We start from the raw sequence: 57,671 nt of genomic DNA, 5'->3' as shown, positions 1-57,671 counted from the left end.
AGGACTTTCATGTTGATGGATTTCCAAGTTTTATGACGAAACTACGATCATGACATTTTCGGGAAAGGGTTTGGCTGAATGGGGGATTGTCAGCCAAGGATATTAAAATATCCGACGGAAGATTACATAGATCATTCTGAAGAAACGATGAATGAGAGTAGCTGGGACCATTGCCTCGCGTTGAGCTTATCTTCTGTTTTTTTATTCTAAACGAGGTGAAAACATGACAATTGTAGATATTGTGCCGTATCAACCCGACTATGCGGAAAGTGTAGCTGAAATGTGGAACCGAAGCAACGACGAATGGGGAGGAGGGTCTTACGTCCGTTCAGCCGAACAAGTCCGCCAAAGCGAGGAAAACTCGGATGCCATCGCGGTGTTTCTTGCCACCTGCAATGATCAGGTCGTCGGATACTGCAGTCTGGGCGAATATCGCGAGGATACCGGCGCGCTGTATATTCAGCTGTTGAACGTTCGACCGGATTTTCACGGCCATAAGCTTGGCAAACGGCTCGTGCTGCAGGCGATCGAAGAAACGATCCGCCTAGGCTGGCCGCGCGTCGACCTGTATACGTGGGAAGCGAATATGAAGGCCGTGCCCCTGTACAAGAGGTGTGGGTTCTTCTGGGAAGACCGCGAAGATGTGGTGCATTTTATGAATTTTATCCCCCAGGTGGCTGCCTGTGAAGCGATCGCTCCCTATTTCCGAGAATTCGACTGGTATGCCGACCTGATGCGGACGATAGAAATCAAACCGGACGGTCAGAAGGAGAATGGCTTCGAGACGTACACATACGCTTGGGCCAAGGACAACGGTCGGTCGCTACGCGTCGATATTGAACGCAGAAGCCGCGGCATCTGCCACATCGAGACGGAAGATTTTTTGCTATCCGCCACGGCTGGGCAAGCCGAAACAGTATTTGGCAATGATTATAAAATCGAATACCGCATTGTCAACAAATCAGGTGCTCCGCTCAAACTCGAGCTCCAGGGCGAATCGGACCGCAACATCGTTTTTGATTGGCAGGACGAACTGCTGGTGGAAGGTGAACGTCAGATCTCGGCGAGTTTTTTCGTCGGTGCGATCGAGGAGCCGCAGAGCGAATGGCGCACTTGCCCGGCTGTACAGACCCGGGTTCATATTAATGGTTCTGAAGCGCTGTTGAAGGTCGGCATCGTACCGAAATTTCCGGCCAGCATCAAAATGAGCATTCCCGCAGTCAGACATAGGGCGGACGGCAATTATACATTATATCTGGATATGCAAAATCATTTTGCGCAGCCGGCCGTGTTTTCCTTCACCCTGCCTGGTACCGCCTGGCTTGCTCTCGAACAGCAAACCTTCGAAACGAGGCTGCAATCAAAAGAGCGGGTCTCGCTGGCCGTTCCTTACCGCTTGCTGGATTACGGCTTCTACCATGCTCGGCCGCAAATTCGGGCCGTTCCGGACAATGGGCCCGAGGTGCTGTTTACCTCTACCGTCGGCGGAGCTTTCGGCGGGCCTGGCGCGATGGTTGCAGGAGAAATGGACAGCGGCTGGATGGCCTGGAACGGCGGGTACAGTCTCCATTGCGACAAGGAGCATAACGAGATGTCGCTTCGGACCCTGAGCCGGAAAGACGAAGAAATTCTGCTGTTGCCGCCGTCCATTGGAAAACCGTATTCGAGTGAATTTGCACGCAAGAAGCCGTTGCGGATTGAAATCTGCGAAGAGCGCGGCGCGATCGGATTCCGACAATCGTACCGGTCGGACGCTTTTCCCCAACTTCTGCTGCATCTCTGCACCCTGCTCTACGCCGACGGAACGGTGAAACTGTGGCATGAGCTGGAAAACAGCTCCGGGGCGCCAGTCGCCCGCGAGATCTGGATCTCCCAACGTATCGCTTCGGACTTGTATCGGCTGGTATTGCCTTACGAAGGCCGCATCGTCGAAATGACAGATTCCCACGGGAACGACCACGAATACTGGGACGGCGCCAAGTTCAGCGAACCGTGGCTCTTTGCCCGCAACGGCCAAACCGCGCACGGCATCTGTTGGTCCGACAGCCACCGAATGCGTTTCGGAGAATGGTTTTTGGAGCTGGAAAGTATCGTCGGATCGTTGGAACCTGGAGAAACGAAAGCTTCGGAAACGATTTTCATGTCCATAGGCGGTTTTGATAATGATTGGAACGAATTTCGGGCGTTTGCCTTGAAATTGGCCGGGCTGGAAACGCCCCCGCTGCCGGTCCGCCATATGGAGTTGACGGCCAATGAGGGAAACCCGTTCGTGCCGTCGTATGTGCAGGAAGTGACGGTTGCTCTGCATGATGTCAAACAGAACGTATGGGAAGGCGAGTTGTCCATATCTTATGCAGGTGAAACCCGACCGTCAGTCCAAAGGGTGTTGTCTGCGGATGAAGAAGCAGTGGAAGCCTCTTTTACATTGCCGTCCCCGTCGTCTCCTTGCAGCGTCATACAGCTGGATGCACGGCTTGGCCCGCAGCAAGAGACGTACTTAAGCGCCTTGTTCCCGGTATCGTCCGCTCCCGTCCGCTTTACCATATACACGGAAGCAAAATACCCGGTATATGAAGCCGACAACGGGATGATTCGGATCTCCGCCGCGCCGGATCATTATCCCGCTCTCCGGTCGCTTGCGGTGCAAGGCCAGGAATGGCTCGCCTCCGGATTTCCGGAATACGGGATCAAGTCCTGGTGGAATCCATGGATCGGCGGTTTATCCAATCATTTTGACAATATGAGCCCGGCGTCTGTTCGCAAGGAAGAACATTCCGCCAGCTTCGTCCGCGTTACTGATGACAAAGGCAACGTCTGGTCCGGTATCCGAATCCGCCAGTCCATTCAACAACACGACACCTACAAAGGAACGATCGTGGACAGTTATTACCTGCTGCTCCCTGGAACGCCGGTACTCGTCTATATGACCGATATCCGGCAAAACACAGGAGCTTATTTGGAAAAATCGGCACTTAGCGAGATGTTCCTTCGCTTTGACGGATCAGGATCGTTCAGCGGGAATGGCGAATCTGCAGCGCCTGACAAGCCCGGCGAGTCTCGCGAGGCGGGCGGCGGCTGGCTGCGAACTTTCGCACCTAACGGCAAAATGCTGCGTTATGCCATTGGCAAAGACGAACTCAACGTGCGCGAAACGAAAGACTACGGTTTCGGCTTTGACGACCGCGCCGGGGTGATGCAAATTGTGACCGATGAAACGGCCAACCGCCCTTCGCTCTATACCAACAAGGGCATTTGCTGTCTGTCGTTCTCGCGGAATGTTCGCTTGCCACATGGAAACGAGTTCCGCTCGGCGCCCGTTTTTTTCGTCTTTTCGGAGGCGCTGCTTCCTACTGAAGGACTGGAAGCTTTACGCCGGATTTCCTTTCCTCGTATACTTGAATCCAATGACATGGAAGGAGCGCAGACCGAATGAAAGTGATCGATGCGCATATGCATTTGTCCCATATTGCTTCATTTAAAGATACGGCATCAACTCGTTCATTCGTCGATTATTCCGTTGAAGGCTTGCTCAGCGAATACGCCGCGCAAGGCGTCGTGCTGGGCATAGGAATGGGATTGACGGAATCCGCCCCTGGAGGCTTCCCGGATCGGGAAGCCTCGACCCCGATGGGGCTCGATATGATAACAGCAGCTTTTCCGAAGCAAGTCGTCTACTGTCCCGGAGTTAATCCCTTCAAACTGGACAACGCCGGACTGGACGAGCTGGAACGGGCTTTGCAGCGGCCGGAGGCGGTCGGGATCAAAATTTACCTCGGCTATTATCCGTTCTACGCCTATGACAGCGTCTATCAGCCGGTATATGAGTTGGCGAAACAATATAAAGTGCCGGTCGTATTCCATACAGGCGATACGTACTCGGAACGCGGCTTGTTGAAATATGCGCACCCGTTGACGGTAGACGAAGTGGCCGTCGATCATCGCGAAGTCAATTTCATGATGGCCCATTTGGGCGACCCATGGGTGCTCGACGGAGCGGAAGTCGTATATAAAAACCGCAACGTATTCGCCGATCTATCCGGTCTGATCGTCGGCCATGCCGCCGAATGCGCGCGGCTGAAAGATTCGCCGCTCGTATTCGCCCATTTGCGCCAAGCGCTGGCTTACTGCGGCCAAAACGAAAAAATGCTGTTCGGCACCGACTGGCCGCTCGCCCCGGTAGAACCTTATTTGCAATTCGTGCGGGAACTGATTCACGAATCCTATCACGAGGATGTCTTTTATCGTACTGCCTTGCGGGTGTTTCCCAAAATCGTCCCGTTGGTCGGATAGCGATCGATCTGTATTGCAAGATCACCTGGACCAATCTATTTACCGGAGGTACAAGCGTGAATACTATATATTTTACAAATGAACCCCCTAAAGATTTTTCGCAATTGGTTTCCCTCTATGAATCATTAGGATGGAATTCACTTAAATTATCCGCTGATCAAACCTCTTTTCTAGACAGAGACGAGCTAAAAGTAGAATGTGGACCGACGTTGAGATGCAAACCGAAAAACGGCCCGATAAGTGAACCGGTTATTACGTGCAACTTCTGGTTTAACCATGCATTATTGTAGCAGAGTTATACTCTGCTACAATAATGCAGAATAAGGAAGTGAACTTAATGAAAAGCCAAGAAAGAAGTATGCCTTTATTTTCACAAATGATAACTGACTTTTGGCGGGCGCAATTTTTGAATGGAGACGTCCTCTATAGCGATGAAGCCTTTACTGTCGCCATCAACCCAGACCTAGAGGAAGACAGTCGGGTCATGGTGCTGGAAACCATCGACGGTCGGGTTATGGCGGTCCTGACGCCCGCGATGGCCGATAAGGTAGGCCTTAATCAACATGAAGACCTGTCCGAAGAGATATTTCGTTGGAAATTGAATGAAGCGGGAGTCGCAATGCATGGTGCAGATTATCTTTTTTATTTCTCAGAAGCCGATAAGAACGTATTGCTGCAGGAATATCTGGAAGGTGACTTGCGCCGATTAACAAAGCAAGATGATGCGGTTTTCTCTGAGTTCGAGTCCTCCGCTTCGGAACAAGACTTGGATGACGCATTTGTAGAATTGGATCACTGGGCCGTGTTTGGTTCCTTTGAGCAAAACCGCCTGGTTTGTGCCGCTAGCATGTATCCCTGGGAGGGTAATTCGCAAATTGCGGATCTCGGCGTCCTAACGCTGACGCCATTTAGAGGAAAGGGTCATGCCCGTAAAGTGGTGCTTTCCATTTGCAAGTATGCCTATGATCAGGGTTACGAGCCTCAGTATCGATGTCAGTTCGATAACTATGCATCTACGTCGCTGGCTAAAGCGGCGGGTTTGACGCTGTTTGGAAAGTGGAATGTCATTTCTCCCGACTCCATAGACTGAGAGCTCCGCTCAAAATAAGCAAATATAAAGTATCAAGGAGGCTCGCGTATCCTTTACAAGACATTACAGCTGTTGCCCAATGCGTTATTCATTTATTGCTTCATGTGTAAAGAAATAAATTTGCCGCAACAAACTTGAATGTGGGTTAGAGGATAATCCCTATGCGTGCCATGAGTGCCTTGCGGAGTAGCTGCACTACCATCCGGTGCATATTTCCTGCCGCATGAAGCAGGGTATTCCGGATATACGCAGGAGTATTTGCAGCGTTACTGGGACGTGCAGCCGAAGAAGCTGCTGATCGGAAGCTTTGTGAGGATGATTTAAAGAAACGTTCTATTGGATGGGGAGATATATATGAGAGTAAAGCATGATCTACAATCGTTGAAATATGACATGCTTGATGATTGTGTTGATTTATTCACGGACACTTTCTCAAGAGAACCTTGGAATGATGTCTATGAGTCAAGAAAACAAGTTGTAGATTTTTTTGAGCAATCCATGAAAAACAATTATTTTATTGGTTACGTTCTAAAAATAGGAAATGAACTTGTTGGATTGAGCCTAGGCGCAAAAAGGCCATGTCTAAAAGGGATGGAATATTTCATTGATCAATTTTGTGTAAGCGAAAAATTCCAAGGACAAGGAGTAGGCAGCAAGTTTCTAGAGCTTATCGAATCTGACATTAAAAAACAGGGTATACAAACTATCGTGTTAACTACTACAAGGGGATACCCATCGGAGAAATTTTATATTAAAAATGGATTCAAAATATATGATCATGCAATTCTTCTTGCCAAGTGAGCATACCTAGCCGCCTCTGTTGCAAACCGATGTTAGTGTTTTTTGTGTATAATAAGGCGAAAAATTAACTTATAATACCGGTAAAGGAGTCGTTTCTCTATTCAGAGGGAGACGGCTTGTTACACAAATCTATCGTCATGCTTTTCCCATTCTTAAAGAACATCCTTTATGAAAAAATTATTAAAGTGTACAGCGTCTTAGGATTCAACAATTTACTGTTAATAATGTAGACAAACGAGATACTCAAGCGATATGAAATGGTGAAAGATTTGTCATGAAGGAAGTTACAAAATGAATATCATAGTAATTGAATATGATCCAAATTGGAAAAGCGAGTATCTAAAAGAAGAACAGGCAATTAAGGAAATTCTTCAAGATGAACTAGTGAACAGTTTTCATATTGGGAGTACTTCTGTACCCCATTTGAAAGCAAAACCGATTATTGACATCTTGCTCGTAGTTAACGATATCGGAGGATTGGATGCTTTCTCAGCCCAATTTGAGAACCTTGGCTATGAAGTCATGGGTGAATTAGGAATAAAGGGAAGAAGATACTTCCGTAAGGGTGGGGATGATCGAACTCATCAAATTCATGCATTCCAGTATGATCATATTCAAGAAATCGAAAGACACTTGTCGTTCAGAGATTACCTTCGTCAAAATCCGAAAATATGTAAGGAATACGGAGATTTAAAAAGCAAATTAGCCGACAAACATCCAACCGACGTTGAAAGCTACGGCGACGGTAAAGACGATTTTGTTAAAAAAGTCGAAAAAGAAGCGCTTCAATGGCACTGGAAAATTCGCTGAAATGACAACATACTTAAAGCCGCTGTAAGACTTAAAAATCGGCCTAAATGGGTCGACTTTTTGATATGTTGTGAATGGCTTTGTTCGATCGGGAGCTTAATCATCCTATTTCGGAAACTATACAGCGCTTGGCTTGTGTGCTGTCGAAATGAATGTATGAGTCCATTGAAAGGAGGCGATCTAGATGTATAATTTTATTGCACCACCGGTAGTACCAAAACAGTAGAATCTACTGTCAAGGTAACTACATGAAATATACGGGTCCTTTCATAGATTCTACTGTATGCAATGGCAGACTATCTCATTGGTCTCACCATCATATTAGTAGAAAGCGGGAACATACTGTGAGGGAAAAACTATCTTTTGTACTGTCGATGATCATCTTCGGCGCAGTTGGCGTGTTTGCCAAATATATCGACTTGTCTTCCAAAGAAATTGCATTGTTCTTGAGCTTGATCGGTGGCTTGTTTCTGCTTGTCATCTTTGTGTGGACGAAGCAAAGGGTATCGTGGCGGAAGGTGAAAAAGAATGCCGCGGCTTTGTTTATTGCAAGCGCCGCGTTGAGTGGCAACTGGATCTTTCTGTTTCAGGCGTACAAGGAAACAACGATTGCCAATGCGGCGTTGAGTTATTATTTTGCTCCTGTTCTGGTTATTATGTTCTCTCCCTTCGTTTTGAAAGAAAAGCTGTCGATCAAAAAGACGGTATGTGTCGGGATTGCTTTGCTTGGCTTGTTCTTCATTTTGCAAAACAGCAGGATGGGAACAACCGGATATCATCTACTCGGTATCGGCTACGGACTCGTCGCGGCCGGTTTCTATGCCGTTTTGACACTAGCCAACAAGTTTATTCGGGACCTGGACGGGCTCGCAATTACGCTTCTGCAGCTTGGCTTGTCGGTAACGATGCTGCTTCCATTTGTGCTGTTTACAGATGGCCTCAATTTCTTAAAGATCACCGGTGACGCGGTTATATTGATGCTTGTGCTTGGTATCCTTCATGGTGGGATTGGATTTTATTTTTTCTTTGCAGGAATGAAAGGACTAAAAGGCCAAAGCATCGCTGTATTGAGTTATATCGATCCCTTAACCTCGTTATTGATTTCAGCTCTGGTCGTAGGAGAGAGAATAACATTACAGCAGCTATTCGGCGCTGTATTGTTGTTGGGCTCCACATGGATAGGTGAAGCTGGCGGGGAGAAGAAGGGGCTTGATGGGAGTAAGCATTATACTTAATTTTAGCTGAAGAATTCAATTGTCGAAGTAGCCTGCTACGGAGCACAACTAAGATCATTATTTGCATCCGTGCCCCCCTTCTTATGGTATTAAAAACCAAAGGGGAGAGGGGAATATATGATGATATGCGTGATGTCATTGATCTCATTTAGCTTGGTATAATAATTAAAACAAATCGACCTTCAATTGCCCTTTTTAGGTCAAATGAAGGTCGATTTTTCTTGCCAATATTGAAGTTAAAGTCCACCCGATCAACCCACTCCGGTCAACTTGACTATAACTGATCCTGTATGGTATTGTTATTTAATTATTACTAAGGAGAGATGTTGATGTCGGCGGTAGTTCTTAACTAATCAAATTCCATATTTGAAGTTTTCAACAGTCCCAAAGACCAATTGCTGAAAAAGCATGGTTTGTTTCGTTATGGGTATTTTGAAGCTTCGGAATTAGTTAAGAACAACGGATATTAATCTAGGCCTTAGTGCTGCCTATTTTTACGCACCCACAATCCGTGCTGTTTTCAGCTCGGATTTTTTTTGCTTTTCGCGGTGTTTATTTAGGCAGTGTCCAAAAAGGGCAGGGATGACGTATGTTCATTCCTGCCCTTTTTGTGTTTTCAAAACGAAAAAATTACATTTTTTAGGAGGGTTTGTGTGAAGACGTATATTGAACAAGCAAGTCAGAATACCCGACTGCAAGAAGGGAAGCAGGTGATCGAGCAGTTGTTACTCGAATGTTACTTGAACCCGGGGATTTCAACGAAAGAGTTGGCACGCAAAACGCTGCTTCCGACCCCTGTCGCTGCGGCAATTAAACGGGAATTGATTAAAGCGGGGGCGCTATTGCAGGATCGTGGTGTCCGTTGTTCTGCGGACGGACGCGCATGGATTGAGCGGGAATGGGGATACGGCGGTTTGGATCATTCCCTTTATTACGATCTGCTTGATGAGACAACATGGATTGAGAGTCTTAAAGATATCTTGGTTATATTGGAGGAACTTTTTGCACTGCGGCCGTCTGTAGATGTTCAGATCGATCAGTCCAAATGCACGCCGGAAACGAGCTTACGCCGGGCTATTCTTTGTTTGAAGCAGCATGCGTTGATCGGAAAGAAGATTTTATGCGTCGGTGATGATGATTTGGTAAGTGTGTCTATTGGTCTGCTGCTACAGCGGTTGTTTCCAGATGGCGGGCACACCGTTACGCATGTGGATGTTCTGGATATTGACGAAAGATTCTTAAGATATATTGAAACGATTGCGAAGGAGCGGGGATTACCGATTGGGTGCCACCAACTTGATTTGAGGGAGCCACTACCGGAAAACCTGCACGGGCAGTTTGATTGTTTCTTTACGGATCCTCCATATACGCTTCAGGGAATGGGACTGTTCGTATCGCGCGGTATACAAGCATTGAAAAGGGAGAAGGGATTGCCGATATTTCTCTCTTTTGCCCATAAATCGCCTGCCTTTATGCTTGCCATGCAGCGGGAATTTGTCCGCATGGGGCTGACGGTCAGTGCTAATTTCCCGCAATTCAACGCCTACGAAGGCGCAGAAATGATCGCCAACCGTAGCCAAATGTTTATTCTGCGGAGAACGGATCAGACGAAACCCGAATACCCGGAGACTTTCACGGACGCCTTGTACACAGGTGAAGTGAAACAAACTCTGCGTACTTACCGCTGCAAGCAGTGCTCAAGAGAAGTGTATGTCGGCATCCATGGAGAGTTTGCAACCATCGAACAACTTAAGAATGAAGGATGTACAGGCTGCGGCCATGACACATTCGATATGGTGGCCAAAAAACAAGTATCTCAAGAAAGGAATGACAAGGATGATCATACGGCAGGTTGAAGCGCGTGATTTGGCTGAAATAGCGAAATGGGAGCGGGAGATTTCCGAGATCTCTTTTGGAGACGAAGCCATCACGGACTTGACTTTTCACTTGAATAAGCTTGAAAAGGCTATGATTCGCGAACGGTCCGGAATGCTGGTGTTGGACATCGACGGCTGCGCCGCGGGATGGATGTGGATGGCATCCAGGGTGAATTCTGTTACACAGGAGACTTATATGCAGTTCAGGAGTTTTTACATCAGCGAACCTTTTCGCGGTACTGCAGGCGTAGACAACCTATTTGAAGCGGGGATTTCATTTACAAAGCAAAAAGGAGTCCAAAGAATCGTGGGACATGTCCATGTTCATAATCTGCCGATGCGAACCCTGTATAAAAAATATGGCTTTATGCCGACTCATCTGACGATGGAATATAGCGAATGCGGTGCAGCAGGGGAGAAGGAACATGATTAAATGCTTGATATGGGATCTTGATGATACATTATGGCAGGGAACATTGTCTGAAGACGGGAAAGTTACGCTGCGTCCGGGCGTCAGGGAGGTTTTGCGTACGCTTGATCATCGTGGGATTTTGCAGAGTATCGCCAGTCGAAACGATCCGGATCGGGCATCACAAAAGCTGGCGGAGCTTGGGATCGATCACTTGTTCCTATACCCGCAATTCGGATGGGGGTCAAAAACGGACAGCGTTCGAAAAATCGCCCAAGAGATGAACATCGGCACCGATTCGCTTGCATTTATTGACGATAATCCGTATGAACGGTATGAAGTGAGTACGTACCTACCTGAAGTTTATGTGTACGAAGCCGATGCCGCCGCGGAACTGCCTGAACTTCCCGAATTTCAGTTTGCCATCTCGGAGGAAACCTCCAAACGCCGTCAACAAATGATGTCGAGATGGGTGCGGAACACAGCCGAACAGCGGTTTAGTGGTACGAGAGAGGAATTTCTGAATTCATGCGATATGAGGTTATCCGTACGAGACGCACGAAGCGGGGATTTATTGCGTATGGTCGAACTGGCATCGCGTACGACCCAATTCAATAATCTTGTTCAGGCTCCAACGACGTCTTTCATTCAGTCTTATTTGGTTTCTAAAGGGAAGCACATCTATGTCGGACAGATGAAGGACCGTTTTGGCGATCATGGGATCGTCGCGATGGCGATGGTGCATGTTCATGATTCGGCTGCAGAAATCGAGCTTTTTTGTATTTCCTGCCGTATAGAGGGGCGAGGTATCGGTACTGCTTTTTTGGGAGCTGTTTTGTCTCGGATTCATCTGGATAGGTCATGGTTGACCGAAGCAGTGTGTCGTTATCGGCCGCAGAAACGGAATCGGCCTGCCTTACTATTGCTGCAACTATTGGGTTTTAGACGCCGTTTGCAGGGGGTGCAGGAATCGATCTATGAGCTGCCGTTTCCCTATACTTATTCGGGGCCGGATTGGATCCATTTGGAAATGGAAAAGGAGTGTCATTAAATGATCGAAAAAATGGATCGCTGGCAATTGGAGCACAAGGTTGCCCAAATCGTGCAAACTTTATTGGGAAGCAAAGAGGTGTCGACGGAAACAACCTTGCTCGGACAGCATGGCATACTTGATTCGGTCACCGCTGTCGCGCTGATCGTTCAGTTGGAGGAGACGTTTGAAATGAGCTTTGGTGATGAAGATCTAACGATGGATAACTTGTCGAGTGTGGGGGATATTGTTTCTTTTCTGAAGAAAATAACATCATGATGGACGTCAATTTCTTTAAACAGATCTTAACCTGTACCCTTTAGTCGCCAAATCTACTAAAAAAGGAATCAGTATATTATAGTGTCATAATTTATAATAGTAACACTGACAAGATTCGCTAGATTGGCGGGTTTTCACCCCATGCGATGGGAACATGGCGGCGAGGGCAAGGCGAACTTAAAGCGAAAATTATGAACGAGATGACCTTAAAACTAAAGGCAACAAGGATAAAGTGGAGCTTCCAAATAAGGAGGGCTTCACTTTTTTATAGTAGAATCTGCGCCTTCCAACAAAAGGGAATGAAAACGAAATTGAAAAATAATAATATTGACAGATTATCGAAACATAAATAAAATATAAACGAAAGTATAAAACAAGTTATCATCCCAGAAGGCGAGGTGGATTTGATTGAACTCCGTGAAGCTGTCTCTTATCCAATTGTTAGGCGTATCCTATATGAACGCCGTTATCGCTGGAGCAACTTCATTGTCGGGGCTCAGCCTCGAAGAGGCCGAGCGGTTGGCGAATGACGAGGTCGAATTTTTGCCGGAGGAATACATCAGCCATGTGAATCGATTGTTGGCGCAGGTTGGGAAGCCATTCGTCCAGGCGATGGAATCGCCGATTGACGGGGCACCTACGAATGCGTTCAGAAACGCAACCAATACGAAAGCGAGTCCAATTGGCGGCCTGGGTTATCTACGCCTGGGTGAAGACGGCAGGCTGTACCTGGCGGCCAAGAGCGAGCACTACCATACTCCGCTCGGCCACAATTTTCCCGGTTACCGGCTGATCGACAATGCCAGAGCACTCGGTATTACGAATGCGACCCATAACAACACACGAGGCTACATTACCCGCCTGCTTGAACGGGAGCTCATACGGACGATCAATGGGCTTCGCCCGGAGGAGACGGATGCGCTGGATACCGCCCTCGCTTCCCAGGAACCGCATGTGCTCAACCGGGTCATCAATCTCGAGACTGGAACGTTAGCTTGTGAAGCGGGCATTAAGATGATGCTGGCCCGGTTTTATCCATTGGATGAAACCTTCCGGCAGCCGAAGTACGGGGATCGCACACCGGTATTTTTCGTGATGGCGGACCATGACGGCGGGGGCAAGGCGAACTACCATGGAACGACGATTTTTGCCCAAATCATGCGCGATATGTGGCCCGGGCTGGGCGAGAAGCTGGAACAGGCGGGGATCTTGAAAGTTTGTCCGGTGCGAATCAACGACTGGGATGATTTCCGTACGAAATTTGAACAGTACAATAAGCCTCCCTACAAGGTGGCGGGATTTCTGCACGAAATCATTCTGATGAATTACGGGGGCATCAAGCTCGATCCGCGGTATTTACAGCAAGTCTATGCTCTGTGCCACGAGCACGATACCCCGATCATGTGTGATGAAATTCAATCGTGCATGTGGTATCCGCCGATGTTCCTTTTTCGGGAATACGGGCTGAATCCAGACTTCGTCGTGATCGGCAAAGGCTTCCCAGGCGGCCAATATCCGGCTTCCCGCATTATCACGACGGCAGCGATGGATACTCTTAACCAATTTGGCGCACTGGTCACCAACGGCCAGGAAGAATTGGCAGCGCTGGCTTATCTGATTACGATGAAGTTCACGGAAGCGAACGGCAGCCACATACGCGGCATGGGTCAATATTATGAAGACAAGCTGCGGGAGCTGGCGTCCCGCTATCCGGACTTCATCGACCGGACGGAAGGGCTGGGACACTTGTCGACGATCTTCTTCCGTGAAGCGCAGACCGTCACGCAGTTCACGAAGAATTTGAACGAATCGTGCATCGACATCAGCGCCCAAACGTACAAAGCGAGTTGTCCGCCCGCGGCGCTTACGAAACCCCCTACAATCGCCACAAGGGAAATGATAGACTACGTATTAGGCAGCATGGACGAGGCGCTGCAGGCGATCCGCGCGGAGTAGCGCGGCCGTACCGGCGAATCGGTCCATCCTATCGTCTGATACTGGAGGAATGTTTATGACCGAGCACGATACAAGAGAGATCGACATCGACGAAAGAAGAAAGCGGATTCTGGAACTGCTGCAAAGCGAGGGTAAAGTGAAAGTCGCTGACTTAAGCAAGCTGTTCGGCATTTCCGATGTGACGATCCGAGGTGACCTCGATGTTCTGGAAGAGCAGGGAGCGTTGCAGCGCGTTCATGGCGGAGCAATCAGCACATACAAAAACTACTACAATATGACGTTTCATGACCGATCGGCGACGAACGGTGAAGAGAAAAGAAAAATCGCCGCCGAAGCGGCCGGTATGATCTCGGATGGTGACACGGTCATCATCGGTTCCGGCACGACTCCGCTAAATGTGATGCAGGAGCTGAAAAATCACAAGAACCTGATCATCATTACGAATTCGTTGCCCGTGGTCCACGAAGCCAGATTCCATCGCAACCTTAATGTTGTCATCATGCTGGGTGGAAATATCAATCTGGAGTACCAGTTCATTACTGGCGACGACGCCATTACCCAGTTAAATCGGTACAAGGCAGACAAGCTTATATTGTCATCGGACGGCGTCAGCTCCGAATTCGGGGTGACGACCTACCACCACCTGGAAGCGGAGCTGTACCGGAGAATGATTGCGCTCGTGGACAAAAGTATTCTGGTTGCCGATTACACGAAGATCGGCCGTGCCAACTTCGCACGCATCGAGGCCATCGACAAAATCGATTGCCTGATCTCCAACCATAACGCTAATAAGGGTGAAATCGAAGCCATCAAGGAAAAGGGCGTCGAAGTCCGGCTCGTCTAAAATACCAGGGGGTATTGCTGATGTTTCTACAGCGAGCGGAACACATGAAGAGGGAGGATGAACGCGATGCAGGGAGGACTGAACCGCGAGCAAATTGGCTTCATCGGTCTTGACATAGGAACGTCCGCCGTCAAAGGCGTGTTGATGTCCGCCGCAGGGACAATTCTGTCCCGAGAGACGCACAAAGTGGCTTACTTACCTACCGTGAGCGATCGAGTGGAGTTCGACGCGGATCGGTTGTATCGGTCGACGGCGGACGTCATCCGCCGGCTGACACTCGCCCTGCCTCCCGGCGGCACCATCGCGGGGCTTAGCATCGCTTCGGCCAGCGGGAACACGGTGCTGGTGAACGGGCGGGGCGAGCCGCTTCTGCCGGCGATCAGTTGGATGGATTCACGCGTTCGAGATGAGATCGAGACGGTGTTCGGGAAGCTGGACGCCGGCGAGGTGCACGAGCGCGTCGGCTGGCCATTGTTGAATGCGTTTCCACTTGCCCATCTGTCTTGGCTAAAATGCCATGCGCCGGAGCTGCTGGACGAAGCGGACGTCATCTGCATGAGCACGGACTATATTCTTTTCAAATTGACAGGCAATTGGGCCATCGATCCCTCGACCGCCACCACCATGTATTTGCAGGATCAACAGACCGGAAAGTGGCACCTGCCAACCCTGAATGCCCTCGGCGTACCGGAGCGCAAGCTCCCGCCCATCTGTCCCACGGGAACGGTGATTGGGCAAATCGGGGCCGAAGCCGCCCTAGATACGGGGCTGGCGCGCGGCACGTCTGTCGTTCTCGGCACGTTCGATCATCCTTGCTCGGCCAGAGGTGCCGGAGTGGTCGACGAAGGTCAATTGCTTCTATCCTGCGGTACATCCTGGGTTGGCTTCTGTCCGGTGAACGACCGGCGGCGCTCCGTTGAGCTGCGGCTGTTGACCGATCCTTATCTTCATCCCGCAGGAGCCTGGGGCGGCATGTTCTCACTGTCAGCAATCGCAACTTCAATCGATCGCTACATCTGCCGTTACTTATCCGACGCCCCGGATCGGTACAACGAGTTCAATCGGCTGGCCGCTTCCACTCAACATGGCGCGGGAGGGCTCATCCTCGATCCGAGCCGGCAAGACGGGTTCGCTAACCTGGAAGGGCACGCCAAGGCGGATATCGCCAGAGCGCTGATGGAAGGCACCGCTTATCTATTGAAGCGGGAGCTGGACCGGCTGGAGGCTGCCGGTATGCGCTTCACGTCGGCCGCACTCGTGGGCGGTCCTTCCGAGACGCACCCGTGGCCGCAGATCGTGGCCGACGTGCTCGGCATGGAGGTTCGTACGGCCAATGGCTCCTGCGCAGGAGCCGCCGGCGCAGCCATCGTGGCTGCCATCGGTGTGGGACAATATGCGGACGAGCGGGACGCTTTGCGGCAACTGGCTTTTCCCGAGATGGTCCGTGTGCCCGACCGGTCGGCGAGAGCGGTATATCGCGAAAGATACGGCAAGTTTCAGGAATCATACACATGATGTATTGCGGAGGTGGCAAATGATGAAAGCTTTGTTCGAAGTAAAAGAAGTCGATCGGCAGTTCTACGAGCGGCAGTTGCAAGCTTTTCTCCCAGACCGGATCATCGACATTCACACGCACGTATGGCCGGACCGAATCCGGCTGGCCTCTTCTGGAGCGCCTATGAGAGCGGTTACATGGCCTTCTCTCGTCGCCAAGGACAATCCGATCGAGGATCTGTTCGAGACCTACCGGCTCATGTTCCCCGGTAAGGACGTGACGCCGCTCATTTTCTCCCAAGTCAGCATGGACTACGACATCGAGGCGGGGAACGAGTATGTCCGGCAATGCGCTGAACGGCACCGGTTGCCGTCGCTGATGGTCGCCAGGCCGGAGCAGAGCGCTTCCGAATTCGAAGATGGCATCAAGCGGGGCGGCTTCCTGGGATGCAAGGTATATCTGAACTTCTCCGCTCCCTATATTCCGGAGAAGGAGATCCGCATTTACGATTTTCTGCCGCCCCATCAGCTGGAAGTGCTTAACCGACACGGCTGGATCGTCATGCTACACATTCCCCGCGACGGCCGGCTGAAGGACCCTGTCAATCTGGCGCAAATGCTGGAGATCGAGCATCGCTATCCGTCGCTGAAGCTGATCATCGCCCATGTGGGGCGCGCGTATTGCCCGGAAGACGTAGGCGACGCCTTCGACATTCTCGCGGAGACGAAAAATATGGTATTCGACTTCAGCGCGAATACGAATGCTTGCGTGTTCAGGCAATTGATTCGGGCCGTGGGGCCGAAGCGCATCGTTTTCGGCAGTGATCTGCCGATCTTGCGCATGCGGACGAGACGGATTTGCGAGAACGGCCGTTATGTGAACCTGGTGCCCGCCGGCCTGTACGGCGACGTGTCCGGCGATTCGCATTTGCGGGAAGTGACCGGGGCCGAGGCGGATGCGATCTCTTTCTTCCTCTACGAAGAGATCGAAGCTTTCCGCGCTGCAGCGGAGGCGGAAAGCTTGAAGCAGTCCGACATCGAGGATATTTTCCACAACAACGCCAGGACGATGATCGATGGAATCGAGGTGCCTCGCCGATGAAGAAGCTGAAGATCGGGTTGTTGCCGCTGTACGTGAAGCTGTATGACGACTATTGGCCGGAAATACGGGAGCGGGTGGACGCGTTCTATCGCACGATTGTCGCCGCCTTCGAAAACCGGGGGCTTGAGGTCGTACGCACTCCCATATGTGCCGTCAAGCCGGAATTTGCGGCGGCGGTGCAAACATTCGAACGGGAGGAAACGGACGCCATCGTGACGCTGCATTTGGCGTACTCCCCTTCACTGGAGTCCGCCGATGCGCTGGCCGCTACCGGGCTGCCGCTGATCGTGCTGGACACGACGCCGACGTACGATTTCGGCACGGCGCAGCACCCGGACGAGATCATGTACAACCACGGCATACATGGCGTACAGGATATGTGTAACTTGCTCATCCGAAATGGGAAGCGCTTTCAGATTGAAGTGGGACACTGGGCGGAATCTGACGTGCTCGACCGGGTCGTCGATGGCGTAAAAGCCGCCCGGTTGGCCGAGCGGCTGCGCGGCGCCCGCGTCGGCGAGATCGGCCGTCCGTTCCCCGGCATGGGCGATTTCCAGGTGCCGGCGGACGAATTGCGTTCGTCGATCGGTATCGAGACGGTCGCGTGGGATCTCCTGGACACCGACCCATCCGAAGACGACCCGATTCCCGACGAGTGGATCGAACGGGAAGTCGCGGAGGACGCGCAAAGGTTTGATGCGAATATGGTCGATCGCGATACGCTGCGACAATCGATCCGTACAGATCTGACGGTGAGGCGCTGGATCGAGCGTAACGGGCTCTCGGCTTTCACCGTTAACTTCTTGGACGTCGGCCGGGGATCCAGCCTGTCCGGCATGCCTTTCCTAGAAGCGAGCAAAGCGATGGCGCGCGGCGTCGGTTATGCGGGAGAAGGCGACGTGCTGACGGCTGCGTTGACGGGCGCGCTCTTGTCCGTTTACCCGGACAGCTCGTTCTCGGAGATGTTCTGTCCCGATTGGAAGCAAAATCGCATCTTCTTGAGCCACATGGGCGAGATGAATGTGCGCGTAGCGGCGGGCAGAACTGTGTTGAAGGAAAAAGATTTCCCGTTTGCCGACGCCGACACGCCCGTCGCTGCCTACGGTCGTTTCCGCGCCGGGGAGGCGGTTTACGTGAACCTGGCGCCGGGACGACATGGGACGTATACGTTCATCCTGGCGCCAATCGAGATGTGCGAGCCTGACGGTGAAGACCGGATGACGGACGCGATTCGCGGCTGGTTCCGCCCGCCCGTCCCCATCGAACGCTTTCTCGCCGACTACAGCCGGTTAGGCGGCACTCATCACGGCGTCATCGTCTACGGCGACGCGATGAACGTGCTGGAGAGGTTCGGAGAGGCGATGGGGTGGCGCACGATCGTCATAGGGCAACAAAATTACGTTAAAGATGCAGGAAATGGGGGAGAGATATGACCATTAAAGTTGGAATTGTCGGGGCAAGGGGACTGAGCACTCTTCAAGGCTTTCGGAGCCTTCCCGATACCGAAATCACAGCGCTTTGCGATTTGGACGGAGAATATGTTCAGGAAGCGGCGCGCGAACACGGCATTCCCCGCACATATCGAATTTACGAGGATATGCTGGATTCGGACATCGATGCCGTCGTCATTTCCACGCCCATGCACCTTCATGTCCCACAGGCGATCGCCGCCTTGCACGCGGGTAAGCATGTGTTATGCGAAGTGACAGCGGGCGTTACGATGGATGAATTATGGTGGTTGAAGGAGACAGTCGAAGCATCAGATAAAGTGTACATGTTCGCCGAAAACTACTGTTATATTCCTCAAAACCAGTTAATCAACAATTTGGTGAAACAGGGGCTGCTGGGGGACATCTATTACGGAGAAGGCGAATATGTGCACGACGTGCGCCGATTAGCTTTTCAATTCAATCGCGCCGGATCTGGAGAACGCAACGCCCCGACTTGGCGCAAATATTGGCAGCTCGGAAAGCGAGGAAATTTCTACCCGACCCACAGTCTTGGCCCCATCATGAAGTGGATGGAAGGCGATCGGATTCGCTCGGTGTCGTGCTTCGGCTCCGGATGGCACACCGATCCCCGTTTTCGCCAAGAAGATACCTCCATTACGCTCTGTCAGATGGAGAGCGGCAAACTAATCAAGCTGCGCACGGATTGCATTTCGAACCGGCCGCTGAACGCCTCCCAGTCGCTACAGGGAACGAAGGGCTGCGTTGAAGGGCCGAGCTTCCTGGGGGATGGGCACCGTATTTGGTTAGATTCCATGGGCGGAGAACCCGAACAGCGCACGTGGAGACCGCTGAGCGACTTCAACGACTATATGCCGGAACGGTACAAGAACGCTACCGAGGAGCAGAGAAATGCGGGGCATTGGGGCGGCGATTTCTTCATCGTGGAGGACTTCGTGAACGCGATCAAGGGCTTGCAGAAGCCTGCCATTGATGTGTACGACGCTTGCGAATGGACGGCGGTGGCGCTGCTGTCCGAGCTGTCTGTCATGAATGGCGGCCGAGTGATGGATATGCCTGATTTCCGAAAAAGCAGCTCGTATGCAGATCAAATCATTAAATTGTAAGCGGATACAATAACAACCAGGAGGAATGTGACCATGAGGTTGAAGAAGATGACGCGCGTCGGAGTTGCCCTCGTTGTGCTCGCCAATGTGTTGGCCGCTTGTTCGGGAGGAGGCAAAGACGAAAGCGCGGCAAGCCGCGGGAACGATCAAGTGGAAGTGTCCATGCTGTTCGCGGAATCGGTGTTCGGCAACATCCACTTTGAGTTGATTAAAGAGTTCGAGAAAAATCATCCCAATATTAAAATCAAAGCGGAAACCCTTCCTGACAGCAGTCTCTTCGATACGTTACGCACACGTATCTCCACCGCCGAATTGCCGGATATCTATCAACTGAATATCGGCCACGACACAACCGCCATGGCCATGAAGCAAGGATATATTTACGATCTGAGCCAGCTGGAGGCAAGCCGGAACTTCTCCGATTCCATCCGTAAAGCGACGTCCTTGGGAGACAAGCAGGCGATCTTCACCCTCGGCCTCGGCGTGCTCGGATTGACCTACAACAAAGCGATGCTGGCCGAGGTCGGGTATAACGAACCGCCCCAAACATGGGATCAACTGCTGGATGCCGGTAAGAAATTGAAGGAAAAAGGCAAGGACCTTCTTGTATATTCGTCCAAATGGGAGACCGGGGTCGGCAATGTGTTCCATTGGACGTTCGGCACGCACGCGGTTAAAAACGACGCGTTCAAGCAAGCCTATCTGTCCAACAGCATCAATTGGAGCCTACCGGAGAACCGCGCCATCCTGGCAGAAGGATTCCAACGCTTCAAAGAACTGAACGACTTTGTGCGCACGGGCAGCTTCACGAATGAATACGCGACTGCTCAGCAATCGTTCGCCAATGAAGATGCCGCTATGCTGCTGGGCGGCACATGGGAAGCGCGAACCCTGCACGAGCTAGCGCCGAATCTTGATTTCGGTTTTATCAACCTGCCCTACACGCCTGACGCGGAGAACGCTTACGTGTTCGTCCCGGGAGACGGGTTCGCCATCAATGCCAAGGGTCAACACATTGAGGAAGCGAAAGCGTTCTTGAATTGGCTATTCAGCAAGGAGATTTACGGAAAAATCTCGGAGGCTGAAGGTTCCCTCTCGGCTCAGTCTGGAGTGGGCAAGCCCGACAAAGCGTATAGCGACGCACAGAAATGGCTGGAGACGGATCGGGTGATCTCGTTCGCCAATACGGGCCCAATCCCGGGCGCGACCTGGGTTGCACTCGGCAATGCGGCGCAAGAATATACGTTCAAAGGCGAACTCGACAAAGTGATCGACAAGTTTATTTCCGAATATAACAAGACGAAAGCGAAATAACAGGTAAGGACCTATTCACAAATGCGACTATGGGTCAGCAATGAATTCGAATGAATTGAGGGTTACCCTATGCAGAGAAAAATGTTTGTCACAGGTGTTGCGTTCGTCATCCCGATCACCGCCGTCATCGCGATCTTTTTGTTAGTCCCGATTGTCCAGTCCTTCTATTACAGCTTTACAGATTGGAAGGGGGTCGGGGCCTACCGGTTCATCGGCCTCCAAAATTACTGGGATATTTTCCAGGACAAGGTGTTCACCGAATCGCTGACCCGAACGCTCGTGATCGGGATTTCCACCGCTCTACTGGCCAACGCCGTCGGGTTGCTACTGGCGATGATGCTGGATCAGGCACTAAAGACCAAAAACATTTTGCGCGCCTTGTTCTACATTCCGAGCATCATCCCGATTGTCGTCGCTTCGTTTGTTTGGCGGTATATATTCGATGCGAACAGTGGGCTGCTGAATATGCTCCTGACGAAGCTAAGCGATGCCAAGGTCAATATTCCTTGGATCGATTCTCCCGACTATGTCGTGTACTCCCTCATTTTCATTACCGTGTGGCAAGGAATCGGGCCGGTCATGATCATTTATCTGGCCGCCTTGCAGGGCGTTCCCGCCGAACTTAAGGAAGCGGCCAGCATCGACGGCGCCTCTAAGGTTAGAGCATTCTTCTCGATCACCTTGCGCATGATCGCACCAGGCATTACCGTGAATGTGCTGATAGGCCTAGCCAACGGTATACGCATCTTCGACTTGCCGTTTGCACTGACGGGCGGCGGTCCGGCAAATTCAAGCGAGACGCTGGCCATCCGGATCTACCGCTATGCGTTCGCTTCAAGCGAATTGTCGTACGGCTTGGCGTCGTCGTTCATCCTCACGCTTGTCGCACTCGTCGTGACGCTATTTTTCCTCGCGATGACTCGGAAATACGAACAGGGGGTGTCATAGGTGAAAATGGCGAAAAAAACCGCCTTCGAGCTGTTCGCCTGCTTACTCGCTGTGATCATATCGATTCCCTTGTACCTGATCATGATCAATGCGTTCAAGAGCCATAAGCAAATAGTCACCGCGCCCCTGGCGTTGCCCGATTTTTCCGTCGGATTCGACAATATCGTAAGAGCTTTCGAGAAGATGAACACGCTCAAAGCGTATGGCGTTACGTTTTCGATCGCCGGCATAGCGTTGATTTTTGCCATCAGCCTGTCCGCGATGGCCGCTTACGCCGTGGCCCGTATCCGACACCCGATATTTAACACGCTGTATTGGGTGTACGCGGCTGCCATTCTGATCCCGGTGCAATCGGTGCTCATTCCGATCGTATTTCTCTTGAAAAGCCTTTCCTTGCAAAATACCATGATGGGTATCACGCTGGTCTATGTTGCTGTATTATCGCCTTTCTGCATCTTCATGTTCAGCGGCTTCATGCGCAGCCTGCCGTTCGATCTGGAAGAGTCGGCTTATATCGACGGCAGTTCACCGGCGCGCACGTTCTTCCGCGTTATCTTTCCGCTCGTTCAACCGGTGACGGCATCGCTGTTTATTTTGCAATTCATCTACGTGTGGAACGACCTGCAGCTGCCGCTGGTGATTGTCAATGCTAAGGATTACCCCACCATCAGCATCAGCTTGTACAAGTTTTTCGCCGGACGCGGAATGGCGGACTTGAGTCTGCTGTTCGGGGGAATAACCATCACACTGCTGCCCATTCTGGTCTTGTTCTTGAGCTTCCAGCGTTTCTTCGTAAAAGGATTGTCGGCGGGGGCGGTCAAGGGCTGACCGCGGCGATTCGGAGGTCTTCGTATCGCGCGCTGGGATCTATACGCATGAGCAAATAATCATTTTATAGGCAATAAATATAGTTGTAATTATCACTATAAACAGTTACAAACGAATAATCCGAAGGAGTGAAGGATATGTCGGTCACAGCAAGATTGAATCGAATGTTTGCTCAGGATGGAAAATGCTTCGATGTCGCGATCGATCACGGATTTTTTAACGAATTTTCCTTTTTGTCCGGGATTGAAAATATGAAGCACGCGATCGATACCGTGATTCAGGCGAATCCGGATTGCGTGCAACTGGGCGTCGGACAAGCCCGCCAATATCAGCAAATCCCGGGGAAGGCGAAGCCTGGTCTAGTTCTGAGGACGGATGCGGCCAATATTTACGGTAAGGAACTGCCGCGGCACTTGTTCAGCGAGTTGGTCGATCAGGCGATCTGGCATGCCGTGCGATTGGATGCGGTTGCCGTATGCGTCAATCTGCTGCTGCTTCCGGGTCAGCCTGAGCTTCATCATCAATGCGTCGCGAACATCTCCCGGCTGAAAACGGAATGCGAACAATACGGCATGCCGCTCATGGTGGAACCGCTGGTCATGCTGCCAAATGAAGTGAGCGGCGGCTATATGGTGGACGGGGACATCCGTAAAATTATGGCGCTTGTCCGGCAGGGCGTCGAGCTTGGTGCAGATATCATCAAGTCGGATCCTTGCGACGAAGTATCCGAATATCATCGGGTGATTGAGGTGGCTTCTGGCGTTCCCGTACTCGTAAGAGGCGGCGGCCGCGCAAGCGATGAAGAGATCATGAATCGTACGTATGAGCTAATGAAGCAGGGCGCTTCAGGTATCGTTTACGGACGCAATGTAATTCAGCATCCGAACCCTGCAGGCATGACGGCTGCGTTAATGTCGATTGTGCATAAAGATGCAGCGGCAGAACAGGCGCTTGCGATATTGAAGGGAGAACAGGAGAACGGCTGACCGATCTAGCCGTTTCGGTGATGCGGTTCTTTTTCCGCGGATTTTATTGTATGCCGTGTCTAGCCTCGTATGCGGGCTTCACTTAACATACCAGTTAAAAACGGGAGTACACGGTGCAAAAAACTTTGTAGCGGGCCCTGCTGCTGAAATCATAACACCCACCAAATTGCTAACTTAACCACATTCTTTTTCTTAAGAATGTGGTTTTTTTATGACTGATTGCCTCATTGTTTTAATATAAACGGTTGAAACTATACATAGATCCGGCATAATCCATTATATAAAACGACAATCTTTTTATTATATATGCATTTTGCTGACTGTATTATTGACATTGGGCTAGAGGAATATTAGGGTAAAGGATATGTTTTAGAGGGGTTGAAATTACTGCTGGGATTACGTTTTACAAATGAATCTTCATCGAGTTTCCGTTAAAGTATTTTCATTGAATGATAGGCATATGGGTCTTCTGCAAAATGAATACTTTGAGATACAAGTAAAGCATGTATAAAGTGTTCCACCGTATTTAAACTATTGTATAAGCAGGAGGGACAGTTCATGAAATACGATCCAAGTCAATTATTTTGGTTAAATGAGCCCACGAATTATTCGATTCGAGAAAATGAAGTTGTAATTCAAACAGAGCCTGGAACGGACTTCTGGCAGCGTACGTACTACGGTTTTAGAAACGATAACGCACCGGCTCTGTTATTCAAGATTCATGAACCGTACTTTTCATTTGTTGTTCGAACAGAGTTTGATACTAAAAATCGGTTTGATCAATGTGGTGTAGCGATCTACCAAAACAGCGACAATTGGTTCAAGGCTTCCATTGAATACGAAAATGAACAATATCAACGATTAGGCAGTGTAGTGACGAACAACGGGTTTTCCGATTGGGCGACCACAGATATTGACGCTAGTATTAAAATTATGTTTTACAGAATCAGCCGTCGCAATCATGATTTCTGCATCGAGAACTCATATGACGGAGTAGAATATAATCAAATGCGTATTTTTCATTTATTTGAGGGGGGCGGGGAAATTCAACTGGGTATGTATGCATGCAGCCCGGAGAATTCTTCGTTCACGTCTACTTTTAGCGGGATGGAGATCACCGAATGCATGTGGAAGTCTCATGAATGATTGGAAGGGGAGGCAGCGGATTGGAATATAAAATTGGCGAATTCTCTAAAATCAACAAAATATCAGAACGGATGTTGAGATACTACGACGAAAAAGGGTTGTTGACGCCTAGAAAGGATGAGGCGAACAGGTATCGATACTACTCCGCTGAGGATATTCAGATCCTAAACACGATCAAAAAGCTGCACAAATATCAATTTTCCACTGAGGACATCAAACGAGTGCTTGAATCGGATGAAGAAGCGGTCAAAGCCCTTTTTCAACAGAAGATCGCCGAATTACAGAAAATCGCTCTGGGATATGCAGATGCGATTAAAGAAATGAAGCGCGCCGTCGAGCCTGAAAAGACGATAAAACGGGTACATACATATCCAGTTTTTCGGGGGACAAGGCCATCTTTTCATGCATTATGCCTTCGAAAAACGGTGAGTGAAGACGGTCTAGAGCTATTGATGGATCATCTTCGGCAGTCCGTCAAGCAAATGAACCCGGTGCTCTGCGGTCAACATTTTACGATTTTTCATACGGTTCAGGAAGCGGATGCGGAGCTATATGATGCGGAAATCGGCCAGCCCATTGAGTGGAAGGAGGGAACGGATGATCCCCGAATCCAATTTTTCAGAGAATCACCTTGTATTAGCACCCTGCACCGTGGAAGCTACGACAGCATCAGCTACGCTTATCGTGCTTTGTACGATTGGGCAACCGCAGGCGGGTACCCGATTCGGGGCCCTTTTATAGAAACTTATTATACAGACGGATGGGTGATATCCGATGAGCAAGCGTTCGTGACGGAAGTGAGCGTAGCGATCGGTGCCGAGTAGCGTACGACGTTTCTTCCAATGATGGGTTCGGTTGATCTTTCCTCTTGAGTTTCACATCGTGTGAGACTTTATACTGGGATTTGAATTCCCCAGCAACAACCGATAGAGATAGGAGGGAATGAAAATGACTGAACCGATCATGCTTGAACCGATGCAACCGATTTATCACCGACAGGTCGGCCAATTGCTGGCGTACTTATTGCACGGAAAATTCCGGCACCTTACAAGTATGGACGGCGACGAGCTGGCTCTTTTTTTCGAACGATGGCTTGAGCACATTCCCGATATGCCTGGAAATCGACGGATGCTCGCTTTGCAAGAGGGGAGGGTCATCGGCACCATCGCGATCAAATGGCCGGCCCAAAACGGTGGCAGCGCGTCAATACCGCGGCAAGCGCCGCCTTCCTGGCAAAATTTTCGCCGCTTCGGGAAATGGAACTTGTTCAAAATGCGGATGGGGTTATCGCTATTCGATTATAAGCCGCAGGCGGACGAATGTTATATTGCTGACGTGGCGGTTCACCCCGATTATCGCGGCCAGGGAGTCGGCAAGATGCTGTTGCTTTGGGCGGAACAGATTGCGCAACAAGAACCGGGAGTGGATCGCTTAAGTCTCTATGTCTCCGGCAATAACCAGCGCGCCCGAAAACTGTACGAGCAATTGGGATATAGTGTCCGGTCACATGAGAATAGTCTGGTATGGCATTGGTTATTCAATGAGAAAGAATGGAGTTATATGTGGAGGAGATTGGCAAAAAAAGTGCCAACGAAATAATCGACCGGGTATCGAGCAGAGAATTGGAACCATGCTGGCACTCTCGATTTTAAATGCCGATCTTGCGCGGATCGATACGATAATGGGGACGGGAAATCTCAGTTATTACACAGGAGGACACATATGAATAGTAAGGAATTGAAAAAAGTAGCGGCTGCAGCAGCTTCACCAAAAGAACTAAATGATTATGTAGCATATGGAAGCGTGGGGGCGGCCATCGAAACGGCAGACGGCAATATCTATACAGGCATTAGTATAGATACCGCGTGTTCCATGGGATTTTGCGCGGAACATGCAGCGGTGGCGGAAATGCTGAAACATGGTGAATATCGAGTAAACGCCTTTGTAGCCGCCGATTCGGAAGGGAATGCCGTACCACCATGCGGCCGATGCCGTGAGCTCATTAGTCAACTGTCAAAAGAAAATTTAGAGGCTGTTGTCGAGGTAGAAAACGACACGTTTGTTTTATTGAAAGATATTTTGCCCTATGACTGGAAAACCAATCGTGGGCGAGAATGGTGAACTATTGAGATGAGCTGTCCGGATCCAACCCCAAGGAAGCAGATCCAGTCTCCCAAGTGAAGTCGAATGGGCAAAGTAAAAAGCAGGTTGGGATTCGATTTTGTTGCAATAAATGTCATATTTAACTTATCGACGGACAAGCGATGTAGTTGTTCTTATGACTGGTGGCCATGAAGCCTAAACCACATGCGAGTATAGGTGGTTATAATGCGATTTAGTATAAGTCCTGTAAGTTCATGATTCAAATTGATATACCGGTATATGAAAAACATTTTATGGATGTGATAAGTGTCGCAAAAGGGCCTGAATAACTACAAGATCGTCGTTTCTGAGGCCCAGTGTGGTGAATGACAATTAAATCGGAGATGCATTGGCGTAAACAGTAAGGAGGGGCGACTAGCCCCCTTTTTTTGCACAAATCATTTTATGAAGGAAAGTCACAGGAGATTAATGTTTTATAACGAACCATACTGTCCATGAATCCTTCTCAATTATTGGTGGTTGACTATCGCTGAGTTTTCCTTCAATGAAAGATATCAATTCTTGAAGTTCCACATCCGTCAATTCATGAAGAATGGAACGCCCAGTCCTTAACAGCAAGTCTTTATTTAATTCTTCTAATCCATAATAAACACGTCTTGTTTCCCAAAGTGAAACAGTTTTAGCTAATCGAAATCCATTCGATTCCAATGCTTGCTGTACTTGACCTGAATCATACCTGCGAGATATTTCTTTATCAATTAACTGAGGAAACCTTTCAAAAAAATAACCTCTAATGTGATTTTCATCCCCGGGTAATAAACAATCTTTAGGGGTTCTATCTTGAACGATGAGAACGCCACCCTCTTTAATGATGCGATATGCTTCTTTGAAACAAGCATCTAAGTCGTTCAGATGGTGAATTAATGCTCTTTCTAATACAATGTCAATCTCATTTGCAGGTAGGTTTGATTGGTAAGCGTCTCCCCTTAGAAATGTAACGTTTTGAATGTTATTGCAGTTGTGAGCCGCCCCTTTTAACATCTCTTCAGAAAAATCTACACCAACTACATGAGATGCCCCCATCTTAATAAGAGCCTGTGTATAAATACCCCCTCCACAACCAATATCTGCAATCAACTTGTTCGATACATCTACTGTATCTTTTATTAAAGATATCCAAGATTCATCAGCGTTTCTTGTTGCATACGTCTGTCTGTTTTGTTCATCATGAAAGTTAATTGGCATTTGTATATCCCTCTCCTATCGATAAGTTTCATTAGATGAAACTAAGTTTCATTTTATTATATCAAATAAATCCGCAAAACTCTATAGGTATAAGCGTAGAAAACGCGATGTCCAGCCAAACCGAATTTCTAAAAAGTGCGATGCGATGCCGTTAATAGCGTTGCATTTTTTATTTTTGAGACAGTTAGAGACAGCATGAAATGCATGAATAAAATAACCTTATTGATAAGTAATGACGTGAAGGAGTTGTCGTAATCAGCTTTTTTCTTATTTTTAAATGCATGGAAATATCAAATTTAAATATAGCGAGGTTTCACATCTCTAATCTTCATCAAGTGAGGTAGATAGGTTCTCTACAGGAAAGGGGTGAAAGGCTTCGTCTCTTAAATGCTTGAAGATTATATCGTCAAGCAAGCAGTCGATGATACAGATCGGTTGCCTTCATATTTTTCTATTTAGCGTCTAATTTTAAAGCTTGCTCCTCAGCTTCTTTATACTCTTTTCGAATGGTTTCAAAATCTTCGATTCCAATCAAATGAAACATGGACTTCAAAAATTTATGTGAGCACTCCACTTCGGTGATTAGTATATATTGATCCACTGGCTTGAATGACAACCATACTTCTGCCATCATTGCGAAGACCGACGGATCTTCTTCCATTATCCGAGGCAGACTCGGTATATTTAAACGTTTCCTTTGGAATCATAATATTATCCATATAATATTTTAGTTTTGAGAGGATATTAAAGCTACGCAATGTTTAGTATTTTCAGGGCATATATGACACAGGATGACATATTTTAAGGCTATTATGATGAGACAGCAACAAATTAAACATTAGAAAGGGGATACAGAAAATGAAGCGTCCGGTCGTATTATACATTGCAGCAACCTTGGACGGGTATATTGCGCGAGAGAATGGAGAGATTGATTGGCTCTACGAAGCAGAAGGAGAAGGGGACAACGGCTATAGCGAATTTTATGAGACGATTGACACAGTATTAATGGGGAATAAAACATACGAGCATACCTTTGAATTAGCTGATCAATTTCCCTATCCAGATAAGAGGTGCTATGTGTTCTCACGTTCCGAAAAAGAACCAAGTCCGCATGTGACCTTCGTCACCGGAGATGTGTCGGAGTTCATCGAGAATCTGAAAGAACAGGAAGGTTCTAAAATCTGGATCGTCGGCGGAGCCGAGATTCTCGACGTATTATTGAAAAGCAAACTCGTCGACGAGTTTATCATCACAATGGTTCCCACTATTTTAGGGAAAGGGATTCCGCTCTTCAAAAAAGAAAATCCGGAAATGAAGCTTTCCTTGGCCAAGACCAAACGTTACGGACAAATGGTTCAGCTACATTATATGGTGAAATCCTAAAAGCTTTGAACAGATTAAGGACGTGAGATTGGGAATACCGATCTCACGTGTCCTTACTACTCCCGAAAGCGGTTAACCCGCTTGTTTTGCTTTTGCGCTTTTTCTTAGAAAGAGAGCTACTGCCACGGCAATGATCGCAATAACGAAGCCGAGCATGAACGTGTCACTATAGCCCGCAACAGATGCCGTTAATTGTTCGGTTACATCATTAGGGCTCAATGACTGCGCCAAATGACTACGAGACCGCGCAGACATGGTCGCGATGAACAATGCTGAGCCAATCGCCCCGGCAACTTGCTGCAACGTACTGAAAATTGCGGATCCATGCGCATAATATTCTGGCGTAATTTGATTCAGCCCATAGGTTTGGAGGGGAACCAGAACGAGCGCCACACCTAACATAAGGAGACAGTGCGTTAAGATAATTTGCAGATTCGTCGACTCTAGCGTAAATCCCGTAAAGAGATACATCGCCAGACAGACGATCAATAAACCCGGTATAATCATGACTCTAGCGCCAAATCGATCGAAAAGTTTTCCCGTAACAGGAGACATCAGACCATTAACTACACTACCTGGCAACATCATGAGTCCGGATTGAAATGCGGTCACCAGCAACACGCTTTGTAAAAACATAGGCAATAAAGTGAGTGTTGCAAACATCGCCATCATCACAATAATCAATAGTATAATCGAGAGAGAGAACAACGAAAATCGGAAGGTGCGCAATTCCAAAATCGGGTTTGAAATGCGCAGTTGCCGAACCGTGAATAAAATCAAGGCCAGGCCGCCAACGATAATGGGCCAATAAACTTGCGGATCTGACCAGCCAGCATTCCCTGTAGAGCTAAATCCATACACAACGCCGCCAAAACCTAATGTCGATAAGATAATGGACAGCACATCAACTTTGGGCTTTGTGATCTTCGTGACATTTACAAGATAAATATACCCGATGATAATGGAAATGATCGTAAAGGGAACAATCGTATAGAACAGCCAACGCCAATCCATGACATCAATAATAATGCCTGAAAGTGTAGGTCCGATAGCGGGGGCAAATGTAAAGATTAAGTAGAGCACCCCCATAACCGAACCTCGTTTTTCCGGAGGATAGATCATTAACAACGTATTCATCAGCAGCGGGATGATGATCCCCGTCCCAACGGCTTGAATCACCCTTCCAACTAATAGCAACACAAAATTAGGTGCTGTTGCAGCGAGGATCGTACCGATTAAAAAGGTAATCATGGCAAGGGAAAAAAGCTGTCTTGTCGTAAACCACTGCTGAATAAGAGCCGTTACGGGAATGAGTGTGCCGACAACGAGCAGATAAGCCGCAGTCAGCCACTGTATTGTGGTGGCGCCTACCTGGAATTCCTTCATTAGCACAGGCAAGGCATTGCCCAGCAGCGTTTCGTTTAATGTTGCCACAAATGCTCCCATCATGAGGGCGATCATAATTGGCATGCGTTTCACTTTCTGTAAATCCAAATCCATGTTTGTGCCTTCCTTTCGTACAAATATAGGTCAAATAATGAAGTCAATTTTCATTATAGTGATCATGCAAGCTGCAAAATATATGCAATACACCTACTTTGTACAGTTAGGAGACAGATTCAAATAAATGTCTGAGAATAGGAATGAAAAGAGAGGGCAACGGGATGGATTTAAGAAAACGTCGCTCCATGCAATTGTTATGGAAAGCACTTTTTGATCTAATGACAGCAGAAAAGAGGGGGTTTTCCAAAATTACTGTTGATCAAATTTGCGAAAAAGCAATGGTTCATCGTTCCACGTTCTATAAGCATTTCGAGGACAAATTCAGATTGCTGGAGTATGGGCTGAGTCAATTGATGGATCAATATTGGGAAATTCCCTTAGACAAAAGGATTTTAAGGCCCTTTTTTTGGTCCAACGATTTTTTTGAAGACTCCGATTCCTATGAGTTAATTCGTGCGCAACATGGTGACGAACTTTTCTTTGATTGCATGACGACTTACTCCATGCGGTTATTAAAGAAAGATGCATTAAAGTTCATCGAACATTCCAATACAATCGACATCCCGCATGACTTGTTAGCAGAATTTCATGTGTCCGTGATGGTTGCTTTAAGTGCCTGGCTGCATAAAAATCCGAATCGGGTGAGCTTATCGCAGATGGATCAATATTTTCATAGACTGGTGAATGAAACGATTTTTGATTTTGGAGAAATGGATGAAATATAGCCCTGATTTGGCTATTGTTTTAGCACAAGTGAGAAAGAATAATATTTGTCTTGTTGGTTCTAATGCTTCTGGTATAAGGTCCGAAAACTACGAGTCGCATCGTCGCGGCTTTTTTTGTTTTAACGATACATGTTCTTGTCCAAGACAAAAGAACATGTATCGTTTCCCGTTTGAAAGGCGTGGATAATCCAACTGGGAGGTGCTACGCTGGAGTTTTTTAAGACAAAGACTCAAGGCAATTTGGCGAACAGTCCTGCTGCATCTGTTTGAACTGTTTCGGACGAAAGGAAGATGATCTCCATGATTTGTCATTCGACAGACAATACATTTAATAACGATTTGCGCAGCGAGGGGCTAACGCTGGTCAACTTCTGGGCAACCTGATGCTCGCCTTGCCGAATGTGTTCGCCTCCGTACTCGAAGATTTTGATGCGACTCAGCGGGACGATGTATAGATTGTAAAAATAAACGTGGATGAAAACGCGGAAACCGCATCATTCTACGGCGTGATGTCCCTACCGACAACGATTTTGTTCAAAGATGGGAAGCCAGTCGATAAACAAAACCGATTTCCAGGGAACTGTTGGAATTAGGTCAAATCATTTTTGATGTCCTTGTCCGGAGGGAGAAGAAGAGGCGGCGGCTTAGCGGCTGAAGTAGCAGTCAGGCCGATAATCGGAACACAGCGGGCACCGGAGGCGAGTTCAACGCAGGCAAAGGCGCGTGTTTTAGCAACTTAACAATTATTGTCGCCCAATAATTGTTGTTCCGGGTAAGAATGGGCCGGAGGATTTGCGGCATTAGCGCCGACAGGCTCAGATGCCGCAAATCCTATTTTCTCGTCGTCCAAGCGTGGCTGGGCGAATCTCGGCGTGAGCATTGAATGCAGGACAAGCAGCTGTAGTTGGGCCAGTATTCGGATTAAATAAGAAGACGAAGCCGCGGGAAAGAAAGTGGCTTTTCGTTGAAGTTGACTTAAATCCTTTCGTAACCCAAAATGATGAAACAAGTCTGGATCAAGCGGAAATCTCGACTTATATCGTTAGCCGAAATGGACATGGATTATGAATTTGATTCGATTAATGATTGGATATAGATTTCAATCATTTTAATATTTCCTTTCCATAACGAAACAAGCCATTCTGTGTCTGCCTTAGAGATTAAAAATGTTGCGAATCCATTTATAGAAGTAATGATTAAATCATTTACTAACTCCAAGTCATTCGCGTTTAACGTATCCCCATAAAAATCACCCACTAAAATCTCAAAGAAATCAAACGGTGTTTTTTCGCTGTCTTTACCATAGATAAGCTCGTCAAACTCCGTATCATATGAAGACTTCACTAGAAATTGAATTTGAACATTAATTAAATTTAAGTAATCCTTGTTTTTTTCTTCAATAAAGAAGAGAAAATATTTGAGCATAATATCCGCAAAAGAATCCGTTTCCTTTGCTTCCTGATAAATTTGTTCCAGCGCTTCACTCATTAGCTCATCAGCAAAAATAAAAGCTTCTTGTTGAATCGTCTCCATGGAACCAAAGTGATGAAACACGCTTGCTTTACTAACATTTGCTTTCTTTGCTATGCTGTTGGCACTTAATGCTTCTAACCCATTTTCTGCTATTAAAGTGATTGTAGCGTTTAATAAAGCTTCTTTCGTTTTGTTCCCCTTTTTTTCTCTACCATCTATCATTTACTTTCCTCCTAAAATGCTTGTCACATTTCTTCGGTTATTATAGCATAACACAAAATATTGACCGTTCGGTTAGTTTTTAGTAGAATATTATTTGACCGAACGGTTAGTTTTTTTTTGTTTTTGTACCCAACTGTTTTAACTATGAAGTTTAGCTTTTGAAAAAGAAAAGGAGATAGCCAAAAGAAAAAGGGAAAGTTACTTATTTTTGCGAGCGTACTCGCATTGTTGACGTTGTTTTTAAGCCTTCCGAAAAGAAGGTAGGAAAAACAAAAAAGGATTTTTCATCACTTATCTTCAAGGCGAAGATAAACCTATTACGGAGGTATTTTACATGAAAAAAAATCATTCTTGGGTGCTATCCGCTACACTTGCGTTAACTATGATTGCACCAGCTGGAGCAATGGCTTCCAGCGTCACCCCTGCGGTCGAGGATAGCCAAGACTTGGGGAAAACCGCTGCCGAAAAGGCTGCGTTGCTTATCAAATCCACTAAGACGAATAGCGTTCAGTATGCGCTGATTAACAATGGAAAAATCACTGTGTCTGGCCAGACTGGCAACAATGATAAGCCACTGACCAAGGATACATTGTACGGTATCGGATCGGTCAGCAAAGTATTTGGGGCCGCGGCGGTCATGAAATTAGTAGACCAAGGGAAAATCGATCTGGATATTCCCGTCGTTCAGTATATAACCGATTTCAAGATGAAAGACGAACGGTATAAGCGCATAACGCCGCGTATGCTGTTGAACCACTCCTCTGGTCTGCGAGGTACGGGATCTACGAGCGATTCTTTGTTCGAGGATAACGACACCTACGCCCATGATTCCTTACTGCAAACATTGTCCGACCAGACTTTGAAGGCGGACCCTGGAGCATTCTCAGTGTATTGCAACAGCGGCTTTACGCTTGCCGAGATTCTCGTTGAAAGAGTGAGCGGCATGAGCTTTACCTCATTTCTCTCTCAATATTTCACAGAACCATTGCAGATGAATCATACTAAGACACCGCAGGATGAATTGAAAGGCAGCAAGTTTGCCGGGTACTATGTCAGGGATTACCGGGGGCGGCTTCCGAATGTTTTTGTCAATGTGATCGCCGAAGGGGGGATTAATTCCACGGCAGAAGACATGGTACGATTCTCGCAAATATTTACGGGACAGGCAAAGAGTATCCTTTCCGACAAGTCGGTACGGGCAATGGAACAAGAGGAATACAAGAAAGGCATCTGGCCGGAGGATGTGGACGACAGCAACAATTACGGTCTCGGCTGGGACAGTGTGAAGCTATACCCGTTCAATGATTACGGAATAAAGGGCTTAGCCAAGGGCGGGGACATTTCTGAGTATTCTGCTTCTCTCGTCGTGCTTCCTGAGAAAAAGATGGCGGCTGCCGTGTTATCATCCGACGGTAGCAGTAGCATGAATCAACTGCTGGCAAGCGAATTGCTGCTGCTAGCGCTCAAAGAAAAGGGCGAAATTAAGAACATCAAGCCGGATAAATCATTCGACAAACCGGTTAAGGCCAAGATAAGCCAAGATGTATTGAAGCGAGCGGGCTATTACGTCAGCAGTGGAACGCAGTTCCGAATTGAGATCACCAAGGACGGAGAACTGTCCATTCCAAACGATCCGGACACGAAGTATACATATAATTCGGATGGAAGCTTTATCAACGAGAACGGAACCTCCAAGATCAGCTTCGTCACCGAGAAAAACGGACGCACGTATTTGTGGAAGCGAACCTATGAGACGTTGCCGGGATTGGGGCAGCTAGCAACGTCAGAGTATGCGGCCGAGAAGCTCGAAGACAACGTGCTGTCGAAGGAGACCGCCGAAGCTTGGGCAAAACGGGAAGGTACTAAGTTCTATCTCGTGAACCAGAAATTCAGCTCTGATATGTATTTCTTTGAGTATCCGGCAATCGAAATTAGCCTCGCCGACGGTCTGCCAGGTTATTGGGAGGATAGAAAGATCACAGGTCCGAACACGGCGACGAGTCAGATCCAAATCCCGGGAATATCAGGCCGGGATACGACGGAAGCCCAGTTCTACACGGAAGACGGCATCGAATATTTGAATGTAAACGGGCACTCATTTGTAAGCGAGGCGAACGTGAAACCCATCTATGCAGGAAATAAGTCCAAGGCCACGGTGCCAGCGAACAGGGCCGCTAAATGGTATACTATCCCGGCAGCTGCAGCAGGCAAAACGATGACGGTCAAGCTGCCAACGAATGGTGTTTTCGTGGTATATGATGAGGAAGGAATATGCGTCAACCATACCATCGTCAGCGGCAACAACAAAGTGACTTTGCCCAAGAACGGAACGATCGTATTTGCCGGCGCGCCGGGCTCTGAATTTATAATAACAATGAAATAATCTGTACTGTTCTCAGGACTTATTTGAGGAGGTGATCATCAAGTGAGAATCATGGAAGTTGTACTGGTGACGTTTAATGTGGTTATGTTGCTATGGCTGGTTGTCGGGCAACAAAAATCGCGACAGTTATTGTGGGGAGGACTGGCCGTCTCGGTAGTTCTTCTCGTTGTACAGGGATGGGTTGAGGGATGGCGCTGGCCCTTAATCCCTGCTTATGCATTGTCTCTGGCTCCTTTATTGGCGCTGATGCCGGATCATCGGAGGTGTGCCCGAGCCGTTCAAGGTGGCGTTAAAAGGCGCGGCGGCGTACGCAGAATTGCAGCGTTGTTATCCGTCTTTTTCTACGGGATGGTCACCGCTGCTGCGCCTTTGCTGTTCCCAGTGTTTGCACTTGATGAACCGGCAGGCCCATATGGGATTGGCACGGTCGCTTATCACTGGATTGACAACACCCGCGAAGAAACGTGCACTTTGGCGGCAGCCGGGGCCAAGCGGGAACTAAACGTGCGGATCTGGTATCCGGCCAGCAAGAACACTAAGGGAACCCGGGCGCCGTATGTGTCCGATTCCAAAGTATATACCGAGGCATTTCAGCAGGAGTCTGGTCTGCCACAGTTGTTTTTGACAAGCCTTGGACAAGCCCGTACGCATGCGATTGAACATGCAGCGCTGTCCGACGCGGAAGCTGCTTATCCGGTAATTATTTTTTCACACGGGTTCCGTGGATTCGAGGGCCAGAACATGTTCCAGGTCGAGCAGTTGGTGAGCCATGGCTACATTGTGGCGGGAATCAATCATACTTACGACAGTATGGCTTCAATATTTCCGGATGGCCGAGTTGCGTTGTTCGATTCGGTGAAAAATCCAGAATCGGAGATAGAGCCACTGGAAAAAATGGACAGGACGAATGAGGTTTGGGTGAACGATGTGCGGTTTGTGCTGGATCAACTTGAACAACTTGCTGCCGCCGACCCGGATCAGCGATTTACGGGACGAATGGACATGAAGCGGCTTGGCATGTTCGGACACTCGTTCGGCGGGGCGACTACGGTTCAGATGCTGCTAAGTGATCCGCGGGTTCGGGCTGGCATCAATATGGATGGATCCTTATACGGTGAACGCCGCATCCCGGCGGCAGGCATAAACAAGCCGTTCCTGATGATCAGTGCGGACGAGGAGGACGAATTGGCGGGATCCAGCGCCGCAAGTAACGATCAGCAACCCAACTTGGACATGACCCATGTCAAAGTTGAACAATACAATCAAGAGCTGCAAGAACAAGAGTTGCATGCTCGGCTTGTGCCAGTAAAGGCTGTTGGGAATTACTGGCTGAAGCTGCCCAACACGTCTCATATGAGCTTCTCTGATTTCTTTTTGATCACTCCAATTATAGAGTGGATGCAGGGGGTGAACGCTCGCGATACACATCGGCTCGTCAACGAGTTTACGCTTGATTTCTTCAATCATTATCTGAAAGGGCAGCCTTTGCAGATATTGAACAATGCTGTTGGCACGTTAAATGATTTTATTTTGGATAAAGGATAAGTATTATCTGACCAGACTTTGAAGGCCTATGCGCTACAATAGGGCCAATTTTAGCATTATTGTTGTTAGGTACAGGAAATTATGTCCTTACTTTTTCAATCATAGCGTGCTGCTTGCTTCTGGGATTCTCGGCTACATTTTTTATAAAACGTTCATCCCCAGCTGTAGTACAGAGTAATGAATTCCTCAATTCATAAACAATTACATAAAAAATAGACATAAGGTATCTGTAAAGTACGAGATGGGTTGATTTGAAGAAAAGGGAAGAACGTTCACCCTGGCAAGGCCAAAGGTAAAATGGTCAACGGTGCTAAAATAGCCATGGAGCTGTATGGAAGGTTGGCAGTTGTTAGTGTCGTAATAGGAACAGAACCGATGATCAAACGATTTACGGAAACGAAAAAAGTGCTAGACTAGGGCTTCAATCACTTTTGAAGTAACACAAGAGTTAGATGGCACTAGTACGGCAAAAGGTGCGGAAAGCGTTGTTGATTTGTCCTTGACTTTGACACAGTGTTAAGGATTAGAATGAGTTTTATAATTCGGGAGAGGAGAGAAGAAACTTAGTGGGAAGCAGAGAAAAAATTGCTTTTTTTATGCCAGCAGAATGGGAAAAACATGAGGGAACCTGGCTCCAATGGCCCCATGATGGATCCAACAAAGACGAAAATTACAGAGCTAAACTCGATGACATTTGGGTAACGATGGCAAAGGAGCTTCACTATGAAGAAAATGTGCATATTGTTGTGTGTAATGAAAGGGAAAGAAAACATGTGCAAGCGAAGTTGAATGAAGAACATGTGAATATGGATAAAATTGATTTTTTAGTTCAAGAAACCGATGACGTTTGGATAAGAGATCATGGTCCGATTTTTGTGAAAGATGATAAAGGTAATCTATGTTTAACAAATTGGAATTTCAATGGTTGGGGAAATAAATATCCTTTTGAAAAAGACGCTAAGATTCCCAGCAAAATCAGCGAGAACGGTAGCATCCCACTAATTGAGACTAGTGTTTGTCTGGAAGGCGGGGGAATCGAAGTAAATGGAAACGGTACATTGTTAGCAGCAAAATCCTCCATCATGAATGGGAATCGAAATCCTACGCTTCATCAAGAAGAAATCGAAAGTGAATTAACCAAGTATTTAGGAGTAACAAACTTTATCTGGATAACTGGTCTCCGTGGAGAGGATAACCATGATGAAGTAACAGATTTCCATATCGATGGGGCGGCCCGCTTCGTTAATGAAAATACCATCCTTTATGAGTATGACCCTTTTGGAGAAAGTGAAGCGCATCTTCTGAAGGCTTATGAAAAGCACTATCAGGAATTACGACAAGCAAGAAATACGGATGGGAAGCCATTTCAACTCATTCCAGTACCCGTTACAAGAAATATCGTGAAAGAAGTTGGCTCTAAAGGTTCGTATTTAAATTTTTATATAGGAAACGAAGTTGTATTAGTTCCGGTATATGGTGATGAACATGACAGTTTAGGGCTTCAAATCATGGAAGGGCTATTTCCTGGTAGAAGAATAGTCGGAATAAATGTGAGGAAATTGTATGCGTACGGAGGCATGATTCACTGCGTAACGCAACAGCATCCAAAATAAATAACACTTCTATAGAGTATCAATGTAAAAAAGTATCCATTTTCCGACTTTACAGAGGTGAATCTGCACGCTATCAACGTCTCAGGCAATCAACACCACCAATCATGATTATTTTTGGTAATCTTTTGAACACAGGAGGTCGGTGAGTATGGGGAGTCTGAAATGAAATAGAAAACCAAGTTATTAAATTCTAAAATGGATGGATTATTGATGGGAAATTATAAATGACAGAATAGCAAACGACATCATCCAAAAACTGCACCCTGGCCGTAAAGTTGTTGGTGTTGACGTTACGCAACAACAACCTGTGACCTTAAGGGGAGACGAATATGATTGTAGCACCTATAACGATGAACAAGATTGAGAATGATCTCGTTCTTTTTTTCTCAAACAGTTGTTTAAGTGATAGAATTGTATAGTTATTCATATGATAACGAAAATTAGAATCATTCTTTCAGTTGATCATTGACACGGATCACAAAAGTAGGTACACGAAGGGGGGGATAACGCTGCCGAATTTGCAGGTCGGTACGTTTGTGCTGAATATCGAGTTGTTGATTTATTTGATTGCGGGCATCGTCGGCGTTCTGACTGTTCGTTTCCGGGAGCGGGGCCGCCCGCAGAAGGAGCGGCGCGTATCGGAGGCTTGGAATGCGGTCTTCATATGGTTGATTGTCTGGAAGGCAAGCTTGTTTCTGTTCGACCCCATAGGCGTCATCAGGCATCCACTTTCCTTAGTCTTCTTTAGCGGAGGGTTGAGAGGCGTTTGGCTCGGATCCTTAGCTGCACTAACTTATTTATTTGTGCGAAATTATCGCCGGACTGGTAACCTAGAGGCGTTAACGGTTGCAATGACCTGGGGGGCGGGAATGGCGACGGCTGCTTTCTTCGGAATCGTCCTGCTTGACGATACAGTCGGCGCTGTCCATTACGCGGGACTCATGGTGGCGGCCACACTACTGGTTTTCCTACTTAGCCCGTCTCCTAAAATCGCACTCCGGTCGCTCGGAATCGCAGTTATCGCTGTGATGGTCGTATTTACGACACTCAACTCGATGGGCAGCAAAAGCATTCGCGTGGGTCAGTTCGCCCCCGATTTCGAATTGAAGGACTTAGAAGGTAACCCCGTTCGACTATCCGATTTCCGTGGCAAAACCGTCGTTATGAATTTCTGGGCTACGTGGTGCCGTGTCTGCCAAGCTGAGATGCCCCACATGGAAAAGCTTTATCGCGACCAATCGGACCAGGACGTCGTTGTTCTATCCGTCAACGCGACGAGCCAGGAGAGAAGTACCGATATCGTGGAAAAGTTCGTGGATAACGAAGGACTAAGTTTTCCTATCGTTTTGGACAAGAGCGGCGACATCTTGAAAGAGTATGGTGTAACTGCGTACCCGACCACGTATATCGTAGATCCTTTTGGCAATATACGAGAGCGGCACTTAGGCGCGATCAGTTACGAGAGCATGAAGAAAGCCGCCAAAATGGCGGATTATGACAATCCTTAACCGGAAGCGTTCAGAGCCTGGCGAACATGCTGGTTTTTTTTCAAAACGGGATATTTGCATTTGAAACACGTTACCCATGGGAACTGATTTATCATGTCAAGAGAAAACAATTTAGGAAAAATTTATCAATAAGGATGGAATTAACGTCAAGGTATCTGGAACACAATCTTACGATGCAAGAAATCATATCATGCATTGGGTCACTTTCCGTGATTGGGGATATAAGAAAACTACTTCTCGAATTGCATGTCGTTTTACTGATATTGATACTCTTAATCTTTGCTAACTAGCTATGGTTTTAGCATTGAAAACCAATATTCAGACTGGGATAGAAGTCCGTTCTTTCCTTTATCCCCTTCCATCATTAGCGTTTGCAGAAAATGTTAGGTGATAAATTTTAAACGGAAGGGGAGTTCAGTCTGGTGAGTTTGGAATTAAGCTTATTTTTGATTAAAAATATATAAAAAAGTGGATGGTCTAAACTGTAATGAGGAATTTAACTGAGAAAGAAAAAATGGAGCTTGGGTTGATTTATGATGCGAACAGCAATGAGTCGCTTATTAAAGAACGAGAGTACGCTAAGGAAATATGTTTTCAGTATAACCAACTTCCCCCCTCAAGAGCGGAAGAAAGAAAAAGTATAATAAAAAAATTATTTGGTAAAACAGGGGAAAGTTTTTTTGATCGAACCATCTTTTTATTGTGATTATGGGTATAACATTGAAATAGGCGAAAATTTTTACTCTAATCATAATCTGGTGATTTTAGATGGAGGAAAGGTTGCCTTTGGAGATAATGTGTTCATTGCACCTAACTGTGGGTTTTATACTGCAGGTCATCCATTGGATGTGAAACAGCGTAATAGGGGGCTGGAATATGCCTATCCGATTAAAGTCGGAAACAATGTATGGATCGGGGGGAATGTTTCCGTTATGCCTGGGGTAACTATAGGCGACAATACAGTTATTGGTGGGGGAAGTGTTGTCACTAAGAATATTCCCTCGGGTGTAGTCGCTGTTGGAAATCCTTGTCGAGTGCTAAGGGAGATTACGGAAGCCGATAAGGATAAATATAGATAAAGCATAGAGTGAAAAGCCGAGATAGGTTTTGAAGTCGTTTGACGAGATACGATTCCCATTAAAAGGGGTCTTCAAAGCGTTCAATATTTAGCGGAAAAGCAGGGGTTCCCCCTGCTTTTTATTATGAAAAACCCGGTTAGGGTTAAAAAAGTTTTTATTCCGGATATGAAAATGCTGCTATCCCGGTTATATATAACAGGATCTAGTGAAAGCGGAAAGAAACTTTTGCTAAAAAACAGCAGGCGTCTAAAGGTAACGCAACAAACATTATTGGCATAGAAAAAGGTTAGCTAACTGATGTATAAAAGTTGGAATTTATGTCCATAATGATTTATATCAGGACCTCGTAATTCCCCCGATACAACCGCCAAAGGTTTAATAAATGAAGTTGTAAGCTCGTTGAATGGATATCTAAATTAGCTAGAGTTTCAAAAGATTACATGCAGAAATCACAGATGCTATTTCTACTAGAAGGATTATATATGAGCAGACTGAGATACTATCGTTTGCGTAAAAGTAATAACTTCGGCTACAGACAAAGTTGGGTTACAGGGAAGGGCCGATTGTGTAGAGATTCAGTTCTATTGCTAGTCCTAGCAATAGTTGTTGTAATTCTAGTAATATGGAGATCGCACAATTCTTCGATGCAATACCGGTTGGTTGAGAGTATTGTTGTAATCGTCCTCTTTGGATTTGGACTCAAAATTAGTTCGAGGGTTTAAAGAATTATAGATTTTCTCTAACTTCTAATTTAATCAATGGGATCTTATAACAGCTTTTTTCCTGGCCGGATCTAATATGGATTTGTAATAAAATGCGTACCGTTGGTTTTCCAATGGTACGCATTTTTTTGTTTGTTTTAAACGGAAGAGTGCTTAAAAGGGAGTATTTATGATTATACATCTCGTGAATAAATATACATTTTGTTTTTGGCGGATATTCTCAGCAATTGTGAAAATCAGGCTAATACAGCACCGTTCAGGGGAATGTCGTTCTCACTAACTCTGAAAATGGCCCTTGATAAATCAACGTTTTCCGCAGCTATTTTCTCACTAATTATGACGCCACACAACAGTCCATAAAGAAATGCAAGCAGCCAACCATGATCTGCTCCCCTTACGGTAAACAGGTGAAAGAATATAACCTGCCACTGTGAGGGGAGTTTTTACATGTCTAAGGATAATATAATGCTTTTTAAATCTCTGTGCTGGAATGCGCGGCACTTGCTGAATCCTGCAAACTGTGATATTTTAGTTTCATTGTAAACAATATGGAGTGTGCATATGGATATCCTGAAAGTATCAAGGCGTTAATTTATAATCAATTGCTTCATTTGTTCCATTTGCAAGAATAGCGGCTGAGCTGGAACTTAAAGAATCAAAGAGTTGGTGCAGCTTCATCAGCTGAATTTGGACAGTTACTCCGATAGTGAGCATCAGACGATTTTGAAGTTTTTTCAAGGCATGACCCGGTATGTTGGCGAAATATAAGCTAAATTTTTTATTATTTTTGTTCACTAGTAAACTATATTTGCAAGGAGGGATTATGTTGGATTTTTCCCAAACGATTAGAGAACGTAGAACCATCAGGAGATTCAACGCAACACCGGTAGCGCCGGAACTGCTCGTAAACTTGCTGAACGGAGCGGCAAGCCTGTACGAGGCCGAGGGTACACCGCGCTGGCGTTGTATTTACGCTGGCACGCCGGAGTCGCGTCAAAGGCTGGTTGAGAGCATGATAGCTAAGATGAAGGAAAGCAAACTCGGGAAACTCATTCCTGTCAAAATGATCGATTTTCTCATAAAACGAATAACGGATATTCCCGCTCACCTGATCTTCATTGCAGAATCCGCCGCCAATCGGCGGCAGAGCGACGAAAATTACGCAGCAGTTTGCAGTATCATGCAAAATTTTCAACTGCTGGGCTGGGAGCGCGGGTTGGGCATGCTGTGGGACACGGACCCAATGCTTCAAAGCGAGTCGTTTCTTGCGGAAATCGGTTTGCGGGAAGGTGAAAGGCTTGCAGGGATCTTGCATGTCGGATATTTCGATAAAGCGCCGAGATCCCGGAGAAGAACGCCGGCGAAGCAGAAATGGACCACAATCGGTGGAGGCGGGGAGCCAGGTGGGCCGCAGTTGGATAACGTCCGAATTCCCGCGCAAAGCATTCTCGAAATGCTGAATGACGCCGTCTGGGCGCCGAACGATGGACTAAGGGAACCGTGGCGCTTTATCTATGTGACGGGCTGCGAAGCGGCCGACAAGGTCCGAGTTTCGTATGGGGATGCGTCGTCGGCATCTCTCCTGATCGTTGCGAAGGAAGAAACGGATCCCCACAAGCAGGAGGAGGATTACGCGGCGGTATGCTGTTTGATCCAAAATTTTCAATTGTTAGCCAAATCCAAGCCTTGGCACGTGCGGCGCACGGTTCCGGAATGGATTTATGACCGGGAATGGTGCAAACCGTTTGGGATTCGGCCGCTGGAGCGGATCGTAGCGGTGCTGGAGTTTGGAGGAGACGCTCAATCCTCGGAATCCGCTCCGGCTGCTCCCCTATTGCTGAACATCTCACATCTATGACAATACTGCTAGGAGCGGTCATCCATAGGCATAAGGTTAAATTCACTGTACGATAATCCATCTACAGAGTATTTTTAGAGGTTGAGTTCCTGCGCGCGTCATGACTAACAGGTCATGGGGGGTGAAGTACAGGTAGATTCGACAGAACCAAGGCTGGAGCTAAATTTTTTTTAAGGTATGCCAACGGATATGTCGCGCGGCTGAAAAACTGGATAGGGTGAGAATGCTCGCACAGAAGCGAACTGACGAACTTCCGAATGTACAGGTCTAAAGTTAGAGCATGCGGAAACAGGGAGAAATGTACCATTAGAGTTGATAAAACCGTTTCGATTTTAGTGATAAAACAGTCGCTATACATTTTTTGTATAAATCTAAAGAAGATGAGAAGTTTACATCCTCATCTTTTTTTGAGGTTAAAATGGGTCGTATTCTCCAGAACATAGGTTAATTGACAAGCGAAAAGAAATCCCTTATATTTTGATTAGACCGGACGGTCGGTTTGAGAGAGGGGGTGACGGGTATGACTAAATCTACGGACCATGGTGAACAGACAAAGCGCAACATTGCGGCCAAGGCGAAGGAGTTGTTCGAGCTGAAGGGCTATGCGGCGACCACGATGGACGAGATTCGGCAGTTATCGGGATCGAGTAAAGGGAGCATTTATCATCACTTTAAGAACAAGGAAGTGCTTTTTTTGTACATCCTTGAGCTGTCCATGCTCGAGTGGATCGGCAAGTGGCGCGACATGGAGAAACCGCTCGGTACGGCGCGTGAGAAGTTGTATCGGCTTGCCGAGCATTACGCCGAGGATTTTCGGAATCCGCTGCTGCGGGCTGCGGAAGAGTTTTCGGGAAGCGAAAGCGGGGATCACGAGATTAGGGATAAGCTGTTGGCGCTGACACGAATGCACTACCCGATCTTTCAACAGCTGTTGGAGGAAGGAATGCAAAGCGGCGAGTTTCGTCCGATACCGCTTGAAGATCTAACTTTTATCCTATTCGGGCTATTTGGAGGCCTGAGTGTTTCGTATTACAATTATGAAACCGATAGGATTGTCGGCTTATACCGGACTGCGATCGACGTCTTGCTTCAAGGGATAGAGAAGAACTAATTTTTTTTACCTAGAAATTAGACCGGACGGTCGGTTTAGTACCGTCCTTAAGGGGATAGGTTATGAAAGCTTTGTTCGCTAACCGGGTATTCCGGATCGTGGCGTTCGCTGACCTTCTGCAGCAGTTGGCGATCTGGATCCGAAATATCTCGCTGCTGTTCTACGTGATGGAGCAGACCGAGAGCGATCCCGTCGCCGTTTCCCTGCTGAACGTGATGGAATACGCGCCGATATTTCTGTTCTCTTTCATCGGCGGCGCTTTCGCCGACCGGTGGAATCCGAAGCGGACGATGATCGCCGGCGATCTGCTCAGCGCGCTGTCGATCGGAGCCATTCTATTGTTCGTGCTCGGGGGTTCTTGGCAGGCCGTATTCGCCGCGACGGTCGTGTCGGCCATCGTCAGCCAGTTCTCACAGCCATCCTCGGCTGTCATGTTCAAGCGGCATGTGCCCGAGGAGCTGCTGGCGCCGGCAATCGGCATTTCTCAGGGGATCATGTCCCTGTTCATTATTGTAGGACCGGTCGTAGGGACGCTCATCTATTCGTCGCTCGGCCTGACCTACTCGCTGGCGGTGATGATCGGGTTGTTCCTTACGGCGGCAGCCGTCCAGTTCTTCCTTCCTCCCTCGCCGCGCTCGCCCGAACGGGGGGCCGTGCCGATTCTTGAGGATGTGAAGGAGGGGTTCCGCTATATCCGCAGCCATCGGAATTTAATTGTTATTGCGCTTACGTTTGCCTGTATCGGACTTGGGTCTGGCTTGATCCAGCCGTTGGACATCTATATCGTGACCGAACGTCTTCAGCTCGACAAGGAAAGCGTCCAATGGTTCTATGCACTGTCCGGCGCCGGAATGCTGGTTGGAGGTGCGGCGGCAGCGATCCTCGGTCCGAAGATAAATCCGCGTGTCGTCATCTTCGCAGGCATCGCGTTCCTGTCGTTCTCCATCATCGTCGAGGCTCTATCCGTCTGGGTGTATTTAACGGCTTCCATGCGCTTCATGGTCGGCGTCATGACGGCGTTCATGCAAATCGTGCTCGGAGCTATTATGATGAAACTGGTTGAGGAAGCCTACATCGGGCGTGTGAACGGTACGATCACGCCACTACTCATGGCCGGGACGCTCACCGGGTCCGCTCTGGCGGGTCCGCTCATGAAATCGATTACGCTTGTTCCCGTCTATGGCCTGTCCGCAGCGATTATTCTGATTGCCGCCTTTGCGAGCCTTGGTATGAAATTGGAGGGGGCCGCAGCTAAAGCCGATCAACCCGGAGCGCATATGGATTAAGCCGCGCTGCTCAAGCAGGAGCCGTAGTTCGTTTGTCACGATTGACTTGTCTAACAAGGTAATTCCACCATTCGTGAGAGGAAGCGGATTCTGGAGCCGCACAAACTTGAACTTCACAAACGGCAGTCGGAACTGAGTCAAGCTTTCGATTATATCAATTATAAATTAAACGTGTATGAGACGATGGAAAAAGCCATTTGGTTAGAAAAGTGATATTGAATGGTGTTAGCATGCTTCACTCCAATCTGAGCAAAAACAAAAATGGATTGAGGAATTTCCTCAATCCATTTTTTAAAAGCGAATCCTAAAACACGCTGCGTACAAGTCCCCCGTCAATCCGGTAAGCGGATCCGTTAATGGCCGAGGAAAGAGGGCTGCTTAAGAAAGTTACAAGATTGGCTATTTCTTCCGGCCGAATAAGCCTTTGGATGATCGATGTCGGCCGATTCTCTCTCATAAATCGTTTCTCAGCTTCTTCTGCTGTCATCTTTTCATTAGGATAGAGAGTATCTAACCAAGACTCCACTCCTTCGGTTAAAGTGGAACCCGGCATAACGGTATTGACCGTGACGTTCGTTCCTTTGGTCAGTTCTGCTAAGCTTCGGGAAATCGAGAGCTGCATAGTCTTGGTTGCACTATAATGAGCCATTTCCTGTGAAGGCATGACGGCTGCCTCGCTGGCAATAAAGATGACTCGACCTTCTTTTTTCTCAATCATTCGGTTTAGATAGTGACGGGAGAGCCTGACACCACTCATAATGTTGACCTCGAAAAATCTAAACCAATCTTCATCGGGAATATCGAAATATTCGGCAGCCTCGAATATACCGAGGTTGTTAATCAAAATGTCAACGTCGGCGAATTTCTCAATCACCTGCTGACATCCTTGCTCTGTACCCAGATCCGCAACTGCGGCTTCAAGTTTAGCGCCGGCATGCCGGTCACGAATTTCCTTGATCGTGTTCGTTACTTTTTCCTCACTGCGTCCATTAATAAGCACGGTGGCGCCTTCCGCCGCTAATGATGTGGCGATCGCTTTTCCGATTCCTGCTGTAGATCCCGTAACAAGTGCTGTTTTTCCTTGTAAATGAAGTTGCACGCGTATTCCTCCAAAAATTTTATTAGGAATAATTAACCGTAATCGTATTCATAGACTCGACTTTTTGAAAGGAAGTCTTGCAACGTTCCTCTTCCTGTTTTGTTATCTCCAATTTTTGATCAAAAAATTCGATACTCATGGCTATCATTCCGTTTACTTAACCCAATAAACTGCGTTAGGATGAAATTTTTTCTCTATTAGTCAAAGAAGCGGCTGGAACGACTTCAGAAATTTTCTTGTCAGTGAATTTTCTTTCTAGTTCTTCTGTATTTAGTAATACATCATCCCTGCATGGATAATTATTATCAATGTGAGTCTCTCCCCATTTGCACAATGCGTCTAAAGTTTCCGATAGGGTCTGTCCATACTCCGTTAGCGAGTATTCGACTCTAGGTGGAACTTGGTTATAAATGACTCTGCGAATGATACCGTCATTCTCGAGTTCCCTTAATTGTTGTGTGAGCATTTTTTGTGTGATCCCAGGCATCAAGCGCTTTAGCTGCCCGGTTCGTCTTGTTCCTTTAGTCAAATAACACAAAATAACAACCTTCCACTTTCCGCCGATTACCTCTAAAGTAGCTTCTACGGGAATATTATATTTAATCATTTTGAATTCCTCCTTTTCAGACACGGATTTCATGGGGCGGGAAATGCGGCAATACGTATTCTCCCAGTTCATGAATGACCTCATCAGCTGGTCGAAGGCTGTCAAATAAAGCAAAAAAGAGATGATTCACTCCAATGCTTCTATATAAATTAAGAAGTTCAATCAATTTATGGCGTCCGACACGGAAACCAAGCCGAATCGGGGTGGCATGTTCATCAGGGTCCTCCGCCAAATCAAGATGCATAGGCATACTGAAAGGCCGAAATGCGGAATGATTTTGGCGGGCAGCTGATTCTCGCCATGCACGGATAGCTTCTACCTGTCTGCCTGGTGCCTGTGGGTAATACATCCACCCGTCACCGTTCATGCCAATCCAATCCATATTTTGCTGGGCAAATCCCGTAATCATTGTAGGGATTCTGCGGTTTAGTTTCGGTACGAGAGTCGCTTGTTCGATATCCCCGTAACACGAGTTAATAGAAGGAAAAGACTCATAAAGTGCCTTTTCAAGATAAGATAACGCTTCTCGGAACTGAATGCCTCGACTCGGATGGTCGACTCCAAGTCCTTTGAAATCAGCCCGCCTGTCTCCTGAAGAAATCCCCATGATCAGCCTTTCGGGAAAAAGCGCTTCGATGGTGGCAACTTCTTTCGCCAGCCTAAGTGGATGACGAAGAGGGAGTACCAGCGCAGATGTTCCAAGAGCGATTTGTTTCGTCTGGCTAAGCAAATGGGTTCCATAAATCAAACTATCATAAATTTGACCGACAGCAGGGTCCCCGAAATTGGGATCCTCCAGTATCACATCTCTGAGCCATAGGGTTGTAAAGCCGTAGGTCTCAGCAACTTGTGCTAACTCAATTTGGCGGGCCATCGTCGGCGTTTCCATCCGATAGTTTTCTAATGGAATATGAAGACCGAGCGTTAATTCACCTTCTTTAAAGGTTCTTTGGTAAGTTTGATGATGCTCAAACATGTGAATTCTCCTTCCGTTATTTTTTCCAGTTTGGTGCAATACCGATGATGAAAGCTGCAATATTAAGCGCAGAAGCAACGTCTACAGCTGAAGGTACATATTTTTCGGCAAGTTGAACAATATATAACTGCAAACCGGGCACGTTCATGAAGGCAAGCAGACCCATTAAGACAACCTCAATGACACCGGTCACTTAAAATGGTGCAAGGAATGACAAAAGGATTAGTACAGCCGCTTGGACAACAAACATCCAGAATAGCACACGAATTGGATTTTTATTGGCAAGCTTCCCTCCAATGGAGTTACCGCTGAACTCTCCTTCAGTCATGAATGCTAGTATAAGACTGTTAAGTCGATCTGATAAGTACGTACTTTTAAGGTATATAGGTACTTAAAAGTGCCTACTAATAGGAGAGGTGTCGTAAACCTAAAAAAGATGCAGGACATATATGAAGCATCTTTCATTTAAACAACCGATTACATGTGAAAATCATCACTTATGCGTTTTTCAGTGGAAGCCGGATTGTAAATGTAAGGGAACTTTTAAGTACCTATAGCACATAAAAGTACGTACTTTTATTTTCATTTGACCTATACCATAATAGTTTTTGCCGACACGGTTAGACAAAATTTTCGGGTAGACAACTCGGTTTAGGAGGAATATTTAATGATAAAGAATTTGCAGGATACAGTGACTCTACACAATGGTGTAAAAATGCCGGGATTCGGCCTTGGAGTATTTAAAGTAGAAGAGGGTCCGGAGCTCGTAAATGCCGTTAAAGCAGCCATCAAGCATGGTTACCGGAGTATCGATACAGCAGCGATTTACGGTAATGAAGAAGGAGTAGGCCAAGGCATCCGTGAAGGACTACAAGAGGCAGGTATCTCAAGAGAAGAGGTATTTGTCACTTCAAAAGTATGGAATGCCGATCTAGGATATGAATCGACAATCGCGGCTTATGAGACGAGCCTAAAAAAACTCGGGTTGGAGTATCTGGATCTTTATCTCATTCATTGGCCTGTTGAAGGTAAATATAAAGAAGCATGGCGTGCATTAGAAACCCTCTATAAAGAAGGACGGGTAAAAGCGATTGGTGTAAGTAATTTCCAAATTCACCATCTTGAGAACTTGTTGAAGGACGCAGAAATTAAACCGGTAATCAACCAGGTGGAATGTCATCCGCGGTTAACTCAAAAAGAACTTCAAGCATTTTGTGAAAAACAGGGCATCCAATTGGAAGCTTGGTCTCCGTTAATGCAAGGCGAACTATTAAACAATGAAGTTTTGACTGCCATTGCTGCGAAATATAAAAAATCCGTAGCCCAAGTGATTTTGCGCTGGGACGTTCAGAACGGTATTATTACGATTCCAAAATCAACCAAAGAGCATCGTATTGTAGAAAATGCGGCTATTTTTGACTTTGAACTGACCGCAGAAGATATGAAGCTCATTGATGGATTGAATGAAAATCACCGTGTAGGCCCAGACCCTGACAATTTTGATTTTTAATAGAAACGACAAGAACAACACCTATAAAAGCCGCACGAGTTGCGGTTTTTATAGGTGTTGTTTTCTTTAAGGAATCATGTTGCGGATTGTCTACGCTCTTGAGCGGGTACTTTTTAGTTCCCATATTACTCTAAAGTGCGTACTTTTTTTATCTGTATGGATGCATCATAATCAATTTTGTCAGACGGTGAAAACATTTGTTGATTTGATCAGTCGTTGATTTCTATATCCATTCATGCTGTCAAATCAATATTCAAAATAGATCTACAACAAATTTTAGGAGGGAATCCTATTGAAACATATACGGCAAGGAAAACTAGGTTTCGGTACTGCACCGTTAGGGAATATGTACCGTACGATCTCAGAAGAAGAAGCTGCAGCAACGGTAGAGGCCGCTTGGGAGAGCGGCATTCGTTACTTTGACACAGCCCCATCCTATGGAGCTGGCTTGGCGGAGATTCGGCTTGGTGAAGCATTGTCGACTAAAAATCGTAATGATTACGTCATAAGCACGAAAGTAGGCCGAATCATTTCGGATGAACTAGAAGATCCCTCTGCACGTGATTTCGGAGAAAAAACGGGGCTTTTTGAATTTGGCCGTAAAAATAAAATCATCAATGACTACAGCGCGGATGCGACCCTTCGCTCTATCGAGGATAGTTTGAAACGGTTAAAAACAGATCGTCTGGACATGGTTTATATTCATGATGTAGCGCAGGACTTTTATGGCGACGAGTGGCTTTCGCAATTTGAAACGGCACGAACCGGGGCATTCCGTGCACTCTCACGTTTACGTGAAGAAGGAGTCATTAAGGCGTGGGGACTCGGAGTAAACCGGGTAGAGCCGATTGAACTCATGCTGGACTTGGAAGAAGCCAAGCCGGATGTATCCTTGCTAGCTGGACGGTACACCTTATTAGACCATGAGCGTGCACTTCAACGTGTAATGCCTGCAGCAGTAAAACATAACATGGACATTGTCATTGGTGGTCCGTATAGCTCAGGTGTTCTTGCTGGAGGCACCCATTTCGAATATCAAAAAGCGTCACCGGAAATTATGGCTAAAGTAGAGAAAATCAAAAATATTGCAGATCGTCATCAAATCAGCACCAAGGCGGCTGCCTTGCAATTTTCACTGGCTAATCCGGCAGTTGCGGCTGTCATTCCCGGTGCCAGTCGACCTGAGCGAGTAACAGAAGACAATGCTGCATTGAACACCGTGATCCCGGAAGCATTCTGGGAAGAAATGCGCGAACAAAAGCTGGTGGCACCTCATGCGCCGCTGCCAATCAACGTTAAATAAAAAGGAGAGTATGAACATGGCACAAACTACGACATCTATTAAAATTCCGGCTTCACCGGATCAAGTATGGCAATTAATCGGAGGCTTTGACTCGCTTCCAGATTGGTTACCGTATATACCTAGCAGCAAAGTAACTGAAGGCGGACGTGTCCGTCATTTGGCTAACCCAGACGGTGATGCGATTGTAGAGCGCTTGGAAGTATTCAATGATAAGGAGCGCTACTACACGTATTCCATTATGAAAGCACCGTTTCCGGTTACTGATTATTTGTCGACAATCCACGTTAAAGAAGATGCTGACGGTAAATCATCGTTGGTTGAGTGGTCCGGCAGTTTCACGCCTGTAGGAGTTAGTGACCAAGAGGCTATTGATCTGTTCCATGGCATCTATAAAGATGGCTTAGAGGCATTGCAACAAGGATTTAATAAGTAAACAGGTCCGACTCATGCTGACTAATCAATTTGCAAAATAGATTTAAAACAAACTTTAGGAGGGTTTATTCACATGAGACATATACTAAAAGGAAAACTAGGTTTCGGTACTGCACCGCTAGGTAACATGTACCGTAACATCCCGGAAGAAGAAGCCATGGCAACCGTAGATGCCGCTTGGGAAAGTGGCGTTCGGTACTTTGACACAGCCCCATTTTATGGAGCCGGCTTAGCAGAGATTCGTCTTGGGGAAGCATTATCGAAAAGAAATCGTGATGATTACGTTTTAAGTACGAAAGTAGGTCGACTCATTTCGGATGAACTAGAGGACCCGGCTGCTCGTGATTTAGGTGAAAAAGGGGGTCTTTTCGAATTCGGCCGTAAGAATAAAATCATCCCTGACTATAGCGCGGATGCAACCCTTCGCTCTATCGAACAGAGTTTGAAACGGTTAAAAACAGATCGCTTGGACTTTGTATATATTCATGATATAGCGCAGGACTTTTATGGAGATGAGTGGCTTTCAAAATTTGAATCGGCACGAACGGGGGCATTCCGTGTGCTCACACGTTTACGTGACGAAGGAGTCATTAAAGGTTGGGGACTCGGAGTGAACCGGGTTGAGCCAATTGAACTGATGCTGGACTTGGAAGAAGCGAAGCCGGATGTATCCTTGCTAGCTGGACGTTATTCATTATTAGACCATGAACGTGCGTTACAACGCGTGATGCCTGCAGCGGTAAAACATAACATGGACATTGTCGCCGGCGGTCCATATAGCTCAGGTGTTCTTGCAGGAGGTACCCACTTCGAATATCAAAAAGCATCGCCGGAAATTATGGCTAAAGTGGAGAAAATCAAAAATATTGCAGATCGTCATCAAATCAGCATCAAGGCTGCTGCTTTACAATTTTCACTGGCGAACCCGGCCGTTGCCGCTGTTGTTCCCGGTGCTACTCGTCCTGAGCGAATTGCAGAGGACAAAGCCGCATTGAACACCGTGATCCCGGCAGCGTTCTGGGAAGAAATGCGCGAGCAAAAATTGGTGGCACCTAATGCGCCGCTCCCAAACAGCGTTAAATAAAAGAAGAGCAAAAAAACCGAAAGTGTGAGTGAATGGCTCACGCTCTCGGTTTTTTTGTTTACATTTAGTCGGATTTTTTTTCTTGTTCTTTCTATATAAAACTAGTCCCTTAATCAGACTCTTGTTTGAGAATAACGCTAGACTTCCAAAATTTTCTTCCCCATCTATTTTTCATACTATATACCTAGTATAATAAGGACGTTATATGCGCATAGCCCCAAAGAACTATGGACAACAAGAATCGGCGTGTACAACAAACCTATTAGACTGACGGAGGAGAACCTGCAAAATGAAGCTTGCAAGATTACGCCGTTTTATGAATTTGTTTTCATTAAGTGTTCTGGCTCTGGGTATGCTGTTACCGAACTTTGTTCAGGCGGCATCCACAGGAACTTTAACAGATCTGGATCGTTCTTACGCCCAAAAAGAAATAGCGGGCCTAGTCTCGGAAGGGATCCTATCGGGATACCCGGACGGAACGTTTAAACCTGAAAATCCCATAACGCGCGCCGAATTCGCAAAAATTCTTGTACTGGCTCTGGGATTGAAGGAAGAACCGGCCAAGTCGGCCTCTTTCCATGATGTAGACGCTTCGAGCTGGTATAGCGGCTATGTCGGCTCGCTTGTAGCGTCCGGCATTACACAGGGGACGACGGCCAGTACTTTTTCGCCGGATGCCAAAGTAACGCGTGAAGAACTGGTTGTCTTTTTTGTGCGGGCATTCGGGCTTGCGGAGAGAGCTTCCGTAAAAAGTCCGACTACCAAACTGACAGATTTGAACCTGGCATCCGACTGGGCCAAGCCGTCCGTATCTTTGGCTTATGAGATCGGGTTTGTCAACGGGATCGATAACGGTGAGGGAGGGCTGCTCTTCAAGCCGAAAAGCAGTTCGGACCGTCAGGCTGTAGCCCGTCTGGCGTATGAATTCAAAACAAATCATAAAGCCTATTTAAGCAAAGCCGAAGAAATTCTGGCTTCCAAGCCCGAAGTGACTCAACCGGAGCAGCAGATCCAGTCCTTGGTTTCGCAAAGCAGCACAACAATGGAAGTTATATTCTCTACCGCATTGGCGGAGCTGAACAAGGAAGATTTCAAGTTCGATCATGACCTTCTCGTTACAGCGGCGGATTTCAAGTCTGGCAGCAAAACTATTGTTGTGCTCACGACAACGACGCAAAGTTCCGGTACGAAATATGTTTTAACGTACAAAGGCAAGCCTAGCGGCAAGTCCGTTGAAGGCACTTCCCCCGTGTTCGGCGGTGGTGGTGGCGGTTTCGGAGGGGGCGGAGCTCCCGGCGGCATAAATCCGACAGTCGAACAACTGCTTGCCAGCGGGAAGCCGCAAACGACTATTACAGTCCAGGCATCCGGTACATACGGCCCGGCAAACGGTAAAACCAGCGTCCAAACGTTAATTCTGGATCCGGGTCCCGCGGGCGAAATAAGCTTGAACCATATTGATGCAGAACAGATGGAAGTGCGTTCGGGGAGCGCAAATTCCATTAAGCTGCGGAATGTTACCGTGAAGAATTTGAAAATAAACGCAGTGAATAACAACGGGCTTCCCGTGAGAGTGGAAACCGGCGACGGAACCCAAATAACGTATACCGAAGTGACAACTCAAGCAGTAATAGAGGGTTCTTCTCCGCAAGGCGGATTCGGTAAAATTAAGCTGGATGCTTCCGGCAAAAAGGTCATTTTTAAAGGAAGAGTCGACAGTGAAGCAGCAGTAGTGTCTCCAGGTATGACTCTCTCCATTGAGTCTCCTACGGCCGGTAACAACCAGCCTACCATGCTTACGAAGTTAACCGTTGCAGCTGCCGATACAACTGTCGGGATTGCCCCTGCGGCAACTTTATCCGAAATAAGTTCGGACCAATCCGTATCTTTAACTGGTAATTCCGAATCACTTGCTAAAATCAAGCTGAACGGCGGTGGCTCATTTAAGTTTGATCCTGCCGTAGAAAGCGAAGTCAAAGAAAAGGCAATTGAGAACGCAAATAAGGCTTTGAAAGATTATTTAGCCGCGTCGGGAGATTTTTCTGAGATTTTGGCCAAAGTATTAGAAGCGGACAGAACGATCCAGATTGCCAAACAATATGGGGCTCAGGATCAAGATTTCACCAGTATCCAATCTTTTTATTTCAATCGTGATACCGTTTATGAGCTTAACGAAGCTTTGACTGCTTTAACAATCGGGTATGTGCCGGGCGATTCGGCGGATCATGTTACAGAACGTCCAACGTTACCTGATAACAATGGAAAAAACACCTTAATTACATGGTCATCCAGTGATACGAATGTGTTATCTCCGTGGAGTTCTTATTTAACAAGACCGGCTTCCGGTGCAGGCGATAAAGAGATTACACTTACCGCGACACTCTTTAACAAAGCTTTTACGGCGACCAAGAGCTTCAAAATGACGGTAAAACAGCTTAACGCAGCAGTAAAATCAGTTACTGGTCTGAAGCCGGATCTGCTGGTTGTGGAATTCGATGCGGCCGTTGCGGCCCAGGAAGCTTCCTGGTACCAATTTAACAATGGGCTGCAAGTTCTTAAAACAACCCAGTACCCTCAGTATCCAAACATGGTCCTCCTTAATGTAGATTCACAAAAAGCCGGCAGCACTTACAATCTTACGTATAAGAACGCTCCAACGGGTATTACCTTTACAGGAAGCACAGCGAATGAATGCTCCGCCGAATGGTGCACAATACCGGGCAGTGGTCAAAAAATACCGGTACCCGGCGTCAATGTACCAGGCGAAATCGAAGGATATGTTTTTGAAGGTACGACCAAACCCGCGGAAGACGCAGAAGTTTCTCTAAACGGCACTGGCGTAACAACGAAAACGAACAGCCGCGGGTATTTCAAGTTTACTAATGTTACTCCTAATGTCAGCTATACTCTTTCGGCGACTAAACCAGGTTACTCGACCGCAAACACTGCCCAGTTCAGCATAGCACCCGGTCAAACCTTTATGGCAGGGGGCATGAATATTTTCACAAGCCCAGCTCCTGTTACCCATGTAAAAATAACTCCAATCAATTTTACGGACAAAATTTTACTTTCATGGACACCTTCCGATTCGGTCGGTTGGGGCTTAACATTCAACATTTATCAAAACAGAACTATACGCGTTGCCAATCATGCAGGCACCCAACTTTTGATAGAATCATTGAAAGCAGGGGAAACATATACGTTCAGTGTTGAAGCGTGTAATGAGGTCGGCTGTTCCAGAATGAGTGCAGAGCAAACCATCCAGATGCCTTTAAATCTATCGGTAAGCAGCCTGCAGCCCTATAACTCTGTTACATCCGACGTGTACGATGCATTTAAAACAACGGGGAAAAACGAATATTCTCTCTCCAATCCCTATCCAAACTTTGATTCCATACTGGTTGATCTGAATGAGGGGCTTGATGACGGTACCCCCGGAATTCCGGTTTCGCAATCCGATCTGGATTTGTCTAACGCAAAGGTCACCGGAATAGAGGGACAATCATTTAATTCTTCCGTTCAAATCTATCAGGGTAGAATCTACCTTAAGATAGACATCAATACGTCGCTACAATCTAAATTCGCTAAATATGTGATAGACGGAGTAAACTATAAACAGAAAGCTGCGGAAGTATCTCCTTACAGCATTATCTTTAAATAAGCTTCAGGTTGTTCAAGGCTTTCTTATGCCATTTAGGTGGTGTTAAGGAAGCCTTTTTTTGATTAATCAAGGATTGCGCATACGATGGTAGCAAACAGAGTCGTAGCTGTAATCGGGATATGAAAAGCTGCCTAAACGCATCGAATGACCTGCTTCCACAAAATGGTTGTTGCAAAAGACTTCGGATGCTGGTAAAGTTACTTCTTGCCGGCAACAATGAAACACG

45 protein-coding genes and 5 pseudogenes are annotated in these 57,671 nt (G+C 47.1%); 41 read left to right on the top strand and 9 right to left on the bottom strand.

All coding sequences use genetic code 11. From position 1 onward, the window contains the following. Positions 1–223: 223 nt before the first annotated feature. From KVT34_RS26115 to KVT34_RS26000, 25 genes and pseudogenes are all read left to right on the top strand, one after another. Positions 224–3,433, top strand: coding sequence for a GNAT family N-acetyltransferase (locus KVT34_RS26115; RefSeq protein WP_217562602.1), 3,210 nt, complete (start codon positions 224–226; stop codon positions 3,431–3,433). Further along, a complete protein-coding gene (locus KVT34_RS26110) occupies positions 3,430–4,290 on the top strand; it encodes an amidohydrolase family protein (RefSeq protein ID WP_217562600.1) in 861 nt (286 codons plus the stop codon). Before KVT34_RS26115 ends, KVT34_RS26110 begins: the two co-directional genes overlap by 4 nt. Before the next feature lie 56 nt (positions 4,291–4,346). After that, positions 4,347–4,451 (top strand): annotated as a pseudogene (locus KVT34_RS32650) (GNAT family N-acetyltransferase); the annotation flags it as partial. A gap of 176 nt (positions 4,452–4,627) precedes the next feature. After that, positions 4,628–5,380: a GNAT family N-acetyltransferase gene (locus tag KVT34_RS26105; protein ID WP_217562598.1), complete on the top strand. Its 753-nt coding sequence runs from the start codon at positions 4,628–4,630 to the stop codon at positions 5,378–5,380. A 354-nt stretch (positions 5,381–5,734) separates the two neighbouring features. Next, positions 5,735–6,181, top strand: a complete 447-nt coding sequence (locus tag KVT34_RS26100) for a GNAT family N-acetyltransferase (RefSeq protein ID WP_217562596.1) — start codon at positions 5,735–5,737, stop codon at positions 6,179–6,181. Between the two features lie 291 nt (positions 6,182–6,472). Then, complete coding sequence (locus tag KVT34_RS26095) at positions 6,473–6,991, top strand: GrpB family protein (RefSeq protein ID WP_217562594.1); 519 nt, start codon at positions 6,473–6,475, stop codon at positions 6,989–6,991. A 344-nt stretch (positions 6,992–7,335) separates the two neighbouring features. Then, complete coding sequence (locus KVT34_RS26090; RefSeq protein ID WP_217562592.1) at positions 7,336–8,226, top strand: DMT family transporter; 891 nt, start codon at positions 7,336–7,338, stop codon at positions 8,224–8,226. A gap of 653 nt (positions 8,227–8,879) precedes the next feature. After that, positions 8,880–10,082 carry a bis-aminopropyl spermidine synthase family protein gene (locus tag KVT34_RS26085; RefSeq protein ID WP_217562590.1) on the top strand — a complete coding sequence of 401 codons (1,203 nt, stop codon included), beginning with the start codon at positions 8,880–8,882 and terminating at the stop codon, positions 10,080–10,082. After that, positions 10,063–10,536 carry a GNAT family N-acetyltransferase gene (locus KVT34_RS26080; RefSeq protein ID WP_217562588.1) on the top strand — a complete coding sequence of 158 codons (474 nt, stop codon included), beginning with the start codon at positions 10,063–10,065 and terminating at the stop codon, positions 10,534–10,536. The genes KVT34_RS26085 and KVT34_RS26080 overlap by 20 nt, the downstream gene beginning before the upstream one ends. Further along, complete coding sequence (locus tag KVT34_RS26075) at positions 10,529–11,563, top strand: HAD-IIIC family phosphatase (RefSeq protein ID WP_217562586.1); 1,035 nt, start codon at positions 10,529–10,531, stop codon at positions 11,561–11,563. The genes KVT34_RS26080 and KVT34_RS26075 overlap by 8 nt, the downstream gene beginning before the upstream one ends. Next, positions 11,564–11,821 carry an acyl carrier protein gene (locus KVT34_RS26070; protein ID WP_217562584.1) on the top strand — a complete coding sequence of 86 codons (258 nt, stop codon included), beginning with the start codon at positions 11,564–11,566 and terminating at the stop codon, positions 11,819–11,821. Between the two features lie 417 nt (positions 11,822–12,238). Next, entirely contained in the window at positions 12,239–13,777 is a 1,539-nt protein-coding gene (locus KVT34_RS26065) for an aminotransferase class III-fold pyridoxal phosphate-dependent enzyme (RefSeq protein ID WP_309244136.1), read from the top strand. 55 nt (positions 13,778–13,832) lie between these two features. Then, positions 13,833–14,621, top strand: coding sequence for a DeoR/GlpR family DNA-binding transcription regulator (locus tag KVT34_RS26060; RefSeq protein WP_217562580.1), 789 nt, complete (start codon positions 13,833–13,835; stop codon positions 14,619–14,621). Positions 14,622–14,687: 66 nt separating this feature from the next. Next, complete coding sequence (locus tag KVT34_RS26055) at positions 14,688–16,136, top strand: xylulokinase (RefSeq protein WP_217562578.1); 1,449 nt, start codon at positions 14,688–14,690, stop codon at positions 16,134–16,136. A 19-nt stretch (positions 16,137–16,155) separates the two neighbouring features. Further along, positions 16,156–17,217 (top strand): amidohydrolase family protein, encoded by a 1,062-nt coding sequence (locus KVT34_RS26050; RefSeq protein WP_217562576.1) that lies wholly within the window; start codon positions 16,156–16,158, stop codon positions 17,215–17,217. Then, positions 17,214–18,650, top strand: coding sequence for an L-arabinose isomerase family protein (locus KVT34_RS26045; RefSeq protein WP_217562574.1), 1,437 nt, complete (start codon positions 17,214–17,216; stop codon positions 18,648–18,650). The genes KVT34_RS26050 and KVT34_RS26045 overlap by 4 nt, the downstream gene beginning before the upstream one ends. Beyond that, positions 18,647–19,792 carry a Gfo/Idh/MocA family protein gene (locus KVT34_RS26040; protein ID WP_217562572.1) on the top strand — a complete coding sequence of 382 codons (1,146 nt, stop codon included), beginning with the start codon at positions 18,647–18,649 and terminating at the stop codon, positions 19,790–19,792. The genes KVT34_RS26045 and KVT34_RS26040 overlap by 4 nt, the downstream gene beginning before the upstream one ends. Positions 19,793–19,825: 33 nt before the next feature. Continuing rightward, entirely contained in the window at positions 19,826–21,106 is a 1,281-nt protein-coding gene (locus KVT34_RS26035; RefSeq protein WP_217562570.1) for an ABC transporter substrate-binding protein, read from the top strand. Between the two features lie 69 nt (positions 21,107–21,175). Further along, positions 21,176–22,054, top strand: a complete 879-nt coding sequence (locus tag KVT34_RS26030) for a carbohydrate ABC transporter permease (protein WP_217562568.1) — start codon at positions 21,176–21,178, stop codon at positions 22,052–22,054. Positions 22,055–22,060: 6 nt separating this feature from the next. After that, positions 22,061–22,882: a carbohydrate ABC transporter permease gene (locus tag KVT34_RS26025; protein WP_254635162.1), complete on the top strand. Its 822-nt coding sequence runs from the start codon at positions 22,061–22,063 to the stop codon at positions 22,880–22,882. A gap of 137 nt (positions 22,883–23,019) precedes the next feature. Further along, positions 23,020–23,868: a class I fructose-bisphosphate aldolase gene (locus tag KVT34_RS26020; protein ID WP_217562564.1), complete on the top strand. Its 849-nt coding sequence runs from the start codon at positions 23,020–23,022 to the stop codon at positions 23,866–23,868. Between the two features lie 558 nt (positions 23,869–24,426). Further along, positions 24,427–25,014, top strand: coding sequence for a DUF1349 domain-containing protein (locus tag KVT34_RS26015; protein ID WP_217562562.1), 588 nt, complete (start codon positions 24,427–24,429; stop codon positions 25,012–25,014). A 20-nt stretch (positions 25,015–25,034) separates the two neighbouring features. Beyond that, positions 25,035–25,838, top strand: coding sequence for a MerR family transcriptional regulator (locus KVT34_RS26010; protein WP_217562560.1), 804 nt, complete (start codon positions 25,035–25,037; stop codon positions 25,836–25,838). 124 nt (positions 25,839–25,962) lie between these two features. Continuing rightward, complete coding sequence (locus KVT34_RS26005) at positions 25,963–26,613, top strand: GNAT family N-acetyltransferase (RefSeq protein WP_217562558.1); 651 nt, start codon at positions 25,963–25,965, stop codon at positions 26,611–26,613. Between the two features lie 123 nt (positions 26,614–26,736). After that, positions 26,737–27,135: a cytidine deaminase family protein gene (locus KVT34_RS26000; protein WP_217562556.1), complete on the top strand. Its 399-nt coding sequence runs from the start codon at positions 26,737–26,739 to the stop codon at positions 27,133–27,135. 447 nt (positions 27,136–27,582) lie between these two features. Here the strand turns inward: KVT34_RS26000 and KVT34_RS25995 are convergent, their stop codons facing one another. Continuing rightward, entirely contained in the window at positions 27,583–28,362 is a 780-nt protein-coding gene (locus KVT34_RS25995) for a class I SAM-dependent methyltransferase (RefSeq protein WP_217562553.1), read from the bottom strand. A 451-nt stretch (positions 28,363–28,813) separates the two neighbouring features. Further along, positions 28,814–29,120, bottom strand: a pseudogene (locus tag KVT34_RS25990) (NAD(P)H-dependent oxidoreductase); the annotation flags it as partial. 100 nt (positions 29,121–29,220) lie between these two features. On the opposite strand from KVT34_RS25990, the gene KVT34_RS25985 reads away from it, so the two are divergent. Further along, complete coding sequence (locus KVT34_RS25985; protein ID WP_217562551.1) at positions 29,221–29,745, top strand: dihydrofolate reductase family protein; 525 nt, start codon at positions 29,221–29,223, stop codon at positions 29,743–29,745. Positions 29,746–29,817: 72 nt separating this feature from the next. On the opposite strand, the gene KVT34_RS25980 is transcribed toward KVT34_RS25985, so the two are convergent. Continuing rightward, positions 29,818–31,245, bottom strand: a complete 1,428-nt coding sequence (locus tag KVT34_RS25980; protein WP_217562549.1) for an MDR family MFS transporter — start codon at positions 31,243–31,245, stop codon at positions 29,818–29,820. Between the two features lie 164 nt (positions 31,246–31,409). Between KVT34_RS25980 and KVT34_RS25975 the strand changes: the two genes are divergently transcribed. After that, positions 31,410–31,973, top strand: a complete 564-nt coding sequence (locus KVT34_RS25975; protein ID WP_217562546.1) for a TetR/AcrR family transcriptional regulator — start codon at positions 31,410–31,412, stop codon at positions 31,971–31,973. A gap of 300 nt (positions 31,974–32,273) precedes the next feature. After that, a pseudogene (locus KVT34_RS25970) lies at positions 32,274–32,566 on the top strand (thioredoxin family protein). A 469-nt stretch (positions 32,567–33,035) separates the two neighbouring features. Here the strand turns inward: KVT34_RS25970 and KVT34_RS25965 are convergent. After that, the gene (locus KVT34_RS25965) at positions 33,036–33,668 is read right to left on the bottom strand and encodes a TetR/AcrR family transcriptional regulator (RefSeq protein WP_217562544.1); all 633 of its coding nucleotides are present in this window, start codon (positions 33,666–33,668) and stop codon (positions 33,036–33,038) included. 334 nt (positions 33,669–34,002) lie between these two features. Here KVT34_RS25965 and KVT34_RS25960 point away from each other — a divergent pair, with 334 nt between their 5' ends. The 3 genes from KVT34_RS25960 (at position 34,003) to KVT34_RS25950 (ending at position 39,209) form a co-directional block, all read left to right on the top strand. Beyond that, on the top strand, positions 34,003–36,051 hold the full coding sequence (locus KVT34_RS25960; protein WP_217562542.1) for a serine hydrolase domain-containing protein: 2,049 nt from the start codon (positions 34,003–34,005) through the stop codon (positions 36,049–36,051). Between the two features lie 51 nt (positions 36,052–36,102). Further along, positions 36,103–37,596: an alpha/beta hydrolase family protein gene (locus KVT34_RS25955; protein WP_254635161.1), complete on the top strand. Its 1,494-nt coding sequence runs from the start codon at positions 36,103–36,105 to the stop codon at positions 37,594–37,596. A 596-nt stretch (positions 37,597–38,192) separates the two neighbouring features. Continuing rightward, on the top strand, positions 38,193–39,209 hold the full coding sequence (locus tag KVT34_RS25950) for an agmatine deiminase family protein (protein ID WP_217562694.1): 1,017 nt from the start codon (positions 38,193–38,195) through the stop codon (positions 39,207–39,209). Between the two features lie 446 nt (positions 39,210–39,655). On the opposite strand, the gene KVT34_RS25945 is transcribed toward KVT34_RS25950, so the two are convergent. Further along, positions 39,656–39,934 carry a hypothetical protein gene (locus KVT34_RS25945; RefSeq protein ID WP_217562538.1) on the bottom strand — a complete coding sequence of 93 codons (279 nt, stop codon included), beginning with the start codon at positions 39,932–39,934 and terminating at the stop codon, positions 39,656–39,658. Between the two features lie 144 nt (positions 39,935–40,078). On the opposite strand from KVT34_RS25945, the gene KVT34_RS25940 reads away from it, so the two are divergent. The 5 genes and pseudogenes from KVT34_RS25940 (at position 40,079) to KVT34_RS25920 (ending at position 46,773) form a co-directional block, all read left to right on the top strand. Then, entirely contained in the window at positions 40,079–40,717 is a 639-nt protein-coding gene (locus tag KVT34_RS25940) for a redoxin domain-containing protein (protein WP_217562536.1), read from the top strand. A gap of 487 nt (positions 40,718–41,204) precedes the next feature. Beyond that, positions 41,205–41,796, top strand: a pseudogene (locus tag KVT34_RS25935) (sugar O-acetyltransferase). A gap of 1,545 nt (positions 41,797–43,341) precedes the next feature. Beyond that, positions 43,342–44,376, top strand: a complete 1,035-nt coding sequence (locus tag KVT34_RS25930; RefSeq protein ID WP_217562534.1) for a nitroreductase family protein — start codon at positions 43,342–43,344, stop codon at positions 44,374–44,376. A 520-nt stretch (positions 44,377–44,896) separates the two neighbouring features. Further along, positions 44,897–45,487 (top strand): TetR/AcrR family transcriptional regulator, encoded by a 591-nt coding sequence (locus tag KVT34_RS25925; RefSeq protein WP_217562532.1) that lies wholly within the window; start codon positions 44,897–44,899, stop codon positions 45,485–45,487. 62 nt (positions 45,488–45,549) lie between these two features. Beyond that, the gene (locus KVT34_RS25920) at positions 45,550–46,773 is read left to right on the top strand and encodes an MFS transporter (protein WP_217562529.1); all 1,224 of its coding nucleotides are present in this window, start codon (positions 45,550–45,552) and stop codon (positions 46,771–46,773) included. Between the two features lie 304 nt (positions 46,774–47,077). On the opposite strand, the gene KVT34_RS25915 is transcribed toward KVT34_RS25920, so the two are convergent. The 4 genes and pseudogenes from KVT34_RS25915 to KVT34_RS25900 all read right to left on the bottom strand — a co-directional run. Continuing rightward, complete coding sequence (locus KVT34_RS25915; protein ID WP_217562527.1) at positions 47,078–47,872, bottom strand: SDR family NAD(P)-dependent oxidoreductase; 795 nt, start codon at positions 47,870–47,872, stop codon at positions 47,078–47,080. Positions 47,873–48,047: 175 nt separating this feature from the next. Next, positions 48,048–48,479 (bottom strand): winged helix-turn-helix transcriptional regulator, encoded by a 432-nt coding sequence (locus KVT34_RS25910; RefSeq protein WP_217562525.1) that lies wholly within the window; start codon positions 48,477–48,479, stop codon positions 48,048–48,050. A gap of 16 nt (positions 48,480–48,495) precedes the next feature. Next, the gene (locus KVT34_RS25905) at positions 48,496–49,455 is read right to left on the bottom strand and encodes an LLM class oxidoreductase (protein WP_254635155.1); all 960 of its coding nucleotides are present in this window, start codon (positions 49,453–49,455) and stop codon (positions 48,496–48,498) included. Between the two features lie 34 nt (positions 49,456–49,489). Continuing rightward, a pseudogene (locus tag KVT34_RS25900) lies at positions 49,490–49,762 on the bottom strand (MFS transporter); the annotation flags it as partial. Between the two features lie 360 nt (positions 49,763–50,122). Here KVT34_RS25900 and KVT34_RS25895 point away from each other — a divergent pair. From KVT34_RS25895 to KVT34_RS25875, 5 genes are all read left to right on the top strand, one after another. Next, positions 50,123–50,965: an aldo/keto reductase gene (locus tag KVT34_RS25895; protein ID WP_217562523.1), complete on the top strand. Its 843-nt coding sequence runs from the start codon at positions 50,123–50,125 to the stop codon at positions 50,963–50,965. A 292-nt stretch (positions 50,966–51,257) separates the two neighbouring features. Further along, positions 51,258–52,268 carry an aldo/keto reductase gene (locus KVT34_RS25890; RefSeq protein ID WP_217562521.1) on the top strand — a complete coding sequence of 337 codons (1,011 nt, stop codon included), beginning with the start codon at positions 51,258–51,260 and terminating at the stop codon, positions 52,266–52,268. Positions 52,269–52,284: 16 nt separating this feature from the next. Continuing rightward, on the top strand, positions 52,285–52,701 hold the full coding sequence (locus KVT34_RS25885; RefSeq protein ID WP_217562519.1) for an SRPBCC family protein: 417 nt from the start codon (positions 52,285–52,287) through the stop codon (positions 52,699–52,701). A gap of 72 nt (positions 52,702–52,773) precedes the next feature. Further along, positions 52,774–53,784, top strand: a complete 1,011-nt coding sequence (locus tag KVT34_RS25880) for an aldo/keto reductase (RefSeq protein WP_217562517.1) — start codon at positions 52,774–52,776, stop codon at positions 53,782–53,784. Positions 53,785–54,073: 289 nt separating this feature from the next. Continuing rightward, positions 54,074–57,445, top strand: a complete 3,372-nt coding sequence (locus KVT34_RS25875; protein ID WP_217562515.1) for an S-layer homology domain-containing protein — start codon at positions 54,074–54,076, stop codon at positions 57,443–57,445. Positions 57,446–57,671: the final 226 nt, after the last annotated feature.

It is taken from the genome of Paenibacillus sp. GbtcB18 (genome assembly GCF_019091125.1).
In the GTDB taxonomy this organism is placed as follows: domain Bacteria; phylum Bacillota; class Bacilli; order Paenibacillales; family NBRC-103111; genus Paenibacillus_F; species Paenibacillus_F chitinolyticus.
This window is presented reverse-complemented; position numbering and strand designations above follow the sequence as displayed.

Excerpts from the sequence above, each read along its gene's own strand:
- KVT34_RS26040 (WP_217562572.1), top strand. The coding sequence starts at position 18,647 with ATGACCATTAAAGTTGGAATTGTCGGGGCAAGGGGACTGAGCACTCTT.
- KVT34_RS26055 (WP_217562578.1), top strand. The coding sequence starts at position 14,688 with ATGCAGGGAGGACTGAACCGCGAGCAAATTGGCTTCATCGGTCTTGAC.
- KVT34_RS26080 (WP_217562588.1), top strand. The coding sequence starts at position 10,063 with ATGATCATACGGCAGGTTGAAGCGCGTGATTTGGCTGAAATAGCGAAA.
- KVT34_RS25930 (WP_217562534.1), top strand. The coding sequence starts at position 43,342 with ATGTTGGATTTTTCCCAAACGATTAGAGAACGTAGAACCATCAGGAGA.
- KVT34_RS25945 (WP_217562538.1), bottom strand. The coding sequence starts at position 39,934 with ATGCCTGATGACGCCTATGGGGTCGAACAGAAACAAGCTTGCCTTCCA.
- KVT34_RS26030 (WP_217562568.1), top strand. The coding sequence starts at position 21,176 with ATGCAGAGAAAAATGTTTGTCACAGGTGTTGCGTTCGTCATCCCGATC.
- KVT34_RS26025 (WP_254635162.1), top strand. The coding sequence starts at position 22,061 with ATGGCGAAAAAAACCGCCTTCGAGCTGTTCGCCTGCTTACTCGCTGTG.
- KVT34_RS25940 (WP_217562536.1), top strand. The coding sequence starts at position 40,079 with ATGGCGACGGCTGCTTTCTTCGGAATCGTCCTGCTTGACGATACAGTC.
- KVT34_RS25920 (WP_217562529.1), top strand. The coding sequence starts at position 45,550 with ATGAAAGCTTTGTTCGCTAACCGGGTATTCCGGATCGTGGCGTTCGCT.
- KVT34_RS25975 (WP_217562546.1), top strand. The coding sequence starts at position 31,410 with ATGGATTTAAGAAAACGTCGCTCCATGCAATTGTTATGGAAAGCACTT.
- KVT34_RS26035 (WP_217562570.1), top strand. The coding sequence starts at position 19,826 with ATGAGGTTGAAGAAGATGACGCGCGTCGGAGTTGCCCTCGTTGTGCTC.
- KVT34_RS26060 (WP_217562580.1), top strand. The coding sequence starts at position 13,833 with ATGACCGAGCACGATACAAGAGAGATCGACATCGACGAAAGAAGAAAG.
- KVT34_RS26100 (WP_217562596.1), top strand. The coding sequence starts at position 5,735 with ATGAGAGTAAAGCATGATCTACAATCGTTGAAATATGACATGCTTGAT.
- KVT34_RS26115 (WP_217562602.1), top strand. The coding sequence starts at position 224 with ATGACAATTGTAGATATTGTGCCGTATCAACCCGACTATGCGGAAAGT.
- KVT34_RS26020 (WP_217562564.1), top strand. The coding sequence starts at position 23,020 with ATGTCGGTCACAGCAAGATTGAATCGAATGTTTGCTCAGGATGGAAAA.
- KVT34_RS26005 (WP_217562558.1), top strand. The coding sequence starts at position 25,963 with ATGACTGAACCGATCATGCTTGAACCGATGCAACCGATTTATCACCGA.
- KVT34_RS25885 (WP_217562519.1), top strand. The coding sequence starts at position 52,285 with ATGGCACAAACTACGACATCTATTAAAATTCCGGCTTCACCGGATCAA.
- KVT34_RS25985 (WP_217562551.1), top strand. The coding sequence starts at position 29,221 with ATGAAGCGTCCGGTCGTATTATACATTGCAGCAACCTTGGACGGGTAT.
- KVT34_RS25950 (WP_217562694.1), top strand. The coding sequence starts at position 38,193 with ATGCCAGCAGAATGGGAAAAACATGAGGGAACCTGGCTCCAATGGCCC.
- KVT34_RS25995 (WP_217562553.1), bottom strand. The coding sequence starts at position 28,362 with ATGCCAATTAACTTTCATGATGAACAAAACAGACAGACGTATGCAACA.
- KVT34_RS25895 (WP_217562523.1), top strand. The coding sequence starts at position 50,123 with ATGATAAAGAATTTGCAGGATACAGTGACTCTACACAATGGTGTAAAA.
- KVT34_RS25965 (WP_217562544.1), bottom strand. The coding sequence starts at position 33,668 with ATGATAGATGGTAGAGAAAAAAAGGGGAACAAAACGAAAGAAGCTTTA.
- KVT34_RS26070 (WP_217562584.1), top strand. The coding sequence starts at position 11,564 with ATGATCGAAAAAATGGATCGCTGGCAATTGGAGCACAAGGTTGCCCAA.
- KVT34_RS25910 (WP_217562525.1), bottom strand. The coding sequence starts at position 48,479 with ATGATTAAATATAATATTCCCGTAGAAGCTACTTTAGAGGTAATCGGC.
- KVT34_RS25905 (WP_254635155.1), bottom strand. The coding sequence starts at position 49,455 with ATGTTTGAGCATCATCAAACTTACCAAAGAACCTTTAAAGAAGGTGAA.
- KVT34_RS26095 (WP_217562594.1), top strand. The coding sequence starts at position 6,473 with ATGAATATCATAGTAATTGAATATGATCCAAATTGGAAAAGCGAGTAT.
- KVT34_RS25925 (WP_217562532.1), top strand. The coding sequence starts at position 44,897 with ATGACTAAATCTACGGACCATGGTGAACAGACAAAGCGCAACATTGCG.
- KVT34_RS26110 (WP_217562600.1), top strand. The coding sequence starts at position 3,430 with ATGAAAGTGATCGATGCGCATATGCATTTGTCCCATATTGCTTCATTT.
- KVT34_RS26015 (WP_217562562.1), top strand. The coding sequence starts at position 24,427 with ATGAAATACGATCCAAGTCAATTATTTTGGTTAAATGAGCCCACGAAT.
- KVT34_RS26105 (WP_217562598.1), top strand. The coding sequence starts at position 4,628 with ATGAAAAGCCAAGAAAGAAGTATGCCTTTATTTTCACAAATGATAACT.
- KVT34_RS25960 (WP_217562542.1), top strand. The coding sequence starts at position 34,003 with ATGAAAAAAAATCATTCTTGGGTGCTATCCGCTACACTTGCGTTAACT.
- KVT34_RS26000 (WP_217562556.1), top strand. The coding sequence starts at position 26,737 with ATGAATAGTAAGGAATTGAAAAAAGTAGCGGCTGCAGCAGCTTCACCA.
- KVT34_RS25955 (WP_254635161.1), top strand. The coding sequence starts at position 36,103 with ATGGAAGTTGTACTGGTGACGTTTAATGTGGTTATGTTGCTATGGCTG.
- KVT34_RS25875 (WP_217562515.1), top strand. The coding sequence starts at position 54,074 with ATGAAGCTTGCAAGATTACGCCGTTTTATGAATTTGTTTTCATTAAGT.
- KVT34_RS26045 (WP_217562574.1), top strand. The coding sequence starts at position 17,214 with ATGAAGAAGCTGAAGATCGGGTTGTTGCCGCTGTACGTGAAGCTGTAT.
- KVT34_RS26075 (WP_217562586.1), top strand. The coding sequence starts at position 10,529 with ATGATTAAATGCTTGATATGGGATCTTGATGATACATTATGGCAGGGA.
- KVT34_RS25980 (WP_217562549.1), bottom strand. The coding sequence starts at position 31,245 with ATGGATTTGGATTTACAGAAAGTGAAACGCATGCCAATTATGATCGCC.
- KVT34_RS25880 (WP_217562517.1), top strand. The coding sequence starts at position 52,774 with ATGAGACATATACTAAAAGGAAAACTAGGTTTCGGTACTGCACCGCTA.
- KVT34_RS26050 (WP_217562576.1), top strand. The coding sequence starts at position 16,156 with ATGATGAAAGCTTTGTTCGAAGTAAAAGAAGTCGATCGGCAGTTCTAC.